The organism is Gryllotalpicola kribbensis (assembly GCF_039538245.1).
Taxonomy (GTDB): Bacteria; Actinomycetota; Actinomycetes; order Actinomycetales; family Microbacteriaceae; genus Gryllotalpicola; species Gryllotalpicola kribbensis.
In genome coordinates this window covers 1-55,483 of sequence record NZ_BAABBX010000007.1, presented here as the reverse complement: position 1 = coordinate 55,483, position 55,483 = coordinate 1, and the positions used below count along the sequence as shown (strand labels likewise).

Genomic DNA, 55,483 nt, shown 5'->3' with positions numbered 1-55,483 from the left:
CGTACAGCGCGACCCCGAGCGACTTCGGCTCGCTCGTCGTGCAGCGCCGGCGCTGGGCGAACGGCGGCCTGCTGATCCTTCCGAAGCTGTTCAGCCAGCGCCGCGAGCTGAAGCGCCGTGGCAAGAAGGTGCCCGCCACCGAGTTCCTGCTGCGCCTGAACTACATGGCGTCGATCGCGTGGGCGAGCTTCGGCCTGCTCTTCATGCTCGCCTACCCGTACGACAGCCGGCTGCTCAGCCCCTTCGTGATGCTCGCCGCCCTGCCGTACTTCGCGGCCATGGCCTCCGACCTGCACTACAGCGGCTACAAGCGCACGGATGTCTTCCGCATCTACGCCTTCAACCTGATCCTCTTGCCGGTGAACCTCGCCGGGGTGCTCAAGTCGATGCAGCAGGCCGTGACGGCGAAGAAGATCCCGTTCGCGCGCACGCCGAAGGTGAAGAACCGCACGGCGACCCCGTTCCTGTATGTGATCGCCCCCGCCGCGATCGTCGCGTTCTCGGTGCTCACGCTGTGGCGCGACTGGTACGCGCAGAACTGGGCGAACGCCGCGTTTGCGCTGGTGAACGCCGTGTTCGCCTCCTACGCGATCGTCGCCTTCATCGGCATCGGGCCGATGTTCGCGGATGCCTGGGCCGGTGCCACCCGTTGGATGTACGTGCCCCGCGCGCAGACGGCAGCGAACGAGGCGACCACGGCGGATGCCGCAGGCGAGTCGAAGCCCACGGGCGGCACCGACTGGCGCCTCGTCCTCTACCGCGGCGCGGGCGAGGTCGGCGACGCGCGCCGCCCCGCGCCGATCGCGTTCGAGACGGAATTCGCGGCCGAGGTCGACTCCCACGAGGCACACCACGAGAGGCAGGCGGCATGAGCGCCGGCGACATGCGTCTCTCGCCGTGGCGCGTGACGGTCGCGGCCGTGGTCGGCCTCGCCGTCGTGGCGGTGGCCGTCTGGGGCGGCATGGCGTGGAAGGCCCAGGCGCAGGGCAGCGGTGTGACGCCCGTGTTCGCCCCGTACGTCGATGTGACGGCCACCCCCGAGTACGCCTTCGAGCAGGCCGCCGATTCCGGCGCGAAGAACGTCGTGCTGTCGTTCGTCGTCGCGCCTCGCAGCGGCGACTGCGCGCCGAGCTGGGGTGGCGCGTACGCGCTGGGTGCGGCATCCACCGCCCTCGATCTCGATCGGCGCATCAGCCGACTGCGTCACGAGGGCGGCGACGTCGCGGTGTCGTTCGGCGGTCAGGCCGGCACCGAGCTGGCCCTCGCCTGCACCACGACATCGGAGCTCGAATCGGCGTACGCCGCGGTCGTCAGCCGCTATGAGCTGTCGACGATCGACCTCGACCTCGAGGGCTCGGCGCTGTCGGACAGCGCTTCGATCGCTCGGCGTGCCGACGCGATCGCGAAGCTGCAGAAGGAGCGTCGCGCCGCGGGCCACAAGCTCTCGGTGTGGCTCACGCTTCCCGTCGGGACCGACGGCCTGCAGTCGGACGCGCAGCGCGTCGTGACCGCGATGCTGCGGGCCGGTGTCGCGGTCGCGGGCGTCAACGCGATGACCATGGACTACGGCACCGAGCTGTCGGCGGGGAAGACCATGGCCGCGATCGCGAAGGGGTCGCTCAACGCGGTGCACGGCCAGCTCGACGCGCTCTATCGGCGTCAGGGCGAGCGGCTCACCTCGCAGCAGCTGTGGGGCAAGGTCGGCGCCACCCCGATGATCGGGCAGAACGACACGGCCGGAGAGGTGTTCACGCTGGCCGACGCACGGAAGCTCAACGCCTTCGCGACGGAGAACGGCGTCGGGCGGATGTCGATGTGGTCGCTGAACCGCGACCAGAGCTGCAGCGCGAACTATCCGGACACCTCTGTCGTCTCGGATGCCTGCAGCGGCGTCACCCAGCGTGGCGTGAGCTTCGCGTCCACGCTCGGGCGCGGCTTCGGCGGCAAGATCGTCGATGCGGCCGCTGCCGTCGCGAAGCCCACCGCCATTCCGACGCAGGGCGCAACGGCCGACGATCCGGCGACGAGCCCGTACCCGATCTGGAACGATGAGGCCGCCTATGTGGGCGGCTCGAAGGTGGTCTGGCACCACGAGGTCTATGAGGCCAAGTGGTGGACGCAGGGCGATGTGCCGGACGACCCGACGGGCTCTTCGCAGGCGGTGCCGTGGCAGTTGATCGGCCCGGTGCTGCCGGGGGAGACGCCCGCGCCGCAGCCGACCGTGGCCGCCGGGACCTTCCCGACCTGGAGCCCGAGCACGAGCTACACGGCCGGCGCCCACGTGATGCTGAACGGCGTCGCCTACCAGGCGAAGTGGTGGACGAAGGGCGACGACCCGTCGCATCAGTCGGGAGATCCGTCGAGTCCGTCGCCGTGGCAGCCGCTGACGCCGCAGCAGGTGGCGGCGCTGACCGCGGACGCCGGATAGGCGCAGCCGGCGCGGTGCGCATCGACGGCTGACTCCTGCGGCTTCGCACAGGTGCCCACCGGTCAGAAGTCGATGCGCATCACCGCCCGCCGCGCGCTCGGACGGCTCACCTCGGTGAAGCCCGCGGCCTCGAAGACGCTGCGCGCGCCGACGAACAGCTCGCCCCAGCTAAGCCGCTCTCCCGGCGCCGTCACGATCGGGTAGCCCTCGACCGCCCGCGCGCCGCGGCTGCGCGCGAACTCGGCCGCCGCCTTGGTGAGTTCCGACATCAGACCGCGGCCGCGGAAGCCGGCGCGGGTGACGAAGCACGTGACCGCCCAGACATCCGCATCGCCCTTGTCTTCATCGCGGCCCAGCCACGGAATGCGCTGCTTCTGCATGCGCACGTAGTTCACGCGCGGCTCGACGGCGACCCAGCCGGCCGGCTCGCCGTCGAGATACGCGACGAGCCCTGTCGTGGTGCGTGCAGCGGGGTCGTCGCAGTTCGTCTCGGCCCGTTGGCGCTGCCCGAGTTCCTGCCAGGGAAGCTCGCGGTAGTCGCGCGGGCTCACCTTGAACCACTGGCACTGGCACCCGTGTGCGTCGCCCCGGTCGCCGAAGATCGACTGGATGTCGGACCAGCTCGCCTCGTTCGCCGGGACGATGCGTGGGGTCGCGGTGCTCAGCGTCTCTGCCATGACGAAACGGTAGCCCGGGCCACTGACATCGACGCCCGGCGTCGCGGCGAGGTCGGCGCCTTCGGCGACGCGGCCGATTCGTCGGAGGCCGGGGCAGCACGTTATGATGATCAGGTTGTCCGCGCTTCGGCGCAGTCGACAGCGGGCTGTGGCGCAGCTTGGTAGCGCACCTGACTGGGGGATAAGGGGTTTAGGCCTCTTCCGGTCGGCTCGACACAACTGAATATCCACGTCACGGGCTGTGGCGCAGCTTGGTAGCGCACATGACTGGGGGTCATGGGGTCGCAGGTTCAAATCCTGTCAGCCCGACGGAAAAGCCCTGGTGAGAGGTAACTTTCACCAGGGCTTCGTCGTGTCTGGAGGCAGGCTCGTCCCGGTTGGCCTACGGCTGTGTCTAGTCTCCTACGCAGGGCGGCGAGGCTGTCTGCCGATGCGTGGTCGAGGGCTCGGAAGTGGACCAGAAGGTGCCTTTCGAGTGGACCAATCTGCGGGCAGGGCGATGCTCCGGCTCCTCGGTGGAGGGCCGGAGCGGGCTTGGCCGGGCTCACAGGCGGGGGCTGTCGCGTCGAGTCGTCCCCCTTCGTGTCGGCGGTGCGGCGAGGAACTGATTGGCCTGCCGAGCGGCCTCGGCGAGGTGCCGGTGGTCGGGGTGCAGGTAGCCTTTGGTCGTCTCGACGGACTTGTGCCCGAGGATCTCTTGGAGGACGTGGAGCGGGACGCCCGCGTCTGCCATCCAGGTCGCCCCGGTGTGACGCAGGCCATGCCGGGTCAGGTTCTCGAGCCCGAGTCCTTTCACGAGATCGTCCCAGTGCGTCGCGTCCCGGATCGTCGCGGTGGTGAGGACGCCGCCGCGCGGCCCGCGCAGCAACGGCTGGTCGGGCTCTTTGCCCTCGGTGAGGCGTTCCAGGATGGGCTTAAGCGCGTCGAGGATCGGCACAGGCCGGCCCCGGCGCCCCTTGGTCTGCTTGACGACGAGCCCGCCCTTGCCGGGGTAGTGCTGCCGCTCGATCCAGACGATGCGGTTCCGCCAGTCCACGTCCCCGACGTTCAGCCCGGCGACCTCGGAGCCACGCGCTGCGAGGAGCGCGGCGAGCATGACGTGGTCCGAGTAGGACTGGTGCACCTTGGCGCAGGCGTCTGCCAGCTTGGTGAGCGTCGCGAGGTCAGGGATCGCGTACTGACGAAGCGAGCCGGTGGTCTGCGTGACATGGTGGCCGAGCTTGCGGCGCGCTCGATGCTTGGCGGGATTGATGGAGATGAGGTCGTCGCGCACCGCCTCGTCGAGGACTCGCACGAGCGGGGCGATGGAGTTCTTGATTGTGGACGGCGAGTGCTGTGTCTCCCACTGGTCGATCGTGCGGTCGATCATGCCAGCCGTGAGCTTGGCGACCTGGATGTGTCCGAGCGCGGGAAGGACGCGTAGCCGCAGCCCGATGTCGTAGTTCTCGGCGGTGGAGGTCGGATCGAGACCGCGCTTCCACCTGTCGCCGATGGATTCGGCATACACCGCGAGGGTCGCGGTGGTGTCGTTGCCGGTCTCGGTCGCCTTGCGCATCTGGTCGAAGAACTCCTCGACCTCCTCGGCAGTGCGCACATGGCTCACTCTCCCGACGCGCTTCTTGGTCGACGGGTCGGTCCAGCGCACGCGGGCGCGGAACCCGTCGACGCGACGTTCGACATCGGTGGTCAGCTTCACGCCTACTGGCGGCATCCGGTGATTGCGCGGATCAGCCATGAGCCGTCTCCTGCTTGCAGACCCACTCACGCACGGTGGCCGGGTTATAGCGGTAGACGCCGCCGACCTGAACGAATGGCGGCCCGACCTTCTCGCGTCGCCATCGCGAGAGGGTGGCTTGGGACACGTTCAGGAACTCGGCGACATCACGCGGGCACCACAGGGGCTCGACAGGCCCGATGCTGCGTTCATTCGGCAGGCTGGTCGTCGTCATCGAACATCTCGCCGGTCTCGGGATCGGCGCCGAGGCTCGCGTAGAAGGCGTCCTCGGCGGCCTGGCGGCGCGCAACATCGGCTTCGACGAAGGCACGGAAGTCCTCGGCGCGATCCGGGATCACGATGTCCTCGACGGGGTCGGCGGGTTCTTCGCCCGGCCAAGCTGTCTGCCGGGTGGGCCGATCTCGGTCCAGGCGGGTTCCGCTGGCGGCGACCCAGTCGCGCAGACGCTGGCGGGTCTCTGCGAAGTCGCGGTGCCAGCCGGACGGCGCCGATCCGTTCTGCTCCGGGTCGTACGCGCACAGCCAGTGCAGGTGCAGAGCGGAGAGCTCCCAGACCAGCTCGGGGTGGCGGTGCCAGAAGGGTGGGATGACGCTGGCGGGCAGCCCGTAGGTGTGCCGCAGCCACGTCACCCACTTGTCGAGCTCGGCCCACTCGTCGCGTGCCTCGTCGGCGGTGAGCAGGTTCCAGTTCACCGGATGCGGTGGCTCCGCCACGAAGCCGACGTCGAGGCGCATCTGCTCCTCGCTCTCGTCGTCATCGAGGGGCGTCGGCTCCGGCTCTTCCAGCTCGGGAATCGCATGCCTCTCGGTCATCTTGCTCCGTCACATGCCCAGCGCTGGCGCCGCCGGGGCGGCGGCCGAGCGACGCGGCTGCGGCTGTTGCGGCGCATCGAGCCGAGCCGACTGCGACGGAGCCTCCTGCTCGACGGAGCGCTGCGAGCGTGCGCGGGTGACCTCATAACTGGTGCGGGCGAGGTCGTGGCCGACCTTCTTGGCGACGAACTCCTCGCCCTGCACGGTCTCGCCGTCCCGCTCGTACTCGTACGGGTGCGTGTAGCCCTCGGCGACGAAGCTGTCGCCCTTGGCGAACCGCTCCTGGGCCCGCTCAGCGGTCGCGCGGTAGGCAACGAGGTCATGGAAGGTCGGATCAAGCTCGGTGAACGTGCCGTCCGGCTCCTTGCGGTAATGCTCCTGCCCGACCCGCGCGTAGAACCTCGCCTCGCCTCTGGTGGTGTAGCTCAACTGCGGGTCCGAGGCGATGAACCCCGAGAACGACTCCTGCGTACGAATCGCCATGACGAATGCCCTCCTGACATCGATGGGCGGCCCCACGGCCGGGGCCGCCCTTGTGTCAGGCAGGTGCGCCCGGCTCCTCCAGCGGACGGCGTTGCAGCAGCGCTTCGATGCCGGCCCGGTCCGCGCGCAGTGCCTTCGCGTCGGGCCGGTCGGTCCAGGTCCTCATCCGCGTGACGATGGGCGGTGCGGAGCGCAGCAGGACAAGCGCGGTCCCGAACGGCAGGGTGCGGATCGTGTCGGGCGGCATGATCGGCACGCGGCGGATCGACCTCTGCGCGGTGCGGGAGCCGTGGTCGCCGACTGTGGTGGAGTCGGTCACCTCGTCGCGTTCACCGATGAGCGCGGTCAGGTCGTGCAGGTCCTTCGAGTTCGAGGCTCCGCCGAGGACGATCTTGACGATGGAGGCGTCCCAGATCGCGCCAGCCGCGTTCTCCGACCACTTCTCCCGCGCCTGCGCGAGCGACTGCAACACCGGGATCGTCGTGATTCCGGTGCCGCCGCCTTCGGCCATCAACGTCGGCAGTGACGGCAACGGGGCGAGGTTGCCGACCTCATCGAGGGCGAGCAGCAGCGGCGGGTCGAGTCGCGCGCCGGGGCTGCGGGCGGCGACGCGGCGGGCGGCTTCCACGACGTCCTCCACGAACGCCGCCACCAGCGCCGCGCTGTTGTTGGCGCCCGCGCCGGTCGCGAGCAGATAGAGCGTGCCCTTGGCGCGCAGGAACGCTTCGGGGTCGAAGTCCTCACCTTTGCGCGGCGACACGGCATCGAGCACGCGCGGGTCCGCGAGTGCGGCCAGGGCGAGAGAGACGCCTTGCCAGATGGAGTCTCGGGTTCGCGGGTCGGAGTCGATCATCGCCTGCAACGACTCCGCCCACCCCGTCGCAGCGTGCGGATGAGAGGTCAGGATCGCCACAGCGTCCGCGGCAGCAGACGGATCGAGGGTCCACCGGAACAACTCGCCGGGCGGGCGCCGGTCGAGAGCGGCGGCGTGGAGCAAGGCTTGGAGCGCGGTTCTTGTCTTGCCCTCCCAGAACCCGCCACCTTCGACGCCACCGGCGGAAAGGCCGGTGCCGGCGGCGAGCCCGGTGGCGCGGATCATCGCGGTCAGCGGGTCCTCGCACCCGCGGATGGGCGACCACCTGAGGCCTGCGGGGACGCCTTCGGCCAGATGCTGCGGATCGAACACCGCGACCGGCCCGACCCGTTCACGGGCGCGGAGCGTCGCGGTGAGGTTGTCCGGCCGGGTCGAGGTGGTGACGACCGCGCCGGGCGCGTCCAGGATCGCATTGATGACGATGTGGGCGCCCTTGCCGGAGCGAGGCGGGCCGATCAGCAGGATGGAGTCTTCGACGGACGCCCACACGCTCTTGCCGCGCGAGGTGCCGATCCGGTAGCCGACGTCCTCCGGGCGCGGCCGATCGAGCGATGGCCGGAGATGCCCGGCCCGACGCAGCAGCGCGGGCTCGGACGCGGCCCTCGCGACCTCGGAGCGGGTGGCGATCCCGGCGATGCGGTAGGGGTCGTTCTTGGCCTGTCGGCCGTGCTCGCGGAATAACCGCCACCCCCAGCACCCTGCGCCAGCGGCGGCGAGGATGAGGACGGCGGCGGTGATCCAGTACGCCACGACGTTCAGGCCGGGTGCGCCGAGCGCGGCCGCCGGGTCGCCGGGGTTGAGCAGCACGCCCAACCCTGCCTCGATGCCGCCGGAGGGCTGACCGGTCCCGGTGATCCACGCGGCGACAGAGCCGGCGCCGCGGAGGATGGCGGCGAGCACGGCGGCGCCGATGAGGAGGCCGATACCGAGGTTGCTCAGCTCGTCCCCGAGCGACCCCGCAGGCCGCGGGGCGCTCATCGCGGGTGCCCGATCGTGAGTGTCCCGGAGACGCGACCGAGCAGGATCACCTCTCGGGTCGGGCTCACGGCGAGCTGGTCGGCGGTGAGCAGGCCGCGCATAGTGCCGTCCGGGGCGGCATCGCCGTGGGCGATGACGACGGCGATCGCCACGTCCTCGCCCGGCACGAACCCCTCCCCGTGGAGCGCCACGAGCTCGGGCGTCGCACGTCCGGCCGGCGGCTCAGGTGCGGGTTCGGGTTCTGGTCCGGTGCGGCGGCGTCTGGTCGGGGTGATGATGTCGGTGAACGTGCTGCCGTCCGCTTCGCGCACCTCGACCCGCACCGGCGAGCGGCGCTGTTCGGTGAGCTGGTCGAGGACGGCGGCGAAGTCCTCTCGTCGCCACGGAGGCGCGAACGGCTCCGGCTCATACGGTGCCCCGTCGGCGGTGACCGTCATGCGTCCGTCGTCGGTGATCGTGATGACCACGAGCGGGAGAACGACCGGCACAGCCCCGACCTCGTCACGGTGAACAGACGCGGGCATGATCGTGCGCTTATAGCGGGGCCGGGCCATCACGCCTCACCGCCCGCGGCGGGAACCGTCAGCGAGGCCGACGGTTCGTCATTCTCAGCGGTGAACTTCCCGGTTTCTGTCCCAACTGCCGTGAGCTCGTTCGCGGTGTAAGTCGGTCGCAGTCTCATGTCCATCAGGTGCGCGGGCGAGTACGGCCAGTGCTCCGCGGCTGACGAACGTTCAGGATTAGTGCGAGGAGTTCACGATTCGTGAAGGAATCGCAGGAATGGTGAACCCTCGGCTCGGGCTGGACTATCCGACGTTGAGGGCGGCGAGTTGCTGCGGGGAGCCGGTCACCACGAGCCGCAGGTCCGAGTACTGCTCCTCGATGCGCCAGTCGACGAAGGAGCAGCACGAGCTTTCGGCCTCGACCAGCCCGCGAAGGCGGGCGATGGAGTCCTCGACCTTGGCGTAGTGGATGGTCAGCCGCGTGTCGGTGCGTTCCGTTTCGAGTGCGTAGTCCTCGTCGAATGCCCGCCACTTCTCGATCTGCGCCTTGCCTGCGGTGGGGGTCAGGGTGCAGGCGATGGGCAGGCCGTTGAGCGGGCCGATGTGGGTCACGGGGTGACCTCCTCGTGGTCGTCGTGGTCGAGGTCTTCGAGCACCTCGAAGGGGGATTCGATGTCGCCGCGCCAAGCCTCGATACCCTCACGGATAGCCAGGCCCGCCACCACGAGCGCGGCGATGGAGTCGGCCCACGCCCACCCGAACAGGCCGTTGAGGACGAGCCCGATGAGGACGGTGCCGGAGAGGTAGATGCACAGCAGGAGCTGCTTCGCATCGGCCTGCACGCTCTTGGAGCGCAGCTCCCGGCCGGTGCGAAACTCGAACCAGGCCAGGGCGGGCATCACGATCAGGCTGGCGATCGCGATCCCGATACCGACCGGGCTGTGCTCGGGGGCGCGGACGCCGGTGAGGGCGAGGATCGCATCGACGGCGACGTAGGCGGCCAGGGCGAAGAACGCGACCCCGATCACCCGGACGGTCGCCTTCTCCCACTGCTCCGGATCTTTGCGGGTGAACTGCCAGGCGATCGCGGCGGCAGAGGCGACCTCGATCACCGAGTCCAGACCGAACCCGATCAGCGCCGCAGACGACGCAACCGCGCCGGCCGAGAGCGCAATGACAGCCTCGATGACATTCCAGGTGATCGTGAAGAAGACGATGAACCGCACCCGCCGGTGCAGCTGGGCGCGGCGCTCGTCGGTCAGGGCCGGCGCGCTCATCAGGCGGTGGCCTCGGTGTCGCAGCAGCCGGGCACGCTGCAGGCCGGGTCCAGGCACGGCGCGCTCTCGTCGACGGCGAGCGTCACATCCACCAGCGCGACGAGCGCCGCCGTCAGGTGTGGGTCGGCGATCTCGTACCGAGTCTGCCGACCCTCGGGCTCGGCAACCACGATCCCGCAACCACGCAGACACGACAGGTGGTTCGACACGTTCGTACGGGTCAGGTCCAGGTCGCGGGCGAGCTTCGCCGGATACCCCGGCTGCTCCAGCAGCGACAGCAGGATGCGCGAGCGGGTCGGGTCGGCCATCGCCCGGCCGAGCCGGTTCATCACGTCTACCCGAGAAGCAATAGTCAGCACACACTGACTATACAGCAACCAGTGACCTATTCGAAGGCTGAGAGGATAAGACCCATGCGCACGGCAGTGGAATGGATGGAGCGGTGGCAAGTGCCGCTCTACCTCGCCGCGCTCGTCCTCGGCGCCGCGGTCGGCCTGCTGATCCCCGCGGTCGCGCATCCCGCGGAGCTGGCGATCAACCCCGTGCTCGGGCTGCTGCTCTACGCCACGTTCCTCGGGGTGCCGTTCGCCAAGATCGGGCAGGCGTTCCGCGACCGGCGCTTCCTCGTCACCGTCCTGGTCGTGAACTTCGTCGCTGTCCCGATCGTCGTCTACGTCCTTTCGCGGATCGTCGCCCACGATCAGGTGCTCCTGATCGGCGTGCTGTTCGTCCTCCTCACACCATGCGTGGACTACGTCATCGTGTTCACCGGCATCGCCGGCGGCGCAAAGGACCGGCTGCTCGCGGCCGCGCCACTGCTGATGCTCGCGCAGATGCTCCTGCTGCCGCTCTACCTCTGGCTGCTCGTCGGAGCCGAGTTCGTCGCCACGGTCGACCTCGCCCCGTTCATCGAGGCGTTCCTGCTGCTCGTCGCCCTGCCCCTCGTCGCCGCGGGGTTCACCCAGCTTGCCGCCGCCCGCACCCGCTGGGGCGTAGCGATCCAGGGCACCGTGCTGGGGGCGATGGTGCCGCTCATGATGCTCACCCTCGCCGTCGTGGTGGCCTCCCAGATCGCCGGCGTCGGACGACAGCTCGGCGCGCTCCTGCTCGCCATCCCCGTCTACATCCTGTTCGCCGCGGTCATGGTCCCGATCGGCGCCGTCGCCGGGAAGGTTGCACGGATCGACGTCCCCGGTCGCCGCGCGATCGTGTTCAGCGGCGTGACCCGCAACTCCCTCGTCGTCCTCCCGCTCGTCCTCGCCCTACCCGCCGCGTTCGACCTTGCTCCGCTCGTCGTTGTCACACAGACCCTCGTCGAGCTCATCGTCATGGTCGTGTTCGTGCGGCTCATCCCGCGACTGCTCCCCGACGACATCGACACCGCGAACTCACGACCTCAGATGCCCTGAAATGGCCCCCCGGCCCGTGGGTTCCCGCCTCAACTGCCTTCAGGATTCGTGAACTTACGGGGTTCTGCGGTCATGCGGCTCGTGGTGTCGAAGGCGCCGAACTCGGCGGGGTGGAGTTGGTGCTGCACGACGAAGGAGCGGTCCTTGATCCGCCACAGCCCCTGCCCGGTCCCCAGGCCGGGAAGCAGCTTCTGCTCAGTACCCGTGAGGCCGAGCGCCCTTGCGGTGGAGCCGAGCTGGTCGGCCTCCTGCCGGTAGACGATCCTGGTCTCCGCGTTCGCGAGCAACGACGACGCGAGCGCGCGCATCGCGGAGCCGGAGTCGCCGACGTTGTCGAGGTCGGAGAGCTTGTGGAAGATCAGCATGTTCGCGATCCCGAAGTGCCGGGCGAGCCGCCACTGGGCGTCCATCCGGCGCAGCAGCGACGGGTAGGCCATCAGGCGCCAGGCTTCGTCGTAGATGACCCATCTCTGGCCGCCTGCCGGGTCGGACAGCGCCGACTCCATCCATGCCGACGAGCACGTCATCAGCACCGAGATGAGTGTCGAATTCTCCGCGACCCGGCTGAGGTCGAGGGACACCATCGGCAGGGACGGGTCGAATCGCACGGTGCTTGGCCCGTCGAACAGGCCTTGCAGGTCGCCGGCCACGAGCCGGCGCAGGGCGTGGCCGACGAGTCTCCCGTCTTCCGCGAGCCGCCCGTCCGTGTCGTCTGCCGAGCTTGGGGAGAGCATGCGGTCGACGACCATCGGCAGGATCGGAACCTCCGCGCTTCGCACGGCCTCTTGGAGAGCGAGGTCGATCGCGGTGTGCTCCAACGGCGTGAGCGCTCGGTCGAGCACGGTCTCCGCGAGCGCTCCGATGAGGTCGCGGCGGCGGGAGGCAACCTGCATCGCCCACTCGCTATCGGACACCGCAGACGGCCGATGACCCTCATCCAACGGATTCAGGCGATTGCGGAGGCCGTGGCCCAGGATGATCGCGCGCCCGCCGACCGCTTCGGCGACGGCGGTGTGCTCGCCCTTCGGGTCGCCGGGAACGTAGACGCGCCGCCCGAACGGGAGCGAGCGCGTGTAGAGCGACTTCGCCAGACTCGACTTACCGGAGCCGACGATGCCGGCGAGGACGACGTTCGGGGCGGTGATGATCCCGCGCCGGTAGAGCACCCACGGGTCGTAGACGAACGACCCGCCCGAGTAGAGGTCCTGCCCGACGAAGATGCCCTCGGGTCCGAGGCCGCCTTCGGCCAGGAACGGATACTGCCCAGCCAACGTCGCACTCGTGTCCTGGTGCTTGGGAAGCCGGAACCTGCCCGGCGTGCGCAGGGCCGCAGGGCCCGGCTCACCCGCGGCGGGCAGGTAGGCCATCGCGCGTCGTTCGGCCTGCTCCGCCTCCCACCGAGCCTTCGCCTCAGCCTTGCGTGTCTCGCGGGCGGTGGTCTCGATGCGGGTCGCCGCTTTCCTGCGGGCCTTGCGGGCACGGCGGCGCTCGCCTTCGGGGCCGACGAGCACAGCGGTATGCAGGCGGCCTTCATCCTGCCCGGTCATAGCGCCAGCCCCCGGCTCTGAGCCGTCGCAGTACCGGGGCGTCGGACGAACCAGTCCGTCTTTTCCTCAGGCGGTGTCGGTCGTCGTTGGATCGCCGCGGCAACGGCGTTGCCGACTGGACGCGGTGGCGGTTTCTGGACGGCAGGGGTCGGGGTGTCGATGCCGAGGAGTGCGGGGTCGGGCAGGGCGCTGTGCTCGCGTAGCAGCGAGACGTGCCCGAGGAATGGGCTGTAGGTGAGGGTGTAGACGTCGCGGGTCGCGACCTTGTCGAGCGTGCCGAGTGGGGGTTCGTCGTAGACGTAGCCGTTCTCGAGCGCGGCCTGCACGGCCTCCTCGCCGTAGTCGAACCCGGCCAGGTGCTCGATCGCCGCATCCGTTCCCTCTCGGCCGATCAGGTCCAGCACCTCATCGGCCTCTGAGCCTTGGAGGAACACGACACTGATCCACCGCGCTCCGGGCGCCTCCGAGGCGGCGGGTGTGGGGTGCCAGGCGATGCGGCCGGAGTGCTGGGAGGCAGCATCCAGCCGCGCTTCCACACTGGCGAGGAGCGTGCCGGCCTGGTGCAGCTCGTCCGCAGCGGCGAGGGCCGACGTCGCACCCGCTGCCTGGCTCCCGGCGTCATCGTGCGCGCGAGCGCGGGAGGCGATGTGAGCGGCGGCGAGCTGGTCGAGCACCTGCCGCAGCGACCGCACGCTGGAGAGCAGGTCGCCGATCACCGGGTAGGTGTCGGCAGGGTCCTCGAACTGGCGGGTCGCGTGGGCAAGGCCCCGCAACGCGGCAGACGCCTCCGTGGCGTCCACGACAGGGTCATCGAAGGTAGGCATGAGCGTTGCTCCTCACAGAAGCGTCGGATGGTTGGTGGGCAGGTGGGCCAGGTCAGACCGACCGGCACAGCGGCAGCGCGGCGGCGGTGAAGGCTTGGGCTTGCTGGCCGACGAGGCGGCGGGTCTCGCAGGAGGCTTGGATCGCGGCCTGCTCGACGGCGGCGACTGCGGCGTCGAGCTCGTCGACGGTCGGCGCGGAGACCGAGACGAGGCCGGAGACGCGCAGGACGCCGTGCCCGGCGGTCAGGTCCGCCTCCTGCTGGAGCACGTCGTCCAGCTCCGCGCTGGTGGCGGCGTCCTCGATCTGCCCGATCTTGCGCCGCTGCGCGGCGTCGCTGATGAGCTCGGTCTTCTTCCTCCGCAGATCCCGCGCGGCCTGGTCCGCCCGCACCGGCGTGTAGTGCAGGGCGAGCGTGCGGAGGATGCCGTTGGACAGCACGAGCGGCGCGAGGAACCCTGGGTAGACCTGCGAGCGGGGCCATTCGCTGATCCACAACACCGCATGGAACGCACTGTCCGACCGCAACCGGTCCCACGTCTCGGTCACCGCCACCGGCCCGGCGGTCGCCAGGTCCCGCCCGAGGTCGCCATGCCGCTCCAGCGCGGGAGCGGCAGCCGGGTCATAGGCGGAACGCAGAATCACGGCGACCTCGCCGGGCGTGAGCCACCCGGTGCTGGTGAGTTCGGCGGCGCGCAGCGCTGTCGTGAGGGTGGTCATCTCCTGGCGGAGCACTGCGGCGGCGCCGCGCATCCCGCCACCGGAGGTCCTGATCTGCCGGCTTGCGGCTTTCATGTCCAGCGCCAGGCTGATGGTCGTGGCGTGGCGTTCCCCGGCGGGACCGGCACGGTCGATCAGTTCGGCGTAGGTGGTCGCGGCCCAGGAGCCGTCGTCGGTGCCGTGCGTGCGCCACCACTCCGCCAGCCCTGTGCCCGAGTCCGGCAGAGTCCGCTCCGACACCTGGATGCGGGCGATCCTGCCCGAGCGGCATGCAGCGGCCAGGACACGGCCCCAGGCGGAGACGCGGCGCTGCTGCTCACCGGGGTCCAGGAGCACGAACGCGGGGTGGGAGACACCGAGGATGGCGGTGAGGGTCTGCGCGTGCGGGTCGTGGATCATCGCCGCACCCGTCTCGGGATCCTTCCACTCGCGCAGCGGTGCCGCATCGCCGGGCAGGGCGAGCGTCCCGGCGGGGCGGGGTTTGATGACGCGGCGCCGGTAGATGAGCTGCCCGAGGTAGCTGCGGGTCACCCAGCGGGTCACGATGGGCACCCACTCGATCACCTTCCGCCCGCCCGCGGGGATCACCGCGAGCAGTGCGAAGGTCGCCCAGATGGGGGCGGTCCAGGCGAAGGCTATGCCGCCGCCGAGGTAGAGGGAGAAGACGACTGTGAGCACGGCGATGCCGAGGACGATGAGTTGTGGCAGGGACAGGCCGAGCATGATCCCGCGCTTGGTGAGCCGGGAGAACTGCACCGCCGCCAACGGATAGTCACTGTTCATACGCGTGTTCGCAGACATGCGCAGGTCACTCCTTCCCGGTCGGCTTGGATGAGGGTGGAGGCGGCGGGTCCGACCTGCGCCGCGGCGCAGGCGAGGATTCCGCCGAGCCGGTGGACGGCCCGGGAGGCGCCGAGGACGGTCCGGCTGGGGGTGGGGTCGACGGTGCGGGACGAGAGGGCTGGGCGCCTTGCGACGGTGGAACGGGCGGTGGGGATGCCTGGTCCGCGGCCGCACCTGCCTGACTGCCGGCGGCTCCACCCACCGCATTGCCGGCCTTCGGGCCGGCGGTCGCCGCGCCCTTGACTACCGCACCGCCAACGACCACTGCAGCACCCACGGGCCCCGCGGCCGCACCTGCACCCGCTGCTCCGGCCCCTGCGGTCCCGGCTCCCGCTCCGGTCGAGGATGCGGCAGCCCCGGTCCCTCCGGTGCCGGCTCCCGCGCTGGCGGGTGCCGCAGACGAGGTGGGAGGCGGTGCTGAGCCGCCTCCGCTCGGGGGCGGGCCGCCGGAGTCGGTGCCGCTGTCGAGCACCTTCTTGGCCGAGTCCGTCTTCGGCGCGGACGGCACCGGCACGGGCCGGTTCAGCGCCGACTTCGCCTCTTGCTCAGAGCTCATGGCGTGGTACATGTCGAACCCGACGAAGGACAGGAACTTGTAGGTGATGTACGGGGCGAACGCGGCGATGAACATCAGCACGACGCCGGCGATGGGGTCGCTGATGGAGGCGAGGTCGGCCTCGATGGGGGCGGACATCTGCCCGATCGCGACGAGGAAGATCACGACGAGGACGAGCTTGGAGAAGATCAGAGCGATGACGAAGGTCGCCCATTTGGCGAACCAGCCCTTGGTCGCATCCCACGTCGCCCCGGCCAGCGCGACCGGCCCGAACACGATGGCGACCAGCAGCAGCGCTTTGCGGATGAGCAGCGAGAACCACACGATCGCCGCCGCGCTGATAGCGAGTCCGGCGAGGAAGATCGTCAGGATCGCGCCGACACCGGGAGCGGTGATGTTGATGGTGGCCAGCCCGGCGGCGAGGAGCCCGATCTGGGTCCCCATCCCTTCCATCGTGTTGCCGGTGGCCTGCACGATCCCGACCGCGAGCTGATCGGTGACCTCCAGCAGCAGGGCCGTGAGCGTGATGACCACGAAGCTGCCGAGCACGCTCTTAGCGAGCCCGAGCGCGGCACGGGATAGGGCGGTCGGGTCGCGGTGGACGAGCCCGGTGATGAGCTGCAAGCAGAAGAACACGAGCATGATGAACACGGCGACACCGAACAGGACGTTGTAGACGCCTACGTACTCGGCGCTGGTGACGTCGACGACGGTCGTGGTGTCGAGCACGGTCCAGACGGCCTCGAACAGCCACGCGGCAGCGCCGGCCATCGCCTGGCCGAGCCAGTCGAACGGCGCGGCGATCAGCGAGGCGGTGCCCTCGCCCACGGCATCGCACACGCTGGAGACGACCGGGACATCGCAGACGCTCACCGCAGCCACCCCCGCGGCCGGGAGTCATATCGGGTGGTCATCACACGGCCTGCCCGACGCCCCAGAAGAAGTTCACCAGCGTCACCGCGGCGCCGCAGATGATCGCCGCCCCGCAAGACACGAGGACCCCGACCTTCCCGCGCGACGCGAGGTGCGGGTTGGAGCTGTTCGCGCCGAAGCCCCACACGATCGCGCTGATGATGAGCGCGAGGACGGAGAGGATGAGGCCGACCGTCATCACGGCGCCGACGATGATGCGCAGCTGCTCGATACCCGGAAGGCCCGAGCTGTTGGGGTCGATGTCGATCACGGTTGTGCTCCTTTGACTGGTCGAGACGAGTTCTCGACGGTCAGGTGCACCCCGCGACCCCCGCAGGCTTCGGCCTCAAGCCCACGCGCTGCTCGTAGGCTGAAGGGTGTGACCGGTGAGCTGGTGCTTCAGAAGGCGCTGATGCAGGCGGACCGCGGTGACACCTCCGGCGCCGAGGCGACCCTCAGGAGCCTGCTCAGCACGACTCCGGCCGGCGCGCTGCGAGTACGGGCGATGATCGTTCTGGGCGACCTTCTGCATACGCACGACGTGCACGAAGCGCGACGCGTCCTCACCGACGCACTCGCGACCATCGAGCAGCTAGGAGACACGGACGATCTCCTCAATGCCGAGGCCGAACGAGCCAGAGAACTTCTCGCCTCCCAGTGACGACGCCCCTAGAGCTGCGTGCCGACGTCCAACAGGAAGTTGAGCCACGCGACCCCGGCGCCGGCGAGGGCTGCGGCGCCGAGCGAGACGAACAAGCCGATACGCGCCTTGGTCGCCGCCTGGTAGTTGCCGTTGGAGGAGGCGATCGCCCAAGTAATGGCGCAGACGATGAGCATGAGCACGGCGGCGACGAGGACGAACATGAGCAGCGCGCCGACGATCTCGCGAAGGTCTGCTGTGCCGCCGACGCTGCCGAAGTCTGGGAACACGTCCATCACGCACCCCCTCCTGCCGTGCAGAAAGCGGATGTGGCGTCGCCGCCCGTGATGCCTTCGGCGCCGTGGCTGGTGAGCCAGGCGTCGGAGTCCACCGGGTCGGCTCCTGCGCCGCCGGGGTGGATTTGCAGGTGCAGGTGTGGTCCGGTGGAGTGGCCGGAGGAGCCGACGTCTCCGATGTGCTGGCCTGCGGTCACGGTGTCGCCTTCTGCGACGTGGATGCCGTGCGCCCACATGTGCACATACATGGACGCGACCCGCTGGCCCCGGACGGTGTGCTCGATGACGATGACCCCGCCGCCGGCGTCGGTGTAGTTCGCTCGCATCACGACGCCATCTGCGACGGCGTAGATCGGAGTGCCGTCCGCGGCGGCGAAGTCGGAGCCAGCGTGGAATCGGCGTTCGCCGGTGATCGGGTCGCTGCGCCATCCGAACGGGCTGGTCCGCACCCAGGTGCCCTCGGGGAGCGGGAACACGATCCTGGTCGTCTCGGGCACCACCGGCGTCCCGCCCGGCCCGCCATCGGAGGGAGCTGGGCGTGTGAGTGCGGCGAGGATCGCTTCGGCGACCGGCTGGTAGTTCTGATACCGGTCGGGGTAGGCGCTGACCTCGACCGCCTGCGCGGCTTCGCCGGGGTCCATCTGCTGCCAGCCGGGGATGTCGAGCAGGCCCCGCGGCGACGGGTAGTTCGGGCCCGTGGGGCCTCCGTAGAACGCCCGTGCCTGGTAGGTGGGGTCCATGAGCTCGGCGACGGTTCCCCACCCGCTGGCCGGGCGCATCTGGAACAGTCCGAGCGAGTCGTGATCCGAACCCTCGCCGTCGTTGGGGTACTCCGCCGACTCGGGGTAGGCGCTGGTGTTGGCGAGCATCCGCAGGGTCGACTCGGTGAGCGCGGCCATGAGCGCGATCAGCACCCCTTCGCGGCCGACGCCGGTGGTCTGTCCGCCGACGGTGATGATCGTCGCGGCGTGGGTGAGCTGTTGCCGGTTCAGCGTGACTGTCTCCCCGTTACGGGTGGTGGCGGTCAGCGAGTCCGGGATCGGGCCAAGCGTCAGTGAACCCGGGGTGCAGACGGCGGCGGTCGCAGGCGTGCCGCCGAGCGTGGCGACGCCCAGCAGGACCGTGGAAGGCCCGAGCAGCAGGGTGAGGGCGAGGAGCGCGAGCTTCTTCACGACAGGTCACCCCGGTTCAGTGCAGCGGGTTGTCGAGCTGCGAGAGCCGCAGCACCTCGCACTCGCCCGAGCCGGCACCGCGACTGGGCGTGGGTGGGGTGCAGACGAGGAACACGGTGAAGGAGACCGGGCGGGATGCCTCGACGGGGTCGGTGCCCCAGACGCCTTCCCTGTGCCGTGTTCCCTCGATCGTGTAGGCGACTGCACCAGCCGGTATCTGACCGGGGGCGGCCTGGTCGACGGCGGTCTCCCACGCTTCCGGGACGAACACCTCGTCGATGGTCAGCCACTGGCGAGTCGCGTAGGTGCGCAGCTGCACCCACGCATCGTTCGTCGGCAGATAGGCCCGCACGTCACCGACGAAAGCGTCGGCCTCGCTGCCATGCGCGGCATCCGCGAGCACCTGCGCATAGTTCGACGGCATGTGCCCCGTTGTCGTGTCCCAGGTGAACAGCGCCCGCGCGACCGCTTGGGCGAACGCCTCCGGCCCGAGGCTCTGACTTAGAGGCTCCAGCTCTGCGCCGGGAGTCGCACTCGGAGTCACCGGAGCGGTCGTGGAAGGCCGCTCGCTCGGCGTCGGCTCAGTCGGAGCGGCGGGGCCGCGAACGAGCCCGTAGATGCCGACCCCGACGAGCATCAGCAGGACAAGGCCGCCAGCGGTGGCGGCGATCAGCAGACGACGACGGCGACGGTCATCAGACATGGCGGGGTCCATGAGCACGGGTCCTTCCCGGACGGCAACAACGGATGCGTGGTTGCCAGGAAGGTGCGCGACCCGTCACCGGGTTCAGGCGATGTGCTCGGCCCGGTCCTGCCGTGCCGCCCGTGCGGCGTCGGCGAACGCGACGGTCCCGGCGATGGTCTCCTCGAACCGCGCCCACTGCTCGGCGGTGAGCGCGGGGCCGATGTCGGCGGGGTCGTAGTGGGTCCACCATTCGGCCATGTCGTCCCAGGTGGCCAGGAACGCGGTCAGCGGGAACGGCACCGGCTCCCCGGTGTTCACCGCCGTCAGCGCGGGCCGAGCCGGCTTCTTCTTCCCGGCGGCCTTGGCGGCTTTGACGCGGGCGAGCGCGGCCTGCGCTAGCTGCTCCAGCTCCGCCGCCCTCGCCTCCTGCTCTGCGGCCCGCACCGTGCCGGCTTCGAGCCGGGCCTGCTCGCGCACCTCGACGGGCTGGGTGGGGTCGGCGGCGAGCTGGTCGAGCTCCGCCAGCGACAGCTCAGCGTTCACGCGCAGGTGCGAGGGGTAGACCTTCCCGCCGGCCCGCAACCGTGCGACCTCCTCGGCCGCCTGTTGGCGCACCGAGGCGGGCTGGGACTCGTCAGCGGCCAGGGCTTCGATGCGGCCGATGCGCTCCAGCGTCTTGTGGGAGTCGCGGCCGGTGACCATGATCGCCGCCTGCGAGCGGGACTTGCCGTGCTCGAACTGCGGTGGTGGCAACTTGCCACCACCGTCCTCTCCGTCGTCGTCGGTGGCACGGAAGCGGGTGGCCTCCTGGCGGCGGGCGGCGTCCTCAGCGAGCAGGGCCTTGAGTTCGCGGTAGAGGGCGGCGGCTTCGAGCTGGGTCAGCGGCTTATGCAGGACGTTCTCATCTTGTTCGGCGAGGAGTTCCCCGAGCCGGTCGGAGATCCCGGACCTGACCCAGACGTTCACGGTCTTGATGCCCAGCAGTTTTAGCGCCGCGAGGCGCCGCGCGCCGCAGATCAGGTGCCCGTCGAGGGTGATCGTGATGGGCTGGAGCAGCCCGTTGCGGCGGATCGACTCCACCAAGGGCGTGAGGTCGCCGTGATCTTGCCGGTGTCGGCGCCCAACGATGACGGAGTCGACCGCGCGCTCCAGCTCTATGTGACCAGCCGGCACCGTGCTCACGATTCCTCGCCCCCTACCAGGCGCGGCGCAGCGAGCCCTGCCGCGATCACCAGGTCGTCATCGGTGAGGAGGGCGCGCAGGGGCTGGCCGATCAGGAGCCGCACGAGCATCCCACGCCCTGTGTTCGTGTGCGCGAGGGTCGGGTCGGGGGTGCCGAGCACGATCCGCAGCAGCGCCGTCCACGACGCACCCGGAAGATCAAGGAGGGCACGGGCCTGCCGATCACGGCGCAGCACCTCGAACGCCGACGCCCGCGACGGCGACTCCGCCAACCTGGTGGTGATGTACTCGACCGCAGCCCGGGCTGTCGAGGGTTCCCAGCCGACCCACGAGAGGAACGCAATCGTGTCCTCGATCGCGGCGGTGACGTTCATCGCACGCTCCCGCACCGGACGCTCCGCGTCCTCGTCGGTGTCGGTGAAGGGGTCGAAGCAGAACGCCGGGTGGTAGTCGGGCAGCGGGTTCTCGCGGTCGCTGAACCGTTCGGCGTCGTGGAACACCGAATACTTCAGGCGACGGGCCTGATGGACGGAGCACAGCAGCCCGTTGCCGCGTTCCTCGGCGGTGCAGGTCACCTGCACCGCCCGCGTCACCACCGCCCACGGGTCATCCGCCCGCCGGGTCGCCGCTCCCCGCATCGCCTCGAACGCAGCCGATGCCGCTTCCCACGGGTCGAGGTCGTGCTTGCGGGCGAGAGCGGCGTACTTGTCCGCGGCATGCTCCATCAGCGCCGCCGCCTCCGGGTCACGCTGCCACGCCTCACGGCCCGCCTGATGGAGTCGGTTGAGCAGGGCGCGCAGCGCCTCGGAGTCCTCGAAACGATTCCGCCTGTCACGGTCTGATGCAGTCTGCATGGGAGCACCTCCTGACAGGCAGGTGCACACACGCTCCCCAGCAGGCGTGCTCAGACGATGGCTGGGGGCGTGCCTGGCGGTTACCCGAGCCCGATCCCAGAGCGCGACACCCACGAGAACCGCTCCCCGCCACCACGACCGAACGCGGTCACCGGCGGCAGCTTCCGCGCCCGCTCGCTCACGAACCGCGCCCCCGACCGCGCCCCGTCACGCGTCGCCCGGTACGCATGGCCCGGCGCCCTGCGGGCGCGGCGGGCGAGCTCGGCCTGAAAATCGATGCCCCGCCCCGCTATCCGCGCCGAGCGCGACGCCATGAGGTCGGTCGGACGCATCCACTCCACACCAGCCCGGGTCTTCTTCGCCGCGTCCTTCGCCGCCGAGTCTTTGGTCAGTGACGGGTCGCGGTGCCGGGCCAGCGCCGACGCCTCGCCTTCACGCCGCGTCTCATCGGCACGTTCGGTGTTGTGCTCGACCGGGCCGTGTCCGCTCGTCGCGGTGGACACGATGGTCGTCTTCTGGTGGTCGTTCATGGTTGCTCCTCATCGCGATCAGCGGTCGCGGTCAGTTCGGGGCGTGCGAACCATCGGCCCACGGTGGAGGGGTGCACGCCCAAGTGCCGGGCGATCGCCTTGTTCGACCAGCCCTCCTCATCCCGCAACCGCACCGCCACCTCCCACGCGGGTGTCTGCTCCGGCGCCGGCGCGGGGATGACGGCCTGCGGCTCGGACAGACCGCTCTCCGGCGTCGGCTCGTCCTCGTCGGCGAGCGGCGGCGTGGCGGGCTCGGAGGCTGGGCGGGTGAGGATGACGGTGAGGTGCGTGATCGCCAGCAGCACCAGCGGCGGCACCGCCGCCACCGACGCCGCCAGCACCCCGGGCACATCGGCGTCAGCGGCGACGACGGCATGGATCGCATTCGCCGTCACCGACACCAGCGCGCCCGCAGCGAGCAGCACCCACGGATACCAAGCTGACCGCTGCCGAGCGAGCGCGACAACAGCGACGGTTGCGACGACGATGATCCCGTCCACGATCAGCGGCCACGCCCACGCCTGCCCTGCCTCGATCCCGGAACGCCGGGCAAGGTCCGCCAGGGCGGTGAAGGAGAGCCAGAACGCACCTGCGGCGATGAACACCGTCCCGGCGACCGCCGTCGCCACCGCGATCCGGCCACCCCGCGACCGCACAGGTGCCTGCGCCTGCGGGTTCATGAGAGCACCTGCCCTGCAAGACGCGGCACGCACCGCAGGTCATCGTCCCGTACCGCGCTGGATGGTGCGGGTTGGACGTGGGTGGTGCGGTAGGCGGAGCGGATCGTCGTGACGACCTCCCGCGGCGGCAACCCGATCCGCTCACCCGCCGGGGCGAGGGCATCGACCATCTCCGGCAGCGACAGGCCCGCCTCGGCGAGGCGGCAGGAGGCCCAGAACAGGCCACGGTTGCGTTCGCCTTCCGTGCGCATGCCCACCCAGTCGGCCAGCCGCTTCGCGTCCTCCGAACGAACAGGGCCCCGCGCCCGATGCGCGACGGGCTCGGGACGCGGATCGAGGAACTCCCGCAGCGCCGCCGCATCCACCGGGCGCGGCTCCCGGTCACCGCCTGCCGTGAGCGAGTACCCGGCCGGGCCGCGGAAGGTCGTGACGGTGGAGGGCGGCACGATGATGTACCCGCCGGTGCCGCGGAAGTCGACACGCGCCGCGGCGGCCTGCCATGACGGCTGCGGCAGGTCGGGGTCGGCCGGGTAGTAGAAGTGCGCGCCACCGGACGGCGTGCGCACCACCGCCACCCACCCGTCCACGAGCCCCGCCCGGCGGGCACGGCCGAAGGCATCGAACCCGTTCCCGTCCGGCTTGCTGTCCACGTCCACAACATCGACCCCGGACGCGGTGCCGGTGGGGATGCCGATGTTCGCGGACGGCCAGCGATGCCACCACGACGCCACCTGCGCCAGGTCAACGCTCGCCTCATGGAACCCATGCCGGGTCAGCGGACGCTTCCCACCCGGAACGCACGGGAACACCGGCACGCCCGCCGCCGCGAGCCGTGCGGCGGCTTGCGGAAGCGGGAGCCCGCTGAGGGAGGCGAGGACGCTGGCGACGCTCATCACAGCTCCCTCACCACGGCATCCGCCGCACGCGAGGAACGCGCCGGTTCGACCAGCGCTGGAACTGCCCGCTCCGCCCCGGACCCTCGCGACGGCGCGGCAGACTCACGGGCCAGGCCGGGCGGGTCGCCGGTGCCGACCTGGACGGTGTCGAGGGCATCGAGGATCGCCCCTGCGGTCTTGCGGACGCGTTCACCGGTGGCCTGCACGACCTCGGCCGGGTCCTTGTCTTTCACCGTGCCCGCCCACCCGGAGACATACGGGATCGTGTAGGAGGTGGTGTCCATGCCGTGCGCGGCACCGATCATCAACGCCACCGACTCCGCCTCGACCTCACCGATCCCGCGATGCCCCGTCGCATCCGGGTTGTCCGGGCCGTGCAGCTTCACATGCGCAAGTTCGTGCGCGAGCGTCTTCACCTGCGCGGCGTCATCCATGTTCGTCCGCACCGCGACCGTGCGGTTCGTGTAGTCCGTGACGCCGTTCGCGCCACGAATCTCCCGCTCGTCCGCGACGCGCACCACAGTGAACCCCTCAGCCTTCACCAGGGAGGCAAGCCCCGCCCACAGCCCTTCGGGCGCCTCGCCTTCCAGGAGCATCGGGGCAGGGCGCTCGGGCACGGGATCACCGCTGGTCTGCGACACATCCCAGACGTAGGCGGGCTTCGCGCCGACCATCCGGGAACGCACCACCTCGCCGGGCTTCGGCTTCTCGAACCGGCCCAGCCGCCGCCACGACTCAGGATCAGCCGGATTACTCGACGCGAACCGGCCTGTCACCGGCGCGAAGATCACATACCCCGGCTGACCCCGCTCCACCTGACGGCCCAGCGTCTGCCACTGCTTGTAGCCGGCGACATAGGACGGCTCTGGCGAGGTGACGCGGCCCTGCTCGTAGGCATCGAGATGCTGAGCGAAGATCAGCAGCGTGTTGCGGAATGACCGCGCCCGGAACCGGGCAGCGAACTCCAGCGCACGCTTCCAGTCCTCACCCGACACGAGCAGGTCGACCGCAGCCGTCAACCGCTCATGGAGTTCTTCGAGCTTCGCATCCCGCGCAGCCCGCGCCTCCTCGTTCATTGCCACCACAGACCTCCTCCCGGCAACGGGTCACCAGGCGGACGAGACGACCCGTCGTGAACATCAGGTGCGTCAGGGAACTCAGAAGGACCAGGCGGACGACGGCCAGGCGGTGCGACCGCCAGAATCCACACTGAAACCGACGTGTCTGTCCCGTCCTAACGCTGCTCGGCGGACACGCGGGAGACCCCGGGAGGGAAGAGGGTTCGCGTCACGCAGAACGCGGTCGTTCTGGCGAGTCTCTTGAGACGTGCGGTCAGCCGACTGCCGAGTTCAACGGCGCGGCGCTGCTCTCGACGTGCATGGACAGGGCAGTGCGGTACTGCGACGGGGTAACGCCGAATCGTTGACGGAACCATCGCGAGGCTACCCGTGGATCACTCCAGCCCACCGCTTGAGACGCGCATGCGAGCGACATGTCGGTCTCTTCGATAAGCCGGGTGAACTCAGTGACGCGAACCTCCGTGAGAAATCGCATCGGAGGTGCGCCCGCGTACCGGGCGAACAAACGAGTCAGATGTGTGCGAGACAGTGCGACCTCCCGCGCCAGCGATGACACCGTCCAAGGCTCGGCGAGCCTGGCACGTAGCACGTGAACTGCTTTCCCGATATGCCCGATCAGCACTGGGTCGGTCAGGCGACCCTCCACAGGGTGCCACGCATCCACGAGACCTTCTGATCGGGCGTCCGGGGCGAGGAAGACAGGCGCTACCGCCGCAACCCACTGCGCGACCAACTCGATCGTGCGTGCCGTCACCAACTCCAACGGCTGACGATTCGTATCAAGCAAGCTGAGCTGCCGCCAAATCGGCTCCAGCGCGCGTAAACGCTCTTCCCCGACATGCAGTACCAGCGGCGTGCCATCCCAATCATCAGGATGAAGACCAGGAACGAGGCGCTGCTTGATCGGCAGAAAGCATTCCATCTGCCTTCGCCACAGTGCGTCGTCGGCATACACCGTCCAGGCCCGCACCTCAGGCTTCGGAACCAACTGACACCACCTGCCAGCCCCGACCGCGACCGCAGAACCCGCTGACAGGAGCACGCTGCGTTCTTTCGTCCGGATCTCGCACACGCCATCGACGACATTGACGATCTTCGCGAACGGAAACACTGCACGCGCGGTCGGCAACCGGCGCACCACCTCGATCGCGGTGATTCGCATCGGCAAGTCACCTCGCAGAGGCGCGCTTTCCTGTGGACCAACCTGCGTCGATCGCACGTGCGCTATGCACGGCGCCAACGTGTCTCGAGCAGGATCGTGAGATTCCGCCGTGATCCTCTCCTCTCTGAACCGTGCCTACCTCGTATGCCTCTTGGTCGCGGCACAGTCGCGGGTTCTTCATGCTGGAGATGCAGAGGAACCTCGCGGGAGTGTCGCCTGCGCACCGAAACCGTTCTACGGCGGCGCCAAGCACGTGAGAGACCCGACACGGAACGTGACGCTACGTAATGTCGCATCGGGCAACGCTCGAACGTCCATTCGTTGACGCAGGTTCACTCCACAGGAGCCGATGAAACCTCTCGTGCCCTGGGCGCTGGAGGGGGCGGTGAGGCGGTTCATCGGCTGATGGCGATAGCCTCCGCTCTTCGCGTCGATGCCGACCAGTAGCCTAAACATGTTAGGGTAAATCCTAACAAAGGAAGGTGATGAAGTGAATCGTGTGCGACTCACGGCGGAGCGCCTCGTGGAGGACGCGTGTCGTCTTGCGGATGAGCAGGGACTGGAGCGCGTCACAATGTCTGCTCTTGCCCGACGGGCCGGGGTGCAGACCGCGAGTCTGTACACGCACGTTCGCAGTTTGCGGGATCTGCAGACGCGCATGACACTGCAGGCGCTTTCTGAGCTTTCTGACCGGTTGTCCGTGGCGCTGTCGGGCCGGTCGGGGCGTGACGCGTTGACGGCCTTGGCAGCCACGTATCGGTCATATGCGGCGGATCATCCTGGACGGTATGAGGCTGCGCACCTGCGGTTGGATTCGCCGACTGCGCGTTCGAGTGATGGCCCGCGGCATGTGCAGCTGACTGCGGCGGTACTGAGGGGATACGAGGTTCCGGAAGAGGAGCAGGTGCATGCCGTCCGGTTCATCGGTGCAACTATCCACGGATACATCGACCTGCAGCGATCGGGTGCGTTCGCGCACTCGCAGCCCGACCCTGAGGTCAGCTGGCAACGCTGCATCGACGCGTTGCACCAGCTACTGAGTCACTGGCCAACACATCTAGATGAACGTGAAGGAGGATCTGATGGAGATCACAGCTGAACTTGTTCGTGGTGCTGTCGAGATCGAGCGCACCGAGACCGGGGTTCGTCCGCATCGTCTGCCTGAATGGGCTCGACGTCAAGCAGACGCGCAACTCGAGCGGGTCGAAGCGCAGCCCGCGGGAGTACGAATCGTTTTTCGATCTGCCGCGACACGCGTGACACTTGCGGCTCGCGCTGAACGTTTCGGTTACGTCGGCGTTCCGCTGCGTGCGCCGGGCGTGTTCGATGTACTCGTCGACGGGGAACTCGTCGCCTCGGCCTCGCTTTCGAGCGCGGTTCAGATCCTTCGTGACCTCACCACTGGCGAGATCACCCGCTCAGAGGCCGAGCCGGAAGAGCTGACCTTTGAGCTCGGCGTGTCCGGTGGCGTGGAACGTCTAGTCGAGATATGGCTGCCGTATTCGGAGTCAGTCGAACTGATCTCCATTGACGCAGATGAGCCGCTCGCTCCGGCGCACCGGCCAGCTCCAACATGGGTTCATTACGGGTCCTCGATCAGCCAGGGATCTAACGCAGCCAGCGCGGCCACCATCTGGACGGCGGTTGCCGCGCGTCTCGGAGGCGTAGAACTCACGAACCTGGGCTTCGGTGGCAGTGCCCTACTGGACCCGTTCGTCGCACGAACGATACGGGATCTGCCCGCCGACTTGATCTCCGTGAAAGTGGGGATCAACATCGTCAACGCGGATCTCATGCGCCGTCGCGCTTTCGCCCCGGCACTCCATGGCTTCCTCGACGTGATCCGGGACGGTCACCCCGACACGCCTTTGCTGCTGGTCACCCCGCTGTGGAGCCCGATCTTCGAACACACACCCGGGCCCGGAGCGTTCGACCCTGACGCGCTCTCCCGGGGAGAGACGAGATTCGTCGCTGCCGGCGACCCAGCGGAGGTCCGAAGTGGAAAGCTTGATCTCGCCACGATCCGCGCTGACATCGACCGGGTAGTTCACGACCGTTCCGCGTCCGACCCGAACCTTTTCCAACTCGACGGAATGGCCCTCTACGGGGCGAGCGATGCACAGTCACATCCACTCCCAGACGACCTCCACCCTGATGCGGCCACCCACCGGCTTCTCGGGGAGAGGTTCGCCGAGGAGGTTTTCGGCGTTGAGGGGGCGATCCCCACCACAAGGTGACAGTGACTGCGTTGATCTAGTCGTTGCGTTGAGCGAGCCAGATCCCCAGCCTTCGTAGAGGATTCGACGAGCTGACTGATGCGTCGCGGCCGTCTGATGCCTCTCGTACGGCGCGCGCCCGTCGTGACCATGCCGTCGACCGGCTGATCCTGCCCCCGGCGCAGGCCGAGCTACACGTCCTCGTCGAGGATGTGCCGATCGAGTTGCTGGGGGGAGGCGGAGCGGGCGGCGAGGAGTCCGCCGATGCCGGGGATGAGGGAGAGCACCCAGACGATGTGTCGGTCACCGCGGACGAGGATCGCGGTGATGACGGTGGCCATGTACGCCAGGCCGTGCAGCGGCCCCAGAATCTGCGAGATCGCGGGTGCATGCACGGTGAGCATGTTGGCGAGCATGAGGATGAGGGTGACCAGTTCGGCCGTCCCCGCGATCTGGAGCATGCGGCGTGGACTCATAGCCCGACTCCCGTGGTCGATCCCGGCCGGTAGATCATGAGGACGACGACGATGGCCCACACCACGTTGAAGATCCCGGTGACCATGCTCAGGCTCCCCGGGATCCGGTCGAGCGAGGGCTGGGCCGGATCGGCTGCGTCGGGGTCGAGAGCGCGGACGAGGCGTGACTGTCTGGGCAGGATGAAGGCGATGAGCAGGACCGCGGCGATCGCGGTGAGGATCATCGACGCGATCAGCCACGCGTCGCCGAGGACGCCGATGCTCGCCGCTGTGGCCAGCCCGAACACGGGCACCAGGACGGCGATCACGCTGTAGACGCGGGTGACGCGGTGCAGGATGCGTGCCACCGCGGCCTTTCGGGGATCGTCCGGGCCCGTCGCAGACGGCGATGAGGACGTCGTCGCCGCCCCGGTTCTTCAGCTCGGTGAACACCTGCAGCCAGAACCGTGTTCCCTCACCGCCGTCGCCGGCCCAGATGCCGAGGATCTCCCGCTCCCCGTTCGTCGTGACGCCCATCACGACATAGAACGGGGTGTTGCGGACCTGCCCGTCACGGACTTTCACGACGATCGCGTCGACGAAGATCACCGGATAGAGGGGATCCAACGGGCGCGAGGACCACTCGGTGAGCTCCCCGGCGACCTTCTCGGTGATCCGGCTGATCGTGTCTTTCGAGACCTTCGCCCCATAGACCTCGTCGAAGTGCGAGGCGATCTCCCCGGTCGTCAACCCACGGGCGGTCAGCGACAGCACGATCTGGTCGATCCCGTCGAGGCGGCGCTTCCGTTTCGGGACGATCACCGGCTCGAATGACCCGTCACGATCACGAGGCACCTCGATCTCGACCGGGCCGATCTCGGTGAGCACGGTCTTCGTCCGGGTCCCGTTGCGCATGTTCTCGCCGATCGGGGTCCCACCGTGCTCGTGACCGAGGTGCTCGGTCAACTCGGCATTCAAAGCCGTTTCGAGGACGTTCTTCGTGAGCTGGCTGAGCAGGCCACCGGGCCCTGCCAGGCTCACGCCCTGTTCTTTCGCCTGCGTCAGCAACCGCTCTGCAAGTTCCTTCTGGTCGACGATCTCCCCGGTCACCGGATCAACCATCTCGTCATCAGCGACGACGTCGGTCGTGTCAGCCACGGCCATCTCCTTACGGATCAGGCCGGACCCTCACACACCGTTTTTCTTACATCCATGCTGGTATGGCGACGCGGGGGTCGTGACCCGAAATCTGACTGGCGCTCTGCTGGGCCGCCGATGGACTGATAAGTCCGGCCCCCGCGGCGTTCGCGGCGCCGACCGGTCGGGCATGACCTAATACGAGCCTGACCCGCTGCGAGGGCCTGGTGGATGTCCTGTCTGACCGAGCCGGCCGGCGCTGCCCATCCGTTGCGAGCAGAAGGGCATCTCCATCATGACAACCGAACGAGCGAATATCGGCGGTGTCGACTCTCACAAAGACACCATCCACGTCGCCGTCATCAATGACCTCGGCCATCACCTTGACGACCGAGAGTTCCCGACCACCGTTCCCGGCTACCGGCGCGCGGTCGCCTGGCTCATCGAGCACGGCCCACTGCAGGCTGTCGGGGTCGAGGGCACCTCCAGCTACGGTGTCGGGATCACGACAGCGTTGCGGACCGCGGGAATCATCGTGGTCGAGGTCAACCGCACCCGGCCGGCAGAGCGACGCGCGCGGGGCAAGACGGACCGGCTCGACGCCTACCGGGCCGCGCGATCAGTGCTCTCCGGAGAGGCGTCCACTGATCCGAAGAACGCGAGCATCGAACCCCTCCGGGCGCTGACCGTCGCGAGGAGACCTGCGGTCAAGGCGCAGCAAGCAGCCTGGAGACAGATCGACTCACTCCTCGTCAACACGCCCGGCGACCTCCGCGATCGCTACCGGAACCTCTCTGAGACACAGCTCATCGCCGCGCTCGCCCACGTCCGCCCGGACCGGATGAATGACACCGCTGCCGCTGACACGATGTTCGCGTTGCGATCCCTCGCCCGCCGCTACGACGCGCTCGGCGAGGAGATCAGATCGCTCGAGGATCGCATGCGCGCTCGGCCGACGGCGACCAATCCGGCGCTCATGGCGATCAAGGGCGTCGGACCCGTTATCGGCGCGCAGCTGCTGATCACCGCGGGCGACAACCCCGACCGGCTGCGCTCGTCAGCATCATTCGCAGCGCTCTGCGGCACCGCCCCCATCCCTGTCTCCTCCGGTCGCACCGACAGGCACCGGCTCTCCCGCGGCGGCGACCGGCAAGCGAACGCGGCACTGCACCACATCGTGAAGGTCCGCATGTCGTATAACCCCGCCACACGCGACTACCGAGACCGGCATCTCGAGAAGGGGTGGACGATCAGCGCCGTGTTCCGCGCCCTCAAACGCGCCATCGCACGAGAGATCTTCCAAGCCCTCACCGGGCATTGCGTCGTCCCCGACTACAGCGACCTCCGCCCAGCGCGGCGCGCGAAGAACCTCACCCTCACCGCAGCCGCCCAACACCTCGGCGTCTGGCCATCCCGGATCGGCGAACTCGAACTCGGCAGACGACCCAACGACGACCTCGCCCACCGCTACCGCGAATGGCTCACCGCCGCTTGACACGCAATAGGAGCATCAGACCCGCACTGCCGAGTGAGCTTCTTGCGGTTGACGGATAGCTCTGAGGTTACTCCAATCCTGCTTCTCATGTCAGGCCAACCAAATCCACCGTTACTCGGACAGTCCCGACGGTCGTGCAGCAATGCATTGTGCACCTGATCCGCAACTCGTTCCGCTACGCCGGGCGGCAGCACCGGGACGCGATCGTCCGTTCCCTCAAGCCCGTGTACACGGCCCCGTCCGAGCAGGCGGCCAAGGACAGGTTCGAGGAGTTCGCCGCGGAGTGGGGTGAGCGGTATCCGGCGATCGTGCAGCTGTGGCGGAACTCTTGGGCGGAGTTCGTTCCCTTCCTCGAATACGACGTGGAGATCCGGCGGGTGATCTGCACGACGGATGAAATAGTCAAGCCTTCGTGGGCATCTGCTCCTTGTCGGTGGGGTGGAAGTCGATCCGGTCGGCGCCAGCCGGCCGGGATGGTTGCCAGCTTGCGACGAGGCGTTCGTAGGCTTGCTCGCTCTTCTCGACCAGGTCGCGTTCGAAGCGACGGAGCTGCTTGTCGTTGTAGTCGTAGCCGGTGCCGCGCCGCGCGTGGGCCTTTGGTGCTCCCGCCGTCAGCTCGAGCTTGCGGCGCTTGAACGCGCCCAAGCTCGGCCGTGCGAACGCGTAGTCCTCGTCCTTGGTGACCAGGTGCCAGGCGAGCACGAGCATCTTCCGTGCGGTCGCGACTACGGCGATCTGGAACCCGCGCCGCTGCTTGATGCGGTGGTAGAACGCGCGCAGCGGGCCCGGTGCTTTCGCCGCGATCCACGCCGCTTCGACGAGCATGCCGCGGGTCGAAGCCCGCCCGGTCTTGGTGATGTGCGAGTGGATCGCCGGAGAGTTTCCCGACTGGCGAACTTTCGGATGCAACCCGAGGTAGGCGACGAGTTTGTCGGGCGACTCGAACCGGGAGAAGTCGCCGACCGCAGCGACGATCGACACGGCCACGATGACATCGACCCCGGGGATCGTCATCAGCCGTCGTACTGCCTGATCGCCAAGTGCTTGCTGCGCGATCGCCCGGTCCGCGTCGGTGAGCTCCGCGCCCAGGAAGTCCAGCTGGCGGAGCAGCGATGTCACCGACGCGCGTTCGTCTTCGGGCAGCGGGAGCAGTTCCAGCCATGACCGGCCTGTCTTTCCGAACAGATCCGTCACCGGCGGTCGCGGCATCAGGTTGCGGTGCAGCACCGCTTGCACCCGGTTCTTGATCCGGGTGCGCTGCCGCACCAGATGCGCTCGCGCCGTCGTCATCCGACGCAGCATCGCGGTGCGATCGTCGGGCAGCCAAACAGGCGGCAGGAAGTCCGCAGCGAGCAGTTGGGCGAGGATTCTCGCGTCGACCTTGTCGGTCTTGATCTTCGCCTCCGCGATCGCCCTCGTCTTCAGCGGGTTTGATACGACGACCCGGCCAGCGTGCTGCGACAGCAACGTCGCGATAGCGTCGCTGTTACCGGTGGCTTCCAGTGCGACCTGGTCGTCGATCGTGAGCTGGGCAGCCCACTTCCGCAGCGCCTCCGGCCTGCAGTCCACCCGACCCGCGTCGACCACCAGACCGTCCTCGACGATCGCGATCTGCGCGAAGTCACGATGGATGTCCATACCGACGAATCTCGGCATCATCCCGTTCCTCTCGTTCCGTTCTCGAGCGGGAAAGGGTTGGGCGAACCGACACTTACGGATTCGCGCTCACGGCGCAGCCGGACAAGTCGCAAGGGCGGCCATCTACTAACGCGGGCTCTCAGCCCATCGAACAGAACGGCCTGCCCATACCGATTTCCCTAGGAGCCCCTGTTCCGGACGGTCTCACCGTAGAACCAGATCGACGATCCAGCCAGCCAGACGAACACGTGAGGCACCCACGACTTTCATATCCGGTACCAACGCGATCGAGTCGATCAACGCCCGGTATCGGCGGGCCGTCCGAGCTCGGGGACACTTCCCCAACGAGGCCGCCGCGCTCAAGTGCCTGTATCTCGTGACGAGGTCGCTTGACCCGACCGGCGGGGGCCGGGCACGCTGGGTGATGAGGTGGAAGCCCGCGCTGAACGCGTTCGCGATCACCTTCGCCGGAAGGTTCGAGAGAACCACTCACTCATGAAAATCGCCGGACCGCACACACCGTCTTTCGGACAGACCCTGTCTCTTCACTCGAACCGCCACGGTGACGTCCCGCGTAGTGGATGCTTCTATTGCTGTCAAGTGGTCAGTGGTGGGCTGATTCGTTCCAGGGCGGCGGTCGCTTGAGCTTCGAGGTCGGGGTCGGCGCGGGTGCCGATCTCGAGTCGTCGTAGCCGCTGGTAGGGGACGCCGAGAGTGGCGGCGAGAACGGTGATCGGGATTCCGATCTGCCGCCAGTGCGTGGGTGGGAACTCCGCGAATGCGAGGAGGTCTTCGCGGGCGTCGTCGAGCATGTCCGCCACGGTCGGGTGGGACCGGGCGAGCATGGTGACGACTTCGTCGAATTGGGCGCCGACGAGGTCGCGTTTACCGCGCGGGACGAAGATCGTGCGGATGATCGCGGCGAGCATCGGGCGGGCGACCTTGGGCACTCGGGTGAGCATCGACGACGCCATGCGCTGATCCGACATCGGGATCGACCGGTACGGTCGAAGGATGGATGCGGCTCGTCGCCCTTCTGGGCCTCGACCTCAGCGCACTGTGGGAGATCGTCGAGTGGGCCGGGTGGCGGTTCATCAGCAGCGACGTCTATGAGCTATCAGGACACGATCGGCGACATGGTCGCCGGCGGCATCGGTGCGGCGGCCGCCGGTGTTCTGCTCGCCCGTGTCGGGCTGCGTCGCACCGACGTCGCCTGAGGAGCAGTCATCCGACCGGATCGAGCGCGGCGGTCTGCCAGGCACCGGGGCGCATGCCGGTGGCGTTGCGGAAGAAGACGGAGAAGGTGGAGGGGTCGGGGAAGCCGAGCACGGCCGCGCAGGAGGCCGCCGTCAACCGATCGTGGGCCAGCAGTCGCTTCGCCTCGAGAACGATGCGGTCCACGATGCAGCCTTTCGCGGTTCGACCGGTCGCCCGCAGCGCCGCGCGTGAGAGCGTCCGCGGCGCGTATCCGAGAGTGCGGGCGTAGAAGAGCGTGTCGTGGTGCTCGCGGAAGTGCGTCTCCACACTCTCCCGGAAGACCCTGAACACCCGATTCGCCGCGGCCGCTTCCCCGTGTGGCGGCCGCAGCCTGCCCAACAGCGCCGACAGCAGGATCGACGGGACCTCGCCGGCGCAGCCCGGACCTGCGGCCGCGGTTTCGAGCACGAGGTGCGCACGAGCCGCGTCGACGAACATCCGCTCCGCCTCCGGCAGGCGCCACGCGCCGACGAGGTCCGGGTCGGCGACGATCCGACGGGTGACATCGGTGACCGGGGCCGTCGGCACGAACAGCACGAGGGTTCCCCACACCGCCGCGATGTCGTCCCACCGGTGAACGGCTCCCGGCGGAATCCACACCGCCGACCCCGGCTCGAGGGGGAAGGAGGCGAAATCGACGGTCGCCGCACCGTGCCCGGCGTCGACCAGTCCAATGACGTGGAAATCGGCACGTTGCGTCCCGCCGTCGTTCCGGTCGCGCAACTGGCGGAACGTCATCGTCTCGACCGGCGTCGCACGCCCGTTCGGAGGCTGATAGGTCATCTGCGCGATGCTCGGCACGTGTCCAGTTTCCCCTATCTCAGGTCAGGTTCTGGCGATGCGCAGCCGCCGAGGCCCACGTTGGATGGATTCGAGGAGAAGTACCTCGACCAACCGATCGAAGGAGCACTCGATGGCCGACACCACACTGACGGATCTGCCCGCTTACGACCACCGCACCGGCACGGGACCCACCCTGGTGTTCCTGCACTACTGGGGAGGCTCGTCGCGCACCTGGGATCTCGTTCTGAAGCGCCTTTCCGAGCGGGACACGCTCACCCTGGACTTCCGCGGCTGGGGCCGCTCGCGCGATCTCTCGGGCCCCTACACGCTGCGGCAGCTCGCGGCCGACGTGCTCACCGTGATCGAGGACGCCGGCGTCGACGACTACGTCCTCGTCGGTCACTCGATGGGCGGGAAGGTCGCCCAGCTGGTGGCCGCCACCCAGCCCGCCGGTCTGCGCGGCATCGTGCTCGTTGGATCGGGACCGGCGAAGCCGCACGAGAAGATCACGCCCGAGTACCAGCAGGTGCTCTCGCACGCGTACGACACGGCGGAGTCCATCGCCGGTGTCCGCGACCACGTCCTGACGGCGACGCCGCTTCCGCAGCGGCTGGCGGATCGGATCGTGACGGACTCCCTCGCGAGCGCCGAGGATGCCCGCACGGAGTGGCCGCTGCGCGGCATCGCCGAGGATGTCGCCGAGCAGACCCGCGCGATCACCGTGCCGGCGCTCGTCGTGGCCGGAGAGCGCGACGCCGTCGAGCCCGTCGACGTGCTGCGGCACAACCTGATGCCCTTCCTCGACCGCGCCGAACTCCAGGTCATCCCGGTCACCGGCCACCTCATCCCGTTCGAGGCGCCCGAGGCGCTGGCCGACGCCATCGCGGCCTTCGAACCGGCCCGCTGACGCGGGGGCAGTGCCCGCCTGCCGGGGGCGGCGGTCTCGGCAGGCAGGCACTCGCTACGCCTCGGTGCGGACGGCGCTGCGCGCGGGGGACGCGAGGCGCTCGGCGATCAGGGAGGCGACAGCGGCGACGACGATCCCGACGACCGCGTCGCTCAGCGCCGGGGCGAACAGGTGGGTGAGCAGCGCCGCGGCGGACCCGATGGCCCACGCGACGAACGCTCCGACGCGCACACGCGCGGCATCCGCAGCGAGAAACCCGTAGCCGCGAACCAGGACGCTCACGATGATCACCACGCCGATCGGGGGCACGATGACGCCGAGGATCGTGAGCCAGTCGCTGAACAAGGACCACACTCCGAGCCCGGCGGCGAATAGACCGATGAGCCCCAGCACTACCGTGGTCGTGCGGAACCGGGCGCCGGTCGCGTGGCTCCATCCCATCGCGCCGTTGTAGAGGCAATGGGCGCAGACGGCGGCGAGGTTGAGCACCACGAAGACGGCGACGACGACCTGGGAGACGGGGCTGCCGAGGAGGACGCCGATGAACATGCCGCCGTTGACGGCCGGATCCACCGCGAGTCCGGCCGAGACCACGAGCACCCCGATGAACGCCGAGACGAACTGGCCGACGGGGAAGGCCGCCAGAGTTGCCGCGACGGCCTCTCGACCGGTCCGCGAGAACCGGGTGAAGTCGGCGGTCATCGTCCCGGCGTCGACCAGGCTCGCTATGACGACGGTCACTCCGACCCCGAGGGGCCACGCCGCGGCGGTGCGGGACGCGCCGGCGTACGCGGCGATGTCGGGCCACCCCTGGGCGGTCCCGCCGATGACCAGCGCCGCAACGCCGAAGACGATGAACAGCGGGGCCGAGATGTATCCGATCCACGAGATCGCCCGGATACCGACGAAGGTGATGAAGATGAAGACGATCCCCGCTGCGATGGCGAGGATGGCCGCATTCCACCCCGTGATCGCGGAGAGCAGGGACCCCGTCAGCCCGGTCTGGAAGGCGTACCAGCCCACGATCACCGTCGAGAGCAGGAGAGCCGGCACCAGAGCGCCGACGCGGCCGAACACCGACCGCGAGAACTGCCCGAAGTTGCGACCCGTGTGCCCGGCCGTGTAACTCAGGATGCCGACGTAGACCGCCAGCACCGCGGCACCGATCACCAGAGCGAGGAGCCCTTGCGCGAAGCCGAGAAAGTAGGCGAGCTGCCCTCCGATCACCGTCGCCGTGAGGACCATGGGCATGCCGGCCCAGGCCGCCCCGATCGCCAGCGTGCTCTTGCGGTGCTCGGGAGGCACGGGAGTGTGTTCGTACTGGTCGTCCAGACGCGGAGGATGCGTGTGGATGTCGGTCATGGCGGCTCCGTTCGGGTGTGTGAATGCCGGGCAGGTCGGCGGCAGTGCGCCCCCTGACGACCGGATCGTCATCGATTTGTGATCATGAGTAAACACATCTTTACCCATTTGTGCAAGAATAGCGTTCGTGCATCCGACCGACTCAGCCGTCCCCGATGACATCGCCGCCTGGCGCGCTTCCCACGCGCGCGACGGCGCGGCGAATCTCCGGGAGATGCGATCGCGGGCGGCGCAGGCGGCGGCTTCGTGTGGGGCCTACGTCCGGGTGATGGAGCCCTCCGCATCGTCCTCCGGCGTCCTTGCGGGGGTGCCGTTCGCGGTGAAGGACAACATCGTCGTCGCGGGAGCACCCACGACGGCAGGAAGTCTCGCGCTGGACGACCTGCTGCTCTCGCCGACCGCCTCGGTCGTGCGCACGCTCGCCGCCGCCGGGGCGACCGTCGTCGGCAAGGCCAACATGCACGAACTCGCTCTTGGCGTCACATCCGACAATGCCGGCTACGGTGCCGTGAGCGACCCGCGGCATCCGGGAAGGTCGGCGGGCGGCTCCAGCGGCGGCTCGGCAGCTGCGATCGCCGCCGGTTCCGCGGCCTTCTCCCTCGGAACCGACACCGGCGGATCGATGACGATACCGGCCTCGTTCTGCGGTGTGGTCGGGATGCGTCCCACCCACGGACGCTACGCGGGAGACGGAGTCTTGATGATCTCACAGAGCCGCGACACGATCGGTGTCATGGCACATAACGTCGGCGACGTCCAGTTCATCGACGGGCTGATCAGCGGAGACACGACGGCCGGGTCGGCGGGCACGCGGCTGGGCGTTCCGCAGGGCGCCTATTGGGACCAGATCGACGACGCGGTGCGCGGCGCCGCGATGCACGCGCTCGACGAGCTCGCATACCACGGATTCGAGCTGGTCGAGATCGACCTGAGCGATGTGCAGGCCCGCGCGCTGGAGCACCGCCACGACCTCGTCGGCTACGAGGCGCCCCGCGCGCTCGACGCGCTCCTGCAGGCGTCGGACCTCAGCATCCGTTCCGTGGCGGAACTCGTCGGAGAGGTGCGCTCACCGGACGTTCGTGCGGCGTTGGCCGGTTTCGTCGCCGCACCGGTGGGTGAGCGCCGCTATCGCGCAGCCCTCCGACTGCGCCGCGATCTGCGCGCGATCGTGAAGCATCGCGTCCTCGCCGCCGGGGTGGATGCGCTCGTCTACCCGTCCACCCCGGTGGTCGCCGTGGAACTCGGCGCAGATCGCGCTGTGGTCAACGGCCACGAGTCGCCCCTGTTCGAGACGATCACACGCAACACCGAGACAGCGAGCATGCTCGGGCATCCGATGATCACTGTTCCCGCCGTGCGGGATCCCGATCGCCCCCCGGTCGGGCTCACGATCGAGTCGCTCCCCGGCAGCGACAGAGATGTGCTGGCTACCGCGGTGGAGATCGAACGGGTCTTGCGCGCCGGCGGGTCCAGGCGGATGCCGGAGGCCGCATCGTGAGCGGCTCGGTCGTCCGCACGCATCCGCTCGGGGATCTCGCCCTCGACACCGGTCGACGTCTCTCGGACGCCGCACTCGTTTACGAGGTGCACGGCGAGCCTGCGGCGGACGGGTCGAATGTGATCCTGTTCCCGACCTTCTTCATGGGCACGCATGCGGAGAACCGCTGGCTCATCGGGCCCGGCCGGCCGCTGGATCCCCGGCGCTACTGCATCGTCGTCCCGAATCTGCTGGGCAACGGCGTCTCGACCTCGCCCAGCAACGCCGCGGCAGGGCAGCGCGGCGCCGACTTCCCGACGGTGGGGTACGGCGACCAGGTCCGCGCGCAGCGCCGTCTCATCCGCGAGGTCTTCGGGGTGGCGCAGCTGCACGCGGTCGTCGGCTGGTCGATGGGGGCCGCGCAGGCGCTGCACTGGGCGGTCGCCTTTCCGCGGGAGGTCGAGCGCGTCTTCGCGTTTTGCGGCTCGGCGCGGACGTCGGAGCTCAACGCCGTGTTCCTCGACAGCGTGGAGGCCGCGATCCGCACCGACCCGATGCTCGCCGACGGCATCCCGACCGCTGGGTTGCGAGCCGCCGCACGCGTGTATGCCGGCTGGGGCTTCAGCGGCGCCTTCTACGAGGGCCAGGAGTACCGCACCCTCGGCTTCGACACGCGGGAGGACTTCGTGCGCGGCTTCTGGGAGGAGATGCTGCTCGCGCAGGACCCGTGGAACCTGATCACGATGATCCGGACGTGGCGCGAGGGAGATGTCGGGACGACGGCCGGCAGCAGCACGGACGCGGCGCTCGCCGGGATCACCGCACGCACCGCGATCCTCTCGGCGGCGCTGGACATGTACTTCACTCCCGATCAGGGCGCACGAGACGCCGAGCGCATCCCGGGCGCGACGTTCGAGGTGATTCCGGGGACGTGGGGGCACTCCGCGGGAGTGGGTCTGAACCCGCCGGACAATGCTTTCATCGACCGCGCGCTGCGGGAGCTGCTCGGCCGCGATAGTGTCGACCTCGACCCGACGTCCTGAAGGAGCAAGCCGAATGGGGCAGAACCAGGTGTTCACCGCGGTCGCGGATCCGACGCGACGCGCGATCCTCACGACTCTGCGGGAGCGCGATGAGATCTCGGTCGGCGAGATCGCGGAGCTCTTCCCCGGTATGACGCGCGCGGCCGTGTCGGCGCATCTGCGGGTGCTGCGGGACTCGGATCTCGTCGCCGAAGAGCGCCGCGGCCAGCGGCGCATGTATCGTCTCGGCCCCAACCGGGCCGACGAGATCATCCAGTTCTTGATGAAGGTCTACGCCGACGGCGTTGAGGCCTTCGTCCGAAACAACCAGACCGGCGAGTGAGCGATGGCCGAGGAGTTGTCGTTCGTCGTGGGGAGCTCCTCGCCCCGCAGTCCTGCCGAGCTGTGGTCGGCGCTACGCACGGGGGCGGCGAGCGGATGGCCGATGCTCCGCGAGTGCCGTCGCGTGGAGCGCGGCGCGCCGGTCATGTTCGACATCCCGCAGCCCGACGGCTCGGCGGTGCGCTGCGCCGGTCGCATCGTCGGGCTCGAAGAGAACCGCTCCCTCACGATCGCTCAGGAGACGCCGTGGGTGGGACGCGTGAAGCTGGTCCTTCACCCCGAAGAGTCCGGCACACGCTTGAGCGTGCTCGTCACGGTCGAGCAGGCCGGCGTCGAGTGGCTCGCCGACCGCGGTTCGTCGGGGGCGCTGCGTTCTTCCGGAATCGCCCACATCGACGTCCGCATAGGCCTCCTCGTCTCGCTCTCGGGCGCGGCGGGGCTGATGGGCCGGAGCATCGTCAACGGTGCCGCGCTGGCAATCGAGGACGTGAACGCGGACGGCGCGTTCGGTCGCCGCACCGCCCGACTTTTTGTCGAGGACGACCGCACGAGCCCGGAACGCGCACTGTCGGCCTACCGGCGCCTGGTGGAGGAGCACGCCTGCGACGTGGTGATCGCCAGCATCTCCTCCGCCGCGATGCAGACCGTGCGTCCCTATGCGGTGGCGACAGGCAGGCTCGTCCTCAACACCGCGATGGCGGAGCGCCGCACCGGTCCGCGACGGAACTTCATCGACCTCGGCGAATCGCCGCTCGAGCAGCTGCGGCGGGCCATCCCGGAGACCATGACCGCCGCGGGCGCGTCGAACTGGTACCTCGTCGGCAACGACTACGTGTGGCCGCGGACCGTCTCCGCGGTCGCACGGAGGCTGATCACGCAGCACGGCGGACGCATCAGCGGCACGGCATTCGCACCGATCGGATCGTCGGGATTCGATCGGATCCTGGACGACATCGGCGCCGGCGACGGGGATCTCATCCTCTCCTCGTTCATCGGCGAGGATGCCATCCGATTCGAGCGCACCTTCCATGCCCAAGGTCTTCGCAGCTCGTTCCGCACCCTGGCCACGAACTTCGACCAGGCGCAGCTCGACCATCTGGGCACGGGCGTCGCGGCGGGCATCCTCGTCAGCAACGACCACGCCGGACTGATCGGGCTGGGCAGCGACCTCGGTATCCGCTACCGCCGCCGTTTCGGTCTCACGTCGGCGCCGCTGACGAGCCTCGCGGTCAACGCCTACAACGGAATCCGCCTCTACGCCCAGGCCGCTGCCGCAGCACGTACCCTCGACCCGTCGATGATCGGACGCCGGATCCGCGCCGGCGGGGTCGGAACCGAGACGGCACGGCGCAGAGCCACGGGACGCTTCGCCGCCGCATCTCTGGCGGAGGTCACCTCCCACGGCATCCGCCCCGTCGCGTAGCTGGACCGCGCGGCGCTCGTCCACACGGGGGACGACACGTCGTCACCGCCTGTTTCCGAGGTGTCGGGGACGTTCTTCCTGACGTGGGCTCATCGTGCCAGCGTATGGCGCTCAGTCCGCATTTCGTTGGAGACCGGCCTCGTTGGTGTGAGTTCGAGGCGCGATGCGGGCCGGCGGAAGTCCATCTTGACCCGCGAGCGAAGGCGCTTGGATCCACCTTGCCGCCTTGTAATTGAAGTCCCTCCGTTGGCTCGAAGTTCCTCTCGGCGAACCTCACCTCGATGAGCAGATTGGTGGCATCGACAGACTCCTTCGCGAAGTTCCTCTGCGTCGTTCCTGCATGAAGATCCTGCGATTGCGCCTGACCACGAGACAGTCGAGGTGGTGCACGGTTCAGATAAGGCGAAGATCACGGCGGAGTCTCACGTTTCTGTCCGAGGTGCTATGGCGCCGTATATGGCGCAAGTGTGTTCGACGCAGGCCGTTCCGCAGGAAAGCGCACCCCTGCACAGCGGCTCGCGGGTCTGATGCTCCTATTGCGTGTCAAGCGGCGGCCGCGTTCCGTCATCCGCCTGCCCCGGGTTTCAGGATCATGAGGACGAGGATGGCGAACCAAATCGAGTTGAGGATTCCTGCTGCTGCGCCGGCGCGGCGGCGGGTGCTCGGTTCGTGTCGTGGATCCGCCAGCATCCGTCGCTGTGCGGGGATGATGACCCAGATCAGCAGGGCTCCGCCGATGAGGGAGAGGGCAACGGAGAGGATGATCCATAGTTCGTCCAGCCTGCCGAGGACTACGGCGAGGGTGATGCCGACGGCGGGCGGGATGATCGCGAGGCGTCCGTACACCTTCGTGATCCGGTGCATTGCGAGCGCGACAGGGTGTGCGTCGTGGGACTTGTCGTCGACGTCAGGGTCCGGTGCGGCGTACCGAGGGAAGAGGCTGACGGAGATCGTGAGTGCGCCGATGAAGACGATCGCGGTGGCGATGTGCACGATGAGCAAGAAGTAGGCCATGGCTTGTTGTGGGGTTATGGGATCAGGGGCTGGCCGTCGGGTTGCATGACGTACCACACGCCTCCGTTGAGGTAGGTGTTCTGTCCGCGCGCATCTCCGGGGTTCTTGTCGGCTGTGTAGCCGTAGAGCGGCCAACCGTTGTAGGTGATGACTTCACCACCGGCGGGGTTTGGCAGTGTGCTGATGAGCGAGGCGTCGATGCCGTCTCCCGCGGTTGGGGTACCGCCGTCGATCGCGCGTAGCGGGGGCCATCTGTTGGCGCACGTGAAGGTGCAGGTCACCGTCTGGGCGGCGTCCGGTTCGAAGACGTACAGGACGAAGCCTTCACCGTCGACGAGAACGTCACCGAGCCCTGGCAACTTGGCGATCGTGATGGCGGATGCGCGTGACTCGTCGTGTTCCGAGGGTGCGCTCGTGCATCCGCTGCCGGTCAGCACGAGAACGATGGCGGCAGCGGCCGCGGAGAAGCGGGTTGTCAGAGATCTCATCCCTTGGTGTGTCCTCATGGTCGATGTGGTCCTCGCGTGTCCGGGTCTGGTGACGCGGCAGGACCGTGCGCGGGGTTTCGCTGGTGCGCTGGTTGGTGCCGAGCGTGTCACGACAGCAGCTCTCGTCCGTACCAGTCGTCGGAGTCCTGGACGCCGGGGAAGACGGCGAACAGTGAGCTCGACGTGGCGATCACGAACCGGTTCAGCGCGTCGCTGTCCGCGAGACGCTGCTGCACAGGGATGAAACTGGTGGTGGGGTCGGACTGATAGGACACGAAGATCAGCCCGGCATCCTCATCGCCCATCGTGCTGTCGAACTGCCCGGTGGAGTAGGAGTACGACCGCCGCAGCATCTCCTCGCCAGCGCCGCGGCGGGGTGCGGCCAGCCGGATGTGCGCGTCGAGCGGAATCAGGGGAGCGCCGGAAGCGTCTGTCGCATCCAGGTCGACCGGATCCTGCTCCTGACGGGAACCGATCGGGGCGCCGGTATCCAGATGCCTGCCGATCGTACGGTCCTGCGTGCCGCGTGGCGTGTCTTCCCACGCACCCAGGAGCATGCGGAACCGCCGGATCGCGACATAGCTTCCCCCGATCAGCCATCGGGGTCCGGCGTCCTTCACCCAGACAGCTCCGCCTTCGGTGGCCCGGCTGGCGGCGATGTTGTTGGTGCCATCGATCTGGCCCATGAGGTTGCGGCCGTTGCGCGGTGTGCTGTCGGCATCCGCGTTACGGAAACCGCTGAACTGCCATCGCGGCGTCAACGCGGCCGCTGCCGATTGCCGCACTGCGCGAACCGCGCCGGCGAGGTAGACGCGGTCCGCTGAGCACAACTGGACGAACATGTGCCCGAACGACATGCGTTCGTCGATCTGGTCGCCGGGAAAGACGGGATGATCGACAAGCGGTGCGGGGCGCTCAGCGCCGAGCGCATCCAGTCCCGGGCCGCTGATCCCGACGGTCATGGTGAACCGGCCAGGTTCGGTTCCCACCGAGACGAGCGATTCATCTGCCGAGGTGTCGCCCATTGCGAGCGCGGCTGAGATCATCGTCCACTTCTTCATGACTTCGGCGACGGCACCGCGGCTGGTGCCTGGCGCGAGGTCGAATCCGAGGAACGCTGCTTGGGCAGGCGGTGGTTCGGCGATGCCAGGCTGGTGGATGCCGTAGAAGGGAACCGTGGTCTGCGTATCGGGTTCCGCATCCGACACGGTCTCCGGGTTAACGGCGATGGTCAGCAGTGTTCCGGCGGCCACGCCTGCGGCTGCGGCTCCGAGGCTGGCGGCGCCTCCGATGAGGAACGCGCGACGGCTGGTGTGGTGCTCGGCCATCAGTCGGTCACGTTCCGGTTCATGACCAGCCCGAATGCGCCCGCGGTGAACGCGACGGTCAGCACGATCGTGGCAATCAGTGACGGGAGGTAGAGGTTCCCGTTGAGGCCGGATGTCGCGACGGTGCTGAATGCGCTCGCAGGCATGAGACCTTGGCCGAATGGTGCGGCGGCATTGATCATGTCCTCGAAGAGCGCGTACACCAGCGCAACGGTGAGCGCCGCGATCGACGAACGTAGCCAGAGCGCGAGTGTCGCACCCGCCAGCGCGAACGCGACCATGCCGAGTGCGAGGTTCGCGGTCGCGCCGGCTGCGCCGCCGAGCCCGCGCAACCATTCGCCGGTGTCGACTCCCCAGATCGCTGCGCACACGTAGCCGGAGGCGACAGCGGTGAGCGCTCCGATGAGCGCGCAGGCGATCGCCGCAGTCGCCAGAGCAGCCCAGTTTCCCAGGAGCCAAGTCGAACGGCGCGGCTGCACGACGAACTGCATCCGCACAAGACCGGACGAGTATTGGCCGGTGACGTGCAGGATGGACGCGGCGAGCACGACCAGGCCCGTGACCATGACCGGCCTGCCGACGAACTGCACCAGCGCGTCGGGGTCGGCGAGGTCGGCGAGCAGGGTGGGAGGGTCCGTGAAACGCGATCCTCCGGGCGCGGCTGCGGTCGAGAAGGTAAACACGATCGACATCGCGGAGAACACGACGATCGCCGCCAGCAGAGGCCACACGATCGTCGGACGCTTGAGCATCGTCCACGCGGACGAGAACGCACCGATCACGTCGGCACCTCCAGATCCTCTTCGTCGTTTCCTGCACAGGCATGGGCGTCAGAGGTGGCGCGTGTGGATGTCAGGTGCAGGAACGCCTGCTCCAGCGTGGGCCGTTCTGCGGTGATCTCCGTGAGCGTTGTCCCGGCCTTCTGCGCGAGGCGATTGAGGACAGCGCCGTGGCCGGTATCGGCGGTGACTCGTATGGCGTCCCGGTCAAGCGCAACCGCGTATCCCGCGTCGACGAAGGCGGCTGCCGCTGCGTCACGCTCAGATGGACCGGCTGCACGGCACAGGACGGTCTCGGGGATCATCCGACGCATCTGCGCCGGAGTGCCCTGGAAGATCACGCGTCCGCGATCCATCGCGATGAGGTGATCGCAGAGTTCCTCGACCTCGTCGAGCGCGTGCGTCGCAAGGATGACTGTCTTGCCTTCGGCAGACAGTTCCCGCAAGAACACGCGCAGGTCCGATTTCCCGCGAGGGTCCAGACCGTTCGTCGGTTCGTCGAGGATCACGATGTCCGGGTCTGCCAGGAGAGCTGCCGCCAGACCGATCCGCTGCTTCATGCCCAGCGAGAAGGTCCCCACCGAACGATGCCCCGCCGAGGTCATCTCGACACGTTCCAGTGCCTGATCTGCGACAGCAGGTTGCCATCCGGCCAAGCGAGTGAGGACGAGCAGGTTGTCCCTGGCGGTGAGGCTGGGCAGCAGTCCCGGAGAGTCGATCAGCACACCCATCCGTGCGGCGGCACCGGACGGGTCGTCTGCGGTGAGGATGCTGCCGCTCGACGGTGCCACCAGCGCGCACATGAGCCGCAGCGCCGTGGTCTTTCCCGCACCGTTCGGTCCGACCAGCCCGGTGATCGTCCCGCGCGGCACGGCGAAACTCAGTGGGCCGATCCGCGTGTCGCTGGACAGTGTTGCAGTGACACGGTCAGCGATGACGATCGCCAGTCTGCGTTGGTCATCCGTGAGATCCAGCGCCGACGGGGGCTCGTCTGCCGGGGCCGGAGTATGTCGGTGTGCCCGCCAGAGGGCGAGGACGCCGCCGACACCGGGGACGGCCGCGAGCCACTTCGAGGCGCGGGGTAGCGGAAGGAACAGCGCCAGCAGGATCGTCGACACATAGAAGAGGCCGTGCAGCGGTCCGCCTGTCGAGGTCACGACAGGAAGGTGAACAGTGAACCTGTTGATGAGGATGGCGGCCAGCGAGATCAGTTCCAGAGCGGACAGGACCCGCAGAACAACCATTGCGGGTGAACGATTGAGCTTCATGCGCGACCAACCTCGCTCCCGTTCGCCCAGGATGATCCGGCCACCGGTGTGGACGTGCCGAGTAAGCGGATGGGCGCACTCATGCGGTGATTCTTCGCCCGGTGACACGGGTGCGTGGGAGGCGTCCCGCGCGAGATTCTCCGGCGAGGGTGCCTCCGGTGATGGTGACGTCGTATTCGAGATTGAGTCGGAGTGGCCTGGTGATCTGCTGCCGCCAGGTGACGCGCGGGCCGTCCGGGGTGTCCCGTGTGACAAGATCGGTCAGGGCGACGGCTTCGCCCGCGCCGTTCGCTGTCCCGGTGACCACACCGTCGTGTTCTTCGAAGTGGTAGTCGGCTTCGATGGTCCCGATGGGGGTCTTCATCTGGAGCCGCCAGTCGCCGCAGATAGGGTTCATACGCTTCGGTGTTCCTTTCGTTCTCCGGTCTGGGCGTCAGGCCGCGGGGATCGCGGGCACCGTGGCTGGGGCTGTCCCTTCGGCACGCCAGACGGTGCCGCGCCGCTCGTACTCGAACAGGCCCTCGACGGCGTGGGCGATCCGGGGCCCGAACTGCCTATCCAGCAGGTAGAGCGCCAGATCGAGCCCGGAGGTGACGCCTCCAGCGGTGACGAGGTCGCCGTCGTCGACAACGCGGGCGTTCACCGCCGTCGCGCCGGTTGCGTCGAGCAGCGGCATCCCGAGGGCGTGGGTGACGACGTTGCGGCCTTCGAGGAGCCCACCCATCGCGAGCGCGAGCGAGCCGCCGCACACTGCCGCGACCAAAACGTCGGGGTTGTGCATTGCTTCGGCGATGAGCGGGATCGCGCCGGTCGCCGCGAACCGAGCCAAGAGGACCGGGATCGTCTCGGCGCCCTGGTCGGGGTCGCCGTCAACGGGCCCGGACGCGCCAGGCACGACAATGATCCCCGGTCGATGCGGGTCAAGCGACGCGGTCGCTCGGAGCGTGAGGCCCTGCGAGCCGGAGACGACGTCGCGGGCGCCTTCCGCGCTGACCAGGGCGATGTCGAGCGCGTTGTCGAGGAAGTACTCGCTGCCGGCGACGAACACCTCGAACGGTGCGATCACGTCGAGTGGATCGAACCCGTCGAACAGCACGATCTGCACAGGCATCGACACGAGAACTCCTCTGCGTTGGCGGAAACGGCGGCGTCGCTACCAAGTCTCGGGCCCGCCCAGATCCGACACAATCGGCCTGATAGCCAATGACCGCCGGAATCTGGCCACATGGCCTGACGGGCACTATCACATGAAGATGCCCAGTAACATTGCGGCATGCACACGGTCGTCGCGCTCGCCCTTCCCGATGCGATTGCGTTCGATCTGGCCACTGCGGTGGAGACGTTCGGTCGCGTGACACTCCCGGACGGGCGCCCCGCATACCGGGTGATCGTCGCCGGGACAGCGCCCACGGTCGACGCCGGCCCCCTTCGGATCGCCACCGGCGTGGGTCTGGAGGCGCTGGAGCGTGCGGACACGATCATCGTCCCCGGACGCAATGAAGCGGCAGCCCCCGTCCCGGACGGTGTCGCGGAAGCGCTGCGTGCGGCCGCGGCGGCGGGAACGCGCATCGCCTCGATCTGTGTGGGGGCGTTCGTACTCGCGGAGACAGGGCTTCTTGACGGGCAGCGTGCGACAACCCACTGGCTTGCCACCGACCTGCTCGCGCGACGATACCCGCGGGTGATCGTGGAACCGGAGGTGCTTTACACCGACAACGGGCGGATCCTCACCTCGGCGGGAGCTGCCGCGGGACTGGACCTGTGCCTCCACATGATCCGACGTGACCTCGGTGCGGCGGTTGCCGCCCACGCCTCACGGCTCGCGGTCGCACCACTGCACCGCACAGGAGGACAGGCGCAGTTCATCGTCCGGAACCCGCCCACCTACCGCACCGCCACCCTGGAAGACGTCTTGGTCTGGATCGAGGAGAACGCCCACCGCCCGCTCACGCTCGCCGGCATCGCCACAGCAGCTCACACGAGCATTCGCACCCTGACCCGCCGTTTCCACCAGGAGACCGGACAGGCCCCCATGGAATGGGTCACCGGCGTTCGCATCCGGCACGCGCAGGAACTGCTGGAGACCACCGACCACAGCATCGAACGCATCGCCCGACAGGTCGGCTTCAGCAGCCCGAGCACCTTCCGCGAACAGTTCCGCCGCGCCGCCCAAGTGACTCCCAGCGAATACCGTGCAACATTCTCCGGCTACCCACCACACGACAACGACAAGACGACCCGATGAACACCGCGGGCCAGCAGGCTTGCACGCCGTGGTCGTCAGCGCGACGCCAACGCAGGCGCTGACGTCCGCGCCTGCGGGGGCGCTCCGTGAAGTGTGCTGATCTCGGCCCACAGGTCATCGAGCGACAGACCAAGCACGATAGCGACCGCAGCGACGGTGGGGAACGCTGGCGTGGCGACCCTACCGGTCTCGATCTTGCGCAACGTCTCCGGAGAGATGCCCGCCTCGACCGCGACGTCGAGGATCGAACGGGAACCGCGCGCGAGACGGAGCAGTTCCCCGAGGCGCTGCCCGCGCTCCACGTCCTCTCTGGTGAGCGGCAACCTGACCATGACACCAATACTAATCCCGGTATATACTTACCGGGATAGTTATTGGGTTGTTGGTGGGAAGGTGCCGGATGATCGAGATCCTCACCCCGAGCGAGCTGGACCGGGCGCGAGTCACAGGCCGGGTTGTCGGCGACATCCTGCGGAGCCTCAAAGCCCGGTGCCGGGTGGGGACGAACCTGCTCGACATCGACCAGTGGGCGCGGGAGATGATCGACGCGGCGGGAGCGGCCTCGTGCTACGTCGACTATGCGCCGTCGTTCGGGCGCGGGCCCTTCGGGCACTACATCTGCACCGCGGTCAACGACGCAGTGCTGCACGGCATGCCTCACGACTACCGCCTGGCGGACGGGGATCTGCTCACCCTCGACCTGGCAGTAAAGAAAGATGGGGTCGCGGCGGATGCGGCGATCAGCTTCATCGTGGGCGAGACCCGCAACCCGGAGGATGTGGCGATGATCGACGCCACCGAACGCGCGCTGGCCGCGGGGATCGCCGCCGCGACCCCGGGGGCGCGATTGGGGGATCTCTCGCACGCGATCGAGCAGGTGCTGTCGGGTGCGGGATACCTGATCAATACCGAGTTCGGTGGTCACGGCATCGGATCGACGATGCACCAGGACCCGCACGTGTCCAACAAGGGACGACCCGGCCGAGGATACCGGCTGCGACCGGGGCTGCTGCTGGCCTTGGAGCCGTGGGTGATGGCCGACACCGATCGGCTCATCACCGACCCGGACGACGGGTGGACGCTGCGCAGCGCAACCGGATGTCGCACCGCCCACACCGAGCACACCATCGCGATCACCGACCATGGCGCCGAGATCCTCACCCTCCCACAGCCATAGATGCCCCGGCAGCGTCACCCGCCGCTACCCGCGTGCGCGGTCAGGACACCCGCGCAGGCGTGGTGAGGGCGGTATCCGTGTCCTCTTTGGCGAGTCGGGCGTTGACGACGCCACCGGTGATGGACCCGGCTCCGAGTGACATCGCCACGTTCGCGCCAGGGTCGACGACGTTCCCGGCAGCCCAGATGCGTTCGTGGCTGGTCTGACTGGTGCGGTCGACGCTGAGGAACGAGCCGACGGGAGTCTCGACGCGGTCGAGGTCCAGCCCGGCGACGAACTCGTCATGCGGGTGCAGGGTGCCCGCGGTGAAGATCGCATCGACGGAGGTGGTGCGGCCGTCCGCAAGCGCGACCTGTGAGATCGCGGGGGCGGGTCCGTGGATCTCGGTGACGGGTGTCGGTTCGATCCGGATGCCGCGCGCGGCCAGGCGCTTCTCGTCGTCGGGGGAGAGGTCGCCTGCGCCTGCGGAGAAGAAGGTGATCTTGTCGCTGAGCTGTCGCACGAGCTCAACCTGGTGCAGGGCGAGCGGCGAGGTGGCAAGCACGCCCAGGTGCTGGCTGCGAACCTCCCACCCATGACAGTACGGGCAGTGCAGCACCGTCTTGCCCCACCGCTCGGCCAGCCCGCCGATCGGGGGCAGGTCGTCCCGCAGCCCGGTGGCGATGACCAGTGCACGCGCACGGTGGACGGAACCATCATCCGCGGTCACCAGTACCCCGGCGGGGATGTTGGTGACCTCCCGCACGGTCCCGTCACGGAAGACCGCCCCGTAGCCCTCGGCTTCGGCGCGCCCGCGCCGACGCAACTCGGACGGGGGGAGCCCGTCATGGCCGAGTACGCCGTGCATGTGCGCGGCGAAACGATTGCGCCCACTACCCGCATCGATCACCAGCACGCGCCGGCGAGAGCGTCCGAGCATCACCGCCGCGGTCAACCCTGCCGGACCGGCGCCGGCGATCACTGCATCCAAAAGTTGTTCTGCCATACCGGCATCCTCCGGCTAGGTCTGGCAGAATAGCAAGAATGTTTGCATGTATGGCAAAGAAGGGGAGGCGGACATGGAGAGCGCACGGATCGGGTCGAGGCTGCGTGCGATCCGCCGATCACAGGGTCTGACCCTGGAGGAACTGGCCGTATCCGCAGGCATGTCGGTAAGCACGCTTTCGCGTCTGGAATCGGGTAAACGTCAGGCGAATCTCGAACTGCTCTTACCATTGACGCGACGGCTCGGCATCCGAGTCGACGATCTGGTCGCCGACGAACGTCCCGACCCGCGGGTGCGCAGGCCGCCGATCCACCGCGATGGCCTGGTCATCGTCCCCCTGGCCCCCGAACATGCACCGGTCATGACCTACCGCATCACCTACCCACCACGGGCGCAGGCGCCCGAGCCGCGGGTGCACGAGGGTTATGAGTGGATCTATGTGCTTAGCGGTCGGCTCCGGCTTATTCTCGGGGACCAGGAACTCATTCTCGAACCGGGCGAAGCCGCGGAGTTTGACACCCGCACTCCCCACAGCATGAGCGCCGCAGGATCAGGCAGCGCCGAAGCGATCAGCATCTTCAACCGCGACGGCGCCAAGATCCACACCCACACCACCCCACAGGAATAGGCCCTCGGGTGATTGAACCGCCCCGGGTGTGATGGAGGCTCTTAAATCTGGGAAGGATGAGAGTCATGGCAGCACCGAGTGTCAACGACGGCTGAAATCTGACCCCTTTTCGTCGCGCGGGTTCTAGGGTTCGTCGCAACACCCGAGTTGGAATGAGGGGGTGAGCGATGGCTCGCAGGGGCCGGAAGCGCCGGGTGGGCGTGGAGGATGAGTACTGGAAGTTGATCGGCGAGGGCGTCGGCACGGTCGAGGCGTGCAAGCTCGTCGGCATTGGTCGCAAGACCGGGTATCGGTGGCGTGCCGAGCGGAACGGAGTCGCGCCGGAGCGGCAACCTGAGCAGGTGCACTCTTCGCGTTACCTCTCCCTGCTGGATCGTCAGCGGATCGCGACGTTGAAAGCGCGCGATCTCTCGATCCGAGTTGCGGAGCACTGGGAGGTCATAGAGCCCGCGGGGTTCTTCGCCGCGGTCTCGGGGGAGGACGCATGACCACGCGCACCGAGGCCGTCCGTTCCATCGGCGGTGTCCGAGTCGACGTCCACATCACCGCTGGCGCGCGCGGGGCCGAGCTGCCTCCCCTAGTCCTGCTCCACGGAGTCGGCACGAGCGCGCTCAGCTACGAGTGGCTGCTTCCGCGGGTGCCCGAGCGTGATGTGTACCGGGTGGACTTCCGCGGCCACGGTACGTCCGAACGCGCGCCGGGCACCTACACGCTCGAGTACTACTGCGAAGACGCGGTGCGCGTCCTGAGCGAGGTGGTCAAGCGCCCCGCCGTCGTCGCGGGATTCTCCCTCGGCGGGATGGTCGCCTGGACCCTGGCGCAGCGGGTGCCTGAACTGCTCGTCGGGGTGCTGCTGGAGGATCCGGTGATGTTTCGTGACCCGGACTGGGCGACGAGCGGCATGCCGGAGTTCCTGCAGTGGACCATCGACCAGGAGATCAGCTGGGAACAGCGAGGGCTGAGTGTCGACGAGGCCGCCGTCGAGCTGGCCGCCAACAGTGCCGGCCCCGGGGTGACGATGGGCGACATCCTCTACCCGGACGCCGTGGTCGCGCTCGCCAAGGGCACCATCCTCCGTGATCGCGGCACCATGCAGGCGGCGATCGACGGCACCATGCCGAATGGGGTCGACATCGCCGCACCGCTGCGTGTCCCCGCTGTAATCATGGCGGCCTCGGCGGACGTCTCCGGAGTGTCTGCCGCTGACGAGGCGACGCTGGCGCGCACCCACCCCGAGATCGCGATACACCGCGTCGAGACCGGACACGATATCCACAATTCGTTCGCCGGACGCGACCTCTATGTGCGCCTGCTGCGTGAGTTCCTCGACGAGTATGCCAGGTGAATCATAGAGATGATAGGTGCGTGGGGAGCCGAACCCCTTTCGCCGCGGTTGCGGATTCTCTATGCCCGGCATGGCACCTCAGGGCCTTCGTCGGATGGCGCTCGATCTCCGCAAGGTGCCCGGGAGGCAGCCCGTCGAAGTCGCCCCTCCTAGGGCCCACGGGTTTGGTTCCACCTCGCGAATGGTTGCACTGCCGGGGCTTGCGGGCTCTGGGTTGAGTTGGACACTGTCCTCGCACGGACCGCGAGGCGGCGAGCAACCCCAGCACGTTCTCGATCAGCACGTACTCGGGGTGCAGCGCCACCACGGCGGTCGCTATGTGCGCCCAAGAGCTGGAGCGCGCACGGTGTGCGAGCCTGGCCATGTTCCCGACTGTGGATACGTCCTGGCAGAGGTCCCCGGGGAGCACATCTGACCGGCAGAAGGTCGCGCCAGTCGATGGGTCATATCTCGGAGGTTCGGGGCGTCGGCCAGTAGTGGGCGAAGATGCAGGCGATGGGTTCGTCGATGTCCGAGAGCCACACGGTGCGGACGCCGAAGAGCTCCTCCACAACCAGGTCGAGTCAGTCGCACCTCTCGCACCGACCGTCTGCTCTCTCAGTTGTCGTCGGAGCCGCGCCTCAGAGTCGCCACGCCTCAGAGCACCACGCCTCTTGCAGATCGAGGGCTACCGCTGTCGAGATTAGGAATCGTCCAGGCGTGAGGACGGGTCACCTTGGCCGGGCCGAGATCTTCCTCATGACCGCGGGGCCGGTCTGCGGCGTTCACTTTACGAGGCGTCGCCGATGATGGCCCGGGCAAGTTCGCTGGCGGCGCGGCTTATTCGCAAGTGATTGGGCTGCGCTAATTGGAAGGCCCACTCCAGGTGCTCGTGCAAGCGAACGGCGGTGATGGTTGCATCGATGGCGCTGACGGGAAGGATCGTGACACCGAGATTGCGGGCCACGAGCGTTCGGGCGAGTGCGAAGTCGGTCACCTCGGTGCGGATGGTGCGGGTCAGGCGTGCAGAGGCGAAGGCCTGGTCCACCGTGGCGCGATTCCCCCACCCGGTGGGGTACTCGATGAACGGTTCAGCGGCGAGTTCGGTGATCGAGACTTCAACCGCGTCTGCGAGCCGGTGATCGGGCGAGCACGCCAGCACCATCGGTTCGCGGTGGATCTCTGTGAGCGCAAGTCCTGGCAGGTCCGTTGCAGAGACGGAGACTAGCGCGAGATCGAGGCTGCCCGAACGCACTTCCTCCAGCGAGGTCACCGACCCTGAGATCGTCTGCCGCAGATGCACCTCGACCCTCGGATGAGCGACAGCGAATCGCTGAAGGACGGCGGCGAGGTCCCATGGGCCGGTGAGCGCGAGCGTCCCCAGCCGCACTGTCCCGACGAGTTGTCCACGTGCGCCTGCGACTGCGTCCTTCGCGGACTGAATCGCGGCAAGCACATCACGGGCATGCGGCAGGAGTGCCGCTCCTTCTGCGGTCAGATCGAGTCGGTGATACCCGCGGGCGAACAGGCGTGCACCGAGTTCACGTTCTAGTTGCGCGATTGCGGCCGAAGCCGCCGACTGCACTACCCCGGCCCGCTGCGCTCCCTGCGTGAAGCTGCCGGTCTCCGCGACCGCCAGGAAGTATGCCAACTGGTGCGGCTGCATCCCTCACCTCGCTCCCCGAAAGCAGCATCATCAATGCCGATGCTATCCAGCAGATGAATTCGTTAGACATGATACCGACGGCTCCGGAGCATGGATTGCGTGACTGTGTCTGCTCCCTCTCTGCAACATCGCGGCGCCTCCCGGCATCACGCGCGCGGCTTCTGGCTGATTGCGTACGTCTTCGCCATCACCCTTGCTGCGGCCGGTGCGCCGACACCGCTGTATGTTCTGTACCAGCAAGAGCAGGGCTTCGGGTCGTTCGTCTTGACGATCATCTTCGCCGCCTACGCCGTCGGCGTCGCCCTCAGCCTCTACCTCGCGGGCCATCTTTCCGACAAGCTCGGCCGACGCCGCATCCTTGCACCTGCCGTGCTGCTGAATGTGCTTGCGCTGCTGATCTTCCTCAGCACCCATGACCTCGGATGGGTTCTGGTCGCTCGATTCATCGCCGGGCTTGGTATCGGGATGCTCACCGCCACCGCGACCGCACATCTCAGCGAACTGCATCGCACTGCCCGCCCGGACGCAGCGTCGACGCTGGCGACCGCAGTCGGGACGATCGCCAACCTCCTCGGTATCGGCCTTGGCCCCCTGATCGCCGGGTCCATCGCCGACTCCCTGCCGGATCCGCTGTTCACGCCGTACATGGTCTTCGCGTTCCTGACCGTTGTCGCCTTGCTTGGCCTGGTGCTTGTGCCAGAGACCGTCGACGCCATCGAATGGCGCTACCGCCCGCAGAAGATCGCCGTACCGGACGAAGCGCGCTCAGCCTTCTGGGCGGCCGGCGCCGTGTCGTTCGTCGGTTTCGCGGTCTTCGGCTTCTTCAACTCACTCGCACCGTCATTCCTCGTGACCAACCTGCACGAGAACTCACGGTCCGCCTCCGGCCTGCTCGCCTTCCTCGTCTTCGGTACCGGAGCGCTCGCTCAGGCCCTCACGGTCCGCTGGAAGTCTGCACGACTGTACTCGGTGGGCCTCAGTGTGATGCCTGTCGGCATCACACTCGTTGTCGCTGCTATCCTGACCTCGTCGCTCTGGCTCATCCTCGGCGCTGGAACCATCGTCGGCATCGGAGCAGGGCTCGCCTGCCGCGGCGCGATCACGGCGGTTATCGAGGCCGCGCCACCCGCTGCCCGCGCCGAGGCGCTCGCCGGACTGTTCCTGATCTCTTACCTCGGCATGGCCGGTCCTGTCGTCCTGCTCGGTCTGCTGCTCCAGTTCGCACCCACCGGGCCTTCGGCTGTCGCCTTGGGACTGTCGGTTTAACGGTGTGTGAGGGTCCGGCCTGATCCGAGAGGAGACGGCCGTGTCGGAC

General features: G+C 68.3%; 57 protein-coding genes, 1 tRNA gene and 3 pseudogenes (1 of these 61 cut by a window edge). 21 read left to right on the top strand and 40 right to left on the bottom strand.

Features of this window, described 5'->3' with window-relative positions:
- Together ABD716_RS05500 and ABD716_RS05495 are read left to right on the top strand one after the other, a co-directional pair.
- Positions 1-872 carry the final stretch of a glycosyltransferase family 2 protein gene (locus ABD716_RS05500; RefSeq protein ID WP_344774629.1) on the top strand. Its footprint begins 1,411 nt before the window's first position, so 872 of the gene's 2,283 nt are visible here — the last part of the coding sequence; its start codon lies beyond the left edge, outside the window; the stop codon is at positions 870-872.
- On the top strand, positions 869-2,428 hold the full coding sequence (locus ABD716_RS05495) for a chitinase (RefSeq protein WP_344774627.1): 1,560 nt from the start codon (positions 869-871) through the stop codon (positions 2,426-2,428). Before ABD716_RS05500 ends, ABD716_RS05495 begins: the two co-directional genes overlap by 4 nt.
- Positions 2,429-2,490: 62 nt before the next feature.
- Here the strand turns inward: ABD716_RS05495 and ABD716_RS05490 are convergent, their stop codons facing one another.
- Entirely contained in the window at positions 2,491-3,105 is a 615-nt protein-coding gene (locus ABD716_RS05490) for a GNAT family N-acetyltransferase (RefSeq protein ID WP_344774625.1), read from the bottom strand.
- 235 nt (positions 3,106-3,340) lie between these two features.
- On the opposite strand from ABD716_RS05490, the gene ABD716_RS05485 reads away from it, so the two are divergent.
- A tRNA-Pro gene (locus tag ABD716_RS05485) sits at positions 3,341-3,414 on the top strand.
- Between the two features lie 235 nt (positions 3,415-3,649).
- Here the strand turns inward: ABD716_RS05485 and ABD716_RS05480 are convergent.
- The 9 genes from ABD716_RS05480 to cmtR all read right to left on the bottom strand — a co-directional run bounded on the left by ABD716_RS05480 (position 3,650) and on the right by cmtR (position 10,126).
- Complete coding sequence (locus ABD716_RS05480; RefSeq protein ID WP_344774623.1) at positions 3,650-4,840, bottom strand: site-specific integrase; 1,191 nt, start codon at positions 4,838-4,840, stop codon at positions 3,650-3,652.
- A complete protein-coding gene (locus ABD716_RS05475; RefSeq protein ID WP_344774621.1) occupies positions 4,833-5,054 on the bottom strand; it encodes a helix-turn-helix domain-containing protein in 222 nt (73 codons plus the stop codon). The genes ABD716_RS05480 and ABD716_RS05475 overlap by 8 nt, the downstream gene beginning before the upstream one ends.
- Positions 5,029-5,652, bottom strand: coding sequence for a hypothetical protein (locus ABD716_RS05470; protein WP_425553388.1), 624 nt, complete (start codon positions 5,650-5,652; stop codon positions 5,029-5,031). The genes ABD716_RS05475 and ABD716_RS05470 overlap by 26 nt, the downstream gene beginning before the upstream one ends.
- Before the next feature lie 9 nt (positions 5,653-5,661).
- Entirely contained in the window at positions 5,662-6,135 is a 474-nt protein-coding gene (locus ABD716_RS05465; RefSeq protein ID WP_344774619.1) for a single-stranded DNA-binding protein, read from the bottom strand.
- Positions 6,136-6,190: 55 nt separating this feature from the next.
- The gene (locus ABD716_RS05460) at positions 6,191-7,987 is read right to left on the bottom strand and encodes a type IV secretory system conjugative DNA transfer family protein (protein ID WP_344774617.1); all 1,797 of its coding nucleotides are present in this window, start codon (positions 7,985-7,987) and stop codon (positions 6,191-6,193) included.
- Complete coding sequence (locus ABD716_RS05455) at positions 7,984-8,475, bottom strand: hypothetical protein (protein WP_344774615.1); 492 nt, start codon at positions 8,473-8,475, stop codon at positions 7,984-7,986. The genes ABD716_RS05460 and ABD716_RS05455 overlap by 4 nt, the downstream gene beginning before the upstream one ends.
- 318 nt (positions 8,476-8,793) lie before the next feature.
- Entirely contained in the window at positions 8,794-9,102 is a 309-nt protein-coding gene (locus ABD716_RS05450) for a hypothetical protein (RefSeq protein ID WP_344774613.1), read from the bottom strand.
- Positions 9,099-9,767: a cation efflux transmembrane domain-containing protein gene (locus ABD716_RS05445; protein ID WP_344774611.1), complete on the bottom strand. Its 669-nt coding sequence runs from the start codon at positions 9,765-9,767 to the stop codon at positions 9,099-9,101. Before ABD716_RS05445 ends, ABD716_RS05450 begins: the two co-directional genes overlap by 4 nt.
- Positions 9,767-10,126 carry a Cd(II)/Pb(II)-sensing metalloregulatory transcriptional regulator CmtR gene (gene cmtR / locus ABD716_RS05440; RefSeq protein ID WP_344774609.1) on the bottom strand — a complete coding sequence of 120 codons (360 nt, stop codon included), beginning with the start codon at positions 10,124-10,126 and terminating at the stop codon, positions 9,767-9,769. The genes ABD716_RS05445 and cmtR overlap by 1 nt, the downstream gene beginning before the upstream one ends.
- A gap of 54 nt (positions 10,127-10,180) precedes the next feature.
- On the opposite strand from cmtR, the gene ABD716_RS05435 reads away from it, so the two are divergent.
- Positions 10,181-11,176, top strand: a complete 996-nt coding sequence (locus ABD716_RS05435) for an arsenic resistance protein (protein ID WP_344774607.1) — start codon at positions 10,181-10,183, stop codon at positions 11,174-11,176.
- A gap of 29 nt (positions 11,177-11,205) precedes the next feature.
- Here the strand turns inward: ABD716_RS05435 and ABD716_RS05430 are convergent, their stop codons facing one another.
- From ABD716_RS05430 to ABD716_RS05410, 5 genes are read right to left on the bottom strand one after another with little or no spacing between them, the layout of a single operon-like run.
- A complete protein-coding gene (locus ABD716_RS05430) occupies positions 11,206-12,723 on the bottom strand; it encodes an ATP-binding protein (protein ID WP_344774605.1) in 1,518 nt (505 codons plus the stop codon).
- Complete coding sequence (locus tag ABD716_RS05425; RefSeq protein ID WP_344774603.1) at positions 12,720-13,547, bottom strand: hypothetical protein; 828 nt, start codon at positions 13,545-13,547, stop codon at positions 12,720-12,722. Before ABD716_RS05425 ends, ABD716_RS05430 begins: the two co-directional genes overlap by 4 nt.
- 52 nt (positions 13,548-13,599) lie before the next feature.
- Positions 13,600-15,066: an SCO6880 family protein gene (locus ABD716_RS05420; protein ID WP_344774601.1), complete on the bottom strand. Its 1,467-nt coding sequence runs from the start codon at positions 15,064-15,066 to the stop codon at positions 13,600-13,602.
- 7 nt (positions 15,067-15,073) lie between these two features.
- Positions 15,074-16,537, bottom strand: a complete 1,464-nt coding sequence (locus ABD716_RS05415) for a conjugal transfer protein TrbL (protein WP_344774599.1) — start codon at positions 16,535-16,537, stop codon at positions 15,074-15,076.
- A 40-nt stretch (positions 16,538-16,577) separates the two neighbouring features.
- Entirely contained in the window at positions 16,578-16,847 is a 270-nt protein-coding gene (locus tag ABD716_RS05410) for a DUF6112 family protein (RefSeq protein ID WP_219086224.1), read from the bottom strand.
- 108 nt (positions 16,848-16,955) lie between these two features.
- On the opposite strand from ABD716_RS05410, the gene ABD716_RS05405 reads away from it, so the two are divergent.
- Complete coding sequence (locus tag ABD716_RS05405) at positions 16,956-17,237, top strand: hypothetical protein (protein WP_344774594.1); 282 nt, start codon at positions 16,956-16,958, stop codon at positions 17,235-17,237.
- An 8-nt stretch (positions 17,238-17,245) separates the two neighbouring features.
- Here ABD716_RS05405 and ABD716_RS05400 read toward each other — a convergent pair whose 3' ends face one another.
- The 10 genes from ABD716_RS05400 to ABD716_RS05355 form a co-directional block, all read right to left on the bottom strand.
- Complete coding sequence (locus ABD716_RS05400) at positions 17,246-17,512, bottom strand: DUF6112 family protein (protein ID WP_344774592.1); 267 nt, start codon at positions 17,510-17,512, stop codon at positions 17,246-17,248.
- A complete protein-coding gene (locus ABD716_RS05395) occupies positions 17,512-18,684 on the bottom strand; it encodes a M23 family metallopeptidase (protein WP_344774590.1) in 1,173 nt (390 codons plus the stop codon). The genes ABD716_RS05400 and ABD716_RS05395 overlap by 1 nt, the downstream gene beginning before the upstream one ends.
- 16 nt (positions 18,685-18,700) lie before the next feature.
- Entirely contained in the window at positions 18,701-19,387 is a 687-nt protein-coding gene (locus ABD716_RS05390) for a hypothetical protein (protein WP_344774588.1), read from the bottom strand.
- Positions 19,388-19,471: 84 nt separating this feature from the next.
- On the bottom strand, positions 19,472-20,551 hold the full coding sequence (locus ABD716_RS05385; protein ID WP_344774586.1) for a ParB/RepB/Spo0J family partition protein: 1,080 nt from the start codon (positions 20,549-20,551) through the stop codon (positions 19,472-19,474).
- The gene (locus ABD716_RS05380; protein ID WP_344774583.1) at positions 20,548-21,405 is read right to left on the bottom strand and encodes a hypothetical protein; all 858 of its coding nucleotides are present in this window, start codon (positions 21,403-21,405) and stop codon (positions 20,548-20,550) included. Before ABD716_RS05380 ends, ABD716_RS05385 begins: the two co-directional genes overlap by 4 nt.
- 80 nt (positions 21,406-21,485) lie before the next feature.
- A complete protein-coding gene (locus ABD716_RS05375) occupies positions 21,486-21,935 on the bottom strand; it encodes a hypothetical protein (RefSeq protein WP_344774581.1) in 450 nt (149 codons plus the stop codon).
- Entirely contained in the window at positions 21,932-22,615 is a 684-nt protein-coding gene (locus ABD716_RS05370) for a DUF2637 domain-containing protein (RefSeq protein WP_344774579.1), read from the bottom strand. The genes ABD716_RS05375 and ABD716_RS05370 overlap by 4 nt, the downstream gene beginning before the upstream one ends.
- Entirely contained in the window at positions 22,612-23,508 is an 897-nt protein-coding gene (locus tag ABD716_RS05365; RefSeq protein ID WP_344774577.1) for a bifunctional DNA primase/polymerase, read from the bottom strand. The genes ABD716_RS05370 and ABD716_RS05365 overlap by 4 nt, the downstream gene beginning before the upstream one ends.
- The gene (locus ABD716_RS05360; RefSeq protein ID WP_344774669.1) at positions 23,508-24,587 is read right to left on the bottom strand and encodes an ArdC-like ssDNA-binding domain-containing protein; all 1,080 of its coding nucleotides are present in this window, start codon (positions 24,585-24,587) and stop codon (positions 23,508-23,510) included. The genes ABD716_RS05365 and ABD716_RS05360 overlap by 1 nt, the downstream gene beginning before the upstream one ends.
- Positions 24,588-24,843: 256 nt before the next feature.
- A complete protein-coding gene (locus ABD716_RS05355) occupies positions 24,844-25,752 on the bottom strand; it encodes a helix-turn-helix domain-containing protein (protein ID WP_344774575.1) in 909 nt (302 codons plus the stop codon).
- Positions 25,753-26,242: 490 nt separating this feature from the next.
- Between ABD716_RS05355 and ABD716_RS05350 the strand changes: the two genes are divergently transcribed.
- Together ABD716_RS05350 and ABD716_RS05345 are read left to right on the top strand one after the other, a co-directional pair.
- Entirely contained in the window at positions 26,243-26,851 is a 609-nt protein-coding gene (locus ABD716_RS05350; protein ID WP_344774573.1) for a TetR/AcrR family transcriptional regulator, read from the top strand.
- Positions 26,835-27,989 carry an SGNH/GDSL hydrolase family protein gene (locus ABD716_RS05345; protein WP_344774571.1) on the top strand — a complete coding sequence of 385 codons (1,155 nt, stop codon included), beginning with the start codon at positions 26,835-26,837 and terminating at the stop codon, positions 27,987-27,989. The genes ABD716_RS05350 and ABD716_RS05345 overlap by 17 nt, the downstream gene beginning before the upstream one ends.
- Before the next feature lie 827 nt (positions 27,990-28,816).
- Here the strand turns inward: ABD716_RS05345 and ABD716_RS05340 are convergent.
- Positions 28,817-29,545 (bottom strand): annotated as a pseudogene (locus ABD716_RS05340) (IS256 family transposase); the annotation flags it as partial.
- Between the two features lie 310 nt (positions 29,546-29,855).
- Here ABD716_RS05340 and ABD716_RS05335 point away from each other — a divergent pair.
- A complete protein-coding gene (locus ABD716_RS05335; protein ID WP_344774569.1) occupies positions 29,856-31,055 on the top strand; it encodes an IS110 family RNA-guided transposase in 1,200 nt (399 codons plus the stop codon).
- Positions 31,056-31,168: 113 nt separating this feature from the next.
- Positions 31,169-31,456 (top strand): annotated as a pseudogene (locus ABD716_RS05330) (transposase); the annotation flags it as partial.
- A gap of 1 nt (position 31,457) precedes the next feature.
- Here the strand turns inward: ABD716_RS05330 and ABD716_RS05325 are convergent.
- Positions 31,458-32,693 carry an IS110 family RNA-guided transposase gene (locus ABD716_RS05325; RefSeq protein WP_344774567.1) on the bottom strand — a complete coding sequence of 412 codons (1,236 nt, stop codon included), beginning with the start codon at positions 32,691-32,693 and terminating at the stop codon, positions 31,458-31,460.
- Between the two features lie 268 nt (positions 32,694-32,961).
- On the opposite strand from ABD716_RS05325, the pseudogene ABD716_RS05320 reads away from it, so the two are divergent.
- Positions 32,962-33,192: pseudogene (locus ABD716_RS05320) on the top strand (transposase); the annotation flags it as partial.
- Positions 33,193-33,289: 97 nt separating this feature from the next.
- On the opposite strand, the gene ABD716_RS05315 reads toward ABD716_RS05320, so the two are convergent.
- Together ABD716_RS05315 and ABD716_RS05310 are read right to left on the bottom strand one after the other, a co-directional pair.
- Positions 33,290-33,655 (bottom strand): transposase, encoded by a 366-nt coding sequence (locus ABD716_RS05315; protein ID WP_344774665.1) that lies wholly within the window; start codon positions 33,653-33,655, stop codon positions 33,290-33,292.
- A 262-nt stretch (positions 33,656-33,917) separates the two neighbouring features.
- On the bottom strand, positions 33,918-34,751 hold the full coding sequence (locus ABD716_RS05310) for a helix-turn-helix domain-containing protein (RefSeq protein ID WP_344774565.1): 834 nt from the start codon (positions 34,749-34,751) through the stop codon (positions 33,918-33,920).
- 112 nt (positions 34,752-34,863) lie between these two features.
- Between ABD716_RS05310 and ABD716_RS05305 the strand changes: the two genes are divergently transcribed.
- Positions 34,864-35,640 carry an alpha/beta fold hydrolase gene (locus ABD716_RS05305; protein ID WP_067200821.1) on the top strand — a complete coding sequence of 259 codons (777 nt, stop codon included), beginning with the start codon at positions 34,864-34,866 and terminating at the stop codon, positions 35,638-35,640.
- Between the two features lie 54 nt (positions 35,641-35,694).
- On the opposite strand, the gene ABD716_RS05300 is transcribed toward ABD716_RS05305, so the two are convergent.
- A complete protein-coding gene (locus ABD716_RS05300) occupies positions 35,695-37,002 on the bottom strand; it encodes a cytosine permease (protein WP_344774563.1) in 1,308 nt (435 codons plus the stop codon).
- 127 nt (positions 37,003-37,129) lie between these two features.
- On the opposite strand from ABD716_RS05300, the gene ABD716_RS05295 reads away from it, so the two are divergent.
- From ABD716_RS05295 to ABD716_RS05280, 4 genes are read left to right on the top strand one after another with little or no spacing between them, the layout of a single operon-like run.
- Positions 37,130-38,500 carry an amidase family protein gene (locus ABD716_RS05295; protein WP_344774561.1) on the top strand — a complete coding sequence of 457 codons (1,371 nt, stop codon included), beginning with the start codon at positions 37,130-37,132 and terminating at the stop codon, positions 38,498-38,500.
- Positions 38,497-39,522, top strand: coding sequence for an alpha/beta fold hydrolase (locus tag ABD716_RS05290; protein ID WP_344774559.1), 1,026 nt, complete (start codon positions 38,497-38,499; stop codon positions 39,520-39,522). Before ABD716_RS05295 ends, ABD716_RS05290 begins: the two co-directional genes overlap by 4 nt.
- Before the next feature lie 13 nt (positions 39,523-39,535).
- The gene (locus ABD716_RS05285; RefSeq protein WP_067200808.1) at positions 39,536-39,844 is read left to right on the top strand and encodes a metalloregulator ArsR/SmtB family transcription factor; all 309 of its coding nucleotides are present in this window, start codon (positions 39,536-39,538) and stop codon (positions 39,842-39,844) included.
- A 3-nt stretch (positions 39,845-39,847) separates the two neighbouring features.
- Positions 39,848-41,266 (top strand): substrate-binding protein, encoded by a 1,419-nt coding sequence (locus tag ABD716_RS05280; RefSeq protein WP_344774556.1) that lies wholly within the window; start codon positions 39,848-39,850, stop codon positions 41,264-41,266.
- 564 nt (positions 41,267-41,830) lie between these two features.
- Here the strand turns inward: ABD716_RS05280 and ABD716_RS05275 are convergent.
- From ABD716_RS05275 to ABD716_RS05245, 7 genes are all read right to left on the bottom strand, one after another.
- Positions 41,831-42,280, bottom strand: coding sequence for a DUF2269 family protein (locus ABD716_RS05275; RefSeq protein WP_344774554.1), 450 nt, complete (start codon positions 42,278-42,280; stop codon positions 41,831-41,833).
- Positions 42,281-42,294: 14 nt separating this feature from the next.
- A complete protein-coding gene (locus tag ABD716_RS05270) occupies positions 42,295-42,717 on the bottom strand; it encodes a COG4315 family predicted lipoprotein (RefSeq protein ID WP_344774552.1) in 423 nt (140 codons plus the stop codon).
- 158 nt (positions 42,718-42,875) lie between these two features.
- Positions 42,876-44,096: a Dyp-type peroxidase gene (locus ABD716_RS05265; protein ID WP_344774550.1), complete on the bottom strand. Its 1,221-nt coding sequence runs from the start codon at positions 44,094-44,096 to the stop codon at positions 42,876-42,878.
- The gene (locus ABD716_RS05260; RefSeq protein WP_344774548.1) at positions 44,096-44,878 is read right to left on the bottom strand and encodes a hypothetical protein; all 783 of its coding nucleotides are present in this window, start codon (positions 44,876-44,878) and stop codon (positions 44,096-44,098) included. The genes ABD716_RS05265 and ABD716_RS05260 overlap by 1 nt, the downstream gene beginning before the upstream one ends.
- Positions 44,875-46,143, bottom strand: a complete 1,269-nt coding sequence (locus tag ABD716_RS05255) for an ABC transporter ATP-binding protein (protein WP_344774546.1) — start codon at positions 46,141-46,143, stop codon at positions 44,875-44,877. Before ABD716_RS05255 ends, ABD716_RS05260 begins: the two co-directional genes overlap by 4 nt.
- Before the next feature lie 79 nt (positions 46,144-46,222).
- A complete protein-coding gene (locus tag ABD716_RS05250; RefSeq protein ID WP_344774544.1) occupies positions 46,223-46,507 on the bottom strand; it encodes a hypothetical protein in 285 nt (94 codons plus the stop codon).
- A gap of 69 nt (positions 46,508-46,576) precedes the next feature.
- Positions 46,577-47,254 (bottom strand): DJ-1/PfpI family protein, encoded by a 678-nt coding sequence (locus ABD716_RS05245; RefSeq protein ID WP_344774663.1) that lies wholly within the window; start codon positions 47,252-47,254, stop codon positions 46,577-46,579.
- Between the two features lie 162 nt (positions 47,255-47,416).
- On the opposite strand from ABD716_RS05245, the gene ABD716_RS05240 reads away from it, so the two are divergent.
- Positions 47,417-48,388: a GlxA family transcriptional regulator gene (locus ABD716_RS05240; protein WP_344774542.1), complete on the top strand. Its 972-nt coding sequence runs from the start codon at positions 47,417-47,419 to the stop codon at positions 48,386-48,388.
- A gap of 35 nt (positions 48,389-48,423) precedes the next feature.
- Here the strand turns inward: ABD716_RS05240 and ABD716_RS05235 are convergent, their stop codons facing one another.
- Positions 48,424-48,720, bottom strand: a complete 297-nt coding sequence (locus ABD716_RS05235) for a helix-turn-helix domain-containing protein (protein ID WP_344774540.1) — start codon at positions 48,718-48,720, stop codon at positions 48,424-48,426.
- A 68-nt stretch (positions 48,721-48,788) separates the two neighbouring features.
- On the opposite strand from ABD716_RS05235, the gene map reads away from it, so the two are divergent.
- Positions 48,789-49,565 carry a type I methionyl aminopeptidase gene (gene map, locus ABD716_RS05230; RefSeq protein ID WP_344774538.1) on the top strand — a complete coding sequence of 259 codons (777 nt, stop codon included), beginning with the start codon at positions 48,789-48,791 and terminating at the stop codon, positions 49,563-49,565.
- Positions 49,566-49,605: 40 nt separating this feature from the next.
- Here the strand turns inward: map and ABD716_RS05225 are convergent, their stop codons facing one another.
- Positions 49,606-50,550, bottom strand: a complete 945-nt coding sequence (locus ABD716_RS05225; RefSeq protein WP_344774536.1) for an NAD(P)/FAD-dependent oxidoreductase — start codon at positions 50,548-50,550, stop codon at positions 49,606-49,608.
- A 46-nt stretch (positions 50,551-50,596) separates the two neighbouring features.
- On the opposite strand from ABD716_RS05225, the gene ABD716_RS05220 reads away from it, so the two are divergent.
- The 3 genes from ABD716_RS05220 to ABD716_RS05210 all read left to right on the top strand — a co-directional run bounded on the left by ABD716_RS05220 (position 50,597) and on the right by ABD716_RS05210 (position 52,523).
- Positions 50,597-51,178: a helix-turn-helix domain-containing protein gene (locus ABD716_RS05220; protein ID WP_344774534.1), complete on the top strand. Its 582-nt coding sequence runs from the start codon at positions 50,597-50,599 to the stop codon at positions 51,176-51,178.
- Between the two features lie 200 nt (positions 51,179-51,378).
- On the top strand, positions 51,379-51,666 hold the full coding sequence (locus ABD716_RS05215; RefSeq protein ID WP_344774532.1) for a hypothetical protein: 288 nt from the start codon (positions 51,379-51,381) through the stop codon (positions 51,664-51,666).
- On the top strand, positions 51,663-52,523 hold the full coding sequence (locus tag ABD716_RS05210) for an alpha/beta fold hydrolase (protein ID WP_344774530.1): 861 nt from the start codon (positions 51,663-51,665) through the stop codon (positions 52,521-52,523). Before ABD716_RS05215 ends, ABD716_RS05210 begins: the two co-directional genes overlap by 4 nt.
- A 769-nt stretch (positions 52,524-53,292) precedes the next feature.
- Here ABD716_RS05210 and ABD716_RS05205 read toward each other — a convergent pair.
- The gene (locus ABD716_RS05205) at positions 53,293-54,168 is read right to left on the bottom strand and encodes a LysR family transcriptional regulator (RefSeq protein WP_344774528.1); all 876 of its coding nucleotides are present in this window, start codon (positions 54,166-54,168) and stop codon (positions 53,293-53,295) included.
- 99 nt (positions 54,169-54,267) lie between these two features.
- Here ABD716_RS05205 and ABD716_RS05200 point away from each other — a divergent pair, with 99 nt between their 5' ends.
- The gene (locus tag ABD716_RS05200) at positions 54,268-55,434 is read left to right on the top strand and encodes an MFS transporter (protein ID WP_344774525.1); all 1,167 of its coding nucleotides are present in this window, start codon (positions 54,268-54,270) and stop codon (positions 55,432-55,434) included.
- The last annotated feature ends 49 nt before the right edge of the window (positions 55,435-55,483 follow it).

Excerpts from the sequence above, each read along its gene's own strand:
- ABD716_RS05495 (WP_344774627.1), top strand. The coding sequence starts at position 869 with ATGAGCGCCGGCGACATGCGTCTCTCGCCGTGGCGCGTGACGGTCGCG.
- ABD716_RS05490 (WP_344774625.1), bottom strand. The coding sequence starts at position 3,105 with ATGGCAGAGACGCTGAGCACCGCGACCCCACGCATCGTCCCGGCGAAC.
- ABD716_RS05480 (WP_344774623.1), bottom strand. The coding sequence starts at position 4,840 with ATGGCTGATCCGCGCAATCACCGGATGCCGCCAGTAGGCGTGAAGCTG.
- ABD716_RS05475 (WP_344774621.1), bottom strand. The coding sequence starts at position 5,054 with ATGACGACGACCAGCCTGCCGAATGAACGCAGCATCGGGCCTGTCGAG.
- ABD716_RS05470 (WP_425553388.1), bottom strand. The coding sequence starts at position 5,652 with ATGACCGAGAGGCATGCGATTCCCGAGCTGGAAGAGCCGGAGCCGACG.
- ABD716_RS05465 (WP_344774619.1), bottom strand. The coding sequence starts at position 6,135 with ATGGCGATTCGTACGCAGGAGTCGTTCTCGGGGTTCATCGCCTCGGAC.
- ABD716_RS05460 (WP_344774617.1), bottom strand. The coding sequence starts at position 7,987 with ATGAGCGCCCCGCGGCCTGCGGGGTCGCTCGGGGACGAGCTGAGCAAC.
- ABD716_RS05445 (WP_344774611.1), bottom strand. The coding sequence starts at position 9,767 with ATGAGCGCGCCGGCCCTGACCGACGAGCGCCGCGCCCAGCTGCACCGG.
- ABD716_RS05435 (WP_344774607.1), top strand. The coding sequence starts at position 10,181 with ATGCGCACGGCAGTGGAATGGATGGAGCGGTGGCAAGTGCCGCTCTAC.
- ABD716_RS05430 (WP_344774605.1), bottom strand. The coding sequence starts at position 12,723 with ATGACCGGGCAGGATGAAGGCCGCCTGCATACCGCTGTGCTCGTCGGC.
- ABD716_RS05425 (WP_344774603.1), bottom strand. The coding sequence starts at position 13,547 with ATGCCTACCTTCGATGACCCTGTCGTGGACGCCACGGAGGCGTCTGCC.
- ABD716_RS05420 (WP_344774601.1), bottom strand. The coding sequence starts at position 15,066 with ATGTCTGCGAACACGCGTATGAACAGTGACTATCCGTTGGCGGCGGTG.
- ABD716_RS05400 (WP_344774592.1), bottom strand. The coding sequence starts at position 17,512 with ATGGACGTGTTCCCAGACTTCGGCAGCGTCGGCGGCACAGCAGACCTT.
- ABD716_RS05390 (WP_344774588.1), bottom strand. The coding sequence starts at position 19,387 with ATGTCTGATGACCGTCGCCGTCGTCGTCTGCTGATCGCCGCCACCGCT.
- ABD716_RS05380 (WP_344774583.1), bottom strand. The coding sequence starts at position 21,405 with ATGCAGACTGCATCAGACCGTGACAGGCGGAATCGTTTCGAGGACTCC.
- ABD716_RS05375 (WP_344774581.1), bottom strand. The coding sequence starts at position 21,935 with ATGAACGACCACCAGAAGACGACCATCGTGTCCACCGCGACGAGCGGA.
- ABD716_RS05370 (WP_344774579.1), bottom strand. The coding sequence starts at position 22,615 with ATGAACCCGCAGGCGCAGGCACCTGTGCGGTCGCGGGGTGGCCGGATC.
- ABD716_RS05365 (WP_344774577.1), bottom strand. The coding sequence starts at position 23,508 with ATGAGCGTCGCCAGCGTCCTCGCCTCCCTCAGCGGGCTCCCGCTTCCG.
- ABD716_RS05360 (WP_344774669.1), bottom strand. The coding sequence starts at position 24,587 with ATGAACGAGGAGGCGCGGGCTGCGCGGGATGCGAAGCTCGAAGAACTC.
- ABD716_RS05355 (WP_344774575.1), bottom strand. The coding sequence starts at position 25,752 with ATGCGAATCACCGCGATCGAGGTGGTGCGCCGGTTGCCGACCGCGCGT.
- ABD716_RS05345 (WP_344774571.1), top strand. The coding sequence starts at position 26,835 with ATGGAGATCACAGCTGAACTTGTTCGTGGTGCTGTCGAGATCGAGCGC.
- ABD716_RS05335 (WP_344774569.1), top strand. The coding sequence starts at position 29,856 with ATGACAACCGAACGAGCGAATATCGGCGGTGTCGACTCTCACAAAGAC.
- ABD716_RS05325 (WP_344774567.1), bottom strand. The coding sequence starts at position 32,693 with ATGGACATCCATCGTGACTTCGCGCAGATCGCGATCGTCGAGGACGGT.
- ABD716_RS05315 (WP_344774665.1), bottom strand. The coding sequence starts at position 33,655 with ATGCTCACCCGAGTGCCCAAGGTCGCCCGCCCGATGCTCGCCGCGATC.
- ABD716_RS05305 (WP_067200821.1), top strand. The coding sequence starts at position 34,864 with ATGGCCGACACCACACTGACGGATCTGCCCGCTTACGACCACCGCACC.
- ABD716_RS05300 (WP_344774563.1), bottom strand. The coding sequence starts at position 37,002 with ATGACCGACATCCACACGCATCCTCCGCGTCTGGACGACCAGTACGAA.
- ABD716_RS05285 (WP_067200808.1), top strand. The coding sequence starts at position 39,536 with ATGGGGCAGAACCAGGTGTTCACCGCGGTCGCGGATCCGACGCGACGC.
- ABD716_RS05280 (WP_344774556.1), top strand. The coding sequence starts at position 39,848 with ATGGCCGAGGAGTTGTCGTTCGTCGTGGGGAGCTCCTCGCCCCGCAGT.
- ABD716_RS05275 (WP_344774554.1), bottom strand. The coding sequence starts at position 42,280 with ATGGCCTACTTCTTGCTCATCGTGCACATCGCCACCGCGATCGTCTTC.
- ABD716_RS05265 (WP_344774550.1), bottom strand. The coding sequence starts at position 44,096 with ATGGCCGAGCACCACACCAGCCGTCGCGCGTTCCTCATCGGAGGCGCC.
- ABD716_RS05255 (WP_344774546.1), bottom strand. The coding sequence starts at position 46,143 with ATGAAGCTCAATCGTTCACCCGCAATGGTTGTTCTGCGGGTCCTGTCC.
- ABD716_RS05250 (WP_344774544.1), bottom strand. The coding sequence starts at position 46,507 with ATGAAGACCCCCATCGGGACCATCGAAGCCGACTACCACTTCGAAGAA.
- ABD716_RS05245 (WP_344774663.1), bottom strand. The coding sequence starts at position 47,254 with ATGCCTGTGCAGATCGTGCTGTTCGACGGGTTCGATCCACTCGACGTG.
- ABD716_RS05240 (WP_344774542.1), top strand. The coding sequence starts at position 47,417 with ATGCACACGGTCGTCGCGCTCGCCCTTCCCGATGCGATTGCGTTCGAT.
- ABD716_RS05235 (WP_344774540.1), bottom strand. The coding sequence starts at position 48,720 with ATGGTCAGGTTGCCGCTCACCAGAGAGGACGTGGAGCGCGGGCAGCGC.
- map (WP_344774538.1), top strand. The coding sequence starts at position 48,789 with ATGATCGAGATCCTCACCCCGAGCGAGCTGGACCGGGCGCGAGTCACA.
- ABD716_RS05225 (WP_344774536.1), bottom strand. The coding sequence starts at position 50,550 with ATGGCAGAACAACTTTTGGATGCAGTGATCGCCGGCGCCGGTCCGGCA.
- ABD716_RS05220 (WP_344774534.1), top strand. The coding sequence starts at position 50,597 with ATGTATGGCAAAGAAGGGGAGGCGGACATGGAGAGCGCACGGATCGGG.
- ABD716_RS05210 (WP_344774530.1), top strand. The coding sequence starts at position 51,663 with ATGACCACGCGCACCGAGGCCGTCCGTTCCATCGGCGGTGTCCGAGTC.
- ABD716_RS05205 (WP_344774528.1), bottom strand. The coding sequence starts at position 54,168 with ATGCAGCCGCACCAGTTGGCATACTTCCTGGCGGTCGCGGAGACCGGC.